This window comes from Bacillus cereus group sp. BcHK124 (assembly GCF_027712065.1).
GTDB classification, from domain to species: Bacteria; Bacillota; Bacilli; order Bacillales; family Bacillaceae_G; genus Bacillus_A; species Bacillus_A pacificus.
Genome location: NZ_JAQFPJ010000001.1, coordinates 747,867 through 805,537, shown reverse-complemented (window position 1 = coordinate 805,537; position 57,671 = coordinate 747,867). Strand labels below are relative to the sequence as shown.

Sequence of the window (57,671 nt, the reverse complement as noted above, 5' to 3'; positions counted from 1 at the left end):
GCTAAAATTTCTGTTGGAACCATTAAAGCACCTTGATAATGCGCTAATTTCGCTGCATAAAGACCAATTGCAGCGACCACCGTTTTACCAGAACCTACATCACCTTGCAGCAGACGATTCATTCGATAAGGAGATGTCATATCTTTCATAATTTCATCTACAACTCGGCGTTGCGCACCAGTTAATGGAAACGGAAGTGCATCGATAAACTCTTGCAATTCTTCTGAAGGAATTTCTTTTTTCGTCCCTTTCGAATTTTCCCTCTCCATTTTTCGTAACGTTTGCATTTTCAACTGAAATAAGAAAAACTCTTCATATACAAACCGGCGACGCGCTTGCTTCAAGTCTTCCTGCCCCGATGGAAAATGCAAAGCCCGAAGTGCTTCATAACGTGGCAGTAATTTATACCGACTTAGCAATCCATCTGGTAACACTTCAACTATAGAGTCTCCATACTCCTTTAACGCTTGTGCAATAAAACGGCGCATCTGTTTTACTGTAAGTTTCCCTTTCACTGAGTACACAGGCTCCACTTCTTGTTGACGTACAACCGGTCCAAAATGAAGTTCTGATACCGCAATCGTTTGACGATGCTGGTCCCATTTTCCAGTAATCGTTACCGTTTCATCTAAATTTAACTTCTGCTTATAGTACGGCCTATTAAAACATACAGCTGTAATTAAATAACGACCTACGAGGACACGAACCGTAAGACGCGACTTCTTCTTCCCGTAATATTGCAGTAAAGGAGCACTATGAACTTTTCCCTCAACTGTTACACGTTCATCATGCTTTACTTCTGCAAGATCTTTCATCGCATAGTCTTCATAACGGTACGGAAAATGTTCTAATAGATGAGAAACTGTATAAATTCCCATCTCGTGTAGTAATTCAGATGTTTCTCCTCCGATTCCCTTTACATCCGTAACAGGAACTTGTACAACTTCATTCAAGATTCTCACGCTCCGTCACATTATTTTTTGATTCATTATCCATTAACATGATTGACATCTGTAATCGCTCTCTTTCACCTTATATATTCTATCATAGGCATTCTAAGAGAAACTACTCAAATCCCTCATAAACAACACGAAAGAAAAGAGCCTCACTATTAGCAGCAAGGCTCTTTTTTATCTTCAATATGCTAGCCTTTTGAATAAAAACTAGTAATAAACTTCATATTACTACTTATTATCCATTAGCAAGTAAGTAATCCATTTATTTTCAAAACGAATTTTTTCTTATTCTACAGAGAAGATGAAAGAATACACCGGTTGGTTTCCAGCATGTACTTCTACTTCTGCATCTTCAAAATTCTCTTCTACAAACTCAACTAATTCAGCTACTTCTTCATCAGTTGCATCTTCACCTTGTAGAATCGTTACGATTTCAGAATCTTCATCAATTAGTGCTTCTAGTAATTGCTTCGCAGCTCCTACTTTTTCAGCATTTGTTGATACGATTTTTCCATCTGCGATACACATGAAATCATCTTTTTGAATTGCCACACCATCAATTTCCGTATCACGTACAGCATACGTAATTTGACCTGTTTTCACATGAGATAAAGCTTCTTTCATGTTTTCTTCATTTTCCTTTAGCGTTCCAACTGGATTAAATGCTAACATTGCAGCCATACCTTGAGGAACTGTTTTTGAACGAACTACAATCACTTCTTGATCCACAACTGACGCTGCTTGTTCTGCTGCCATTACGATATTCCCGTTGTTCGGTAAAATAATGATTTTTTCAGCGTTTGCTTCTTCAATCGCCTTCACGATATCCTCAGTACTTGGATTCATCGTTTGGCCACCTTCGATAACTTTCGTCGCGCCAATGCTTTCAAATAAAGTTTTAATACCAGATCCCATAGCTACAGTTACGATACCATATGGTTGTTTCTCTTTAGGCTGGCTAGTTGGCTCAGGCATCATAGCAGGCTCATCTAATAAAGCAGTATGCTGTTCACGCATATTCTCTACTTTAATCTTGATTAAACTACCGTAACGTTGTCCGTAGTTCATAGCGTCTCCAGGATGTTCTGCATGAATATGAACTTTTACAATTTCATCATCAGATACAACTAGTAGTGAATCACCATACACACTAATATCTTCACGGAATTTTTGTTCAGAGAAATTATGTTCTTTCACTTTATCAGCTTCTAATTTCACCATGAACTCCGTACAATATCCATACTTAATATCTTCTGTACTCAATTGGCTTTGTACACTACGGTGATGTTCTGCGCGCACCATTTCATTCATAGATGGTTGGGCAGGTGCATCAGAAGAAATCGTTTCTCCTTTTAAGTCAGCTAAAAACCCTTCGTAAACTACTACAAGACCTTTACCACCGCTATCTACAACGCCAACTTGTTTTAATACAGGTAATAAATCTGGCGTACGATTTAACGATGCATTTGCTTCTTTCACAACGTCTTCCATAAACAAAACAAAGTCGCGCTGTTTTTTCGCAACTGTTACTGCATATTTACCCGTTTCTCTTGCAACCGTTAAAATCGTTCCTTCAATCGGTTTCATAACCGCTTTGTAAGCCGCCTCTACTCCAGCTTCTAAAGCTGCAGCAAAATCAACTGTTGTTAATTCTTCTTTTTGTTCAATGGATTTCGAGAAACCACGGAACAACTGAGATAAAATAACTCCAGAGTTACCACGAGCTCCCATTAATAATCCTTTGGCTAAACTTACGCCGACTTTACCAGCATGTTGTGAAGGATTTGCTTTCACTTCACGTGCGCCTGAAGTCATAGATAAGTTCATGTTTGTACCGGTATCGCCATCTGGAACTGGAAATACGTTTAATGCATCAACAAGCTGAACATTATTTGTTAAATTATTCGCTCCTTGAATGATCATTTGTGATAAACGTTTTCCATCAATTTTTTGAATTGACACAGATTTTCCTCCTTAATGCACATTACAAGTTTATTACTTTAACTCCTTGTACGTAGATGTTTACAGAATCTACTGCTAGTCCTACAGTTTGATCTAATGTATATTTCACTTTCGTCTGCACGTTATGTGCTACTTCTGAAATTTTCGTACCATAGCTCACAATAATATACATATCAATATGTACTTCATCTTCATCTTTACGAACAATAACACCTCTAGTGAAATTTTCTTTTCGTAAAATGTCTGTTAATCCATCTTTTAACTGATTTTTTGATGCCATACCTACGATACCGTAGCAATCTACCGCGGCACCTCCAGCAATTGTTGCAATTACATCTGTACTAATATCAATTTGACCGTACTTCGTTTTAATTTCAATTGACATCTCGTTTTCCCCCTTCATAAATGGTGAAAGTGAGTTAGACTACTTTAGTTACTATCATATAATCTTTTTAAAGAAAATTCCATCGTTCTTTCTTTTTCACTCTCATATTTTATGTTAAAAACTACACTTTTTTATGATGAGCAAAATAGTCCATTGTTATTATACAACATGTATCACTATAATATGTCAAGCAATTTTTCTTGATTTCAACTTTTCTTTATTGACATATAGTGTCAAGTAATTTTTCTTGATTTCTTTTTTCTACAGTGTTGCATTCTCTTTTTAGTTGTGTTAAATTATAGTAGTGTTTTTAGCATCGCATAAAAGACTAACATTGAAAAATTACGTATGGTAAGGTATCAAGGGAGGGAAATATAAATGGCTCGTGTTTGTGCTATTACTGGAAGAAAAGCTCGTTCTGGTAACTCTCGTTCTCACGCAATGAACGCTACAAAACGTAAGTGGGGCGCTAACCTTCAAAAAGTTCGCGTACGCATCGACGGAAAAGTTCAACGTGTTTACGTTTCTGCTAGAGCATTAAAATCTGGCAAAATCGAACGTGTTTAATAATAAAAAAAAGAGCCGCTAGGCTCTTTTTTTACTATACCAATGGAAAAAGCACCGGTAATAGGTGCTTTTTTTAATCTTTTTTGAAGGTATTTAACATGGCACGAACAATTCCACCAAGAAATTTAGGTAACTTAATTGTATAAAATCTCATGGTTTCCCTCCTAATCCCCATTACTCCACTTGGTCACTATATGATGTAAGGAGCAAAATTGTTTCTTTAATCAGTGCTTCTTATCACCATTAATATGCCAGAAGTAAATGAAAAAGTACCTTTTTCCTCAACGAGTTCATTACTAATACAAAGTGTTGATCCCCACTCTATTTTTTTATTCGTTAGAGGATATTTAAAACCAAGTAATGTAATCCCTTCCACTATTTCAGTAACAGGCACAAAAGATACATAAGGGAATTTTTTATTTTCTTCAATTATATGTGTACCCACTCTTTTTACACTTATTTCATTTTGATTGTCTACAATACACATCTCTATTCCTACTTCTAATCCTTTTAAAAGCATTTGTATATTCGCTAAACCGTGATCAAGTCTTCCGCCAGTAGCACCAAAAATACGAATGAGTGCCGGCTTTTGTTCTAACGCCCAGTTAATCGCAATTTCTAAATCCGTTTGATCTTTTTCACGAGGAACAATATGTAAATCATTTGTTTGTTGCCCCATCCATGCTAATTCTTCTTCAGTAACCGAGTCATAATCTCCAAACGCAACAACAGGAATAATACCTCTTTTTAATAAACGATATACTCCTCTATCAACTGCCGCCCACACTACTTTCTCATTTTCATATGGAGAAAAATCTGCACAATATTCCGCAGGTCCTCCCGCTAAAATATGAATAATCATGTTTCCTTCCCCTTCTATTGTAAAAAGGCAATCTGCCATTCGGTAGATTGCCTTTTTACATATTTTTTCTCTATCCTTTATAAATAGTGAAAACTTACTACACTAGAAGATTCACTGGGATAAAGACTCGTTCATTCATTATCCACGAATGACACGAATTGCTTCACCGCGGTCTTTTTGATTGTATACTGCTGACCCAGCTACAAGTACATTTGCTCCTGCTTCTACACAAAGTCTTGCTGTTTCAGCGTTTACACCACCATCAACTTCAATTTCTACTTCTAGATTGCGCTCTTTAACCATTTCTGCAACTTGTTTAATTTTCGGTAATACAGAATGGATAAATTTCTGCCCACCAAATCCAGGGTTTACTGTCATAAGTAATACCATATCAATATCTTCTAATACATGCTCAATCACTGAAACTGGCGTATGCGGATTTAATACAACTCCTGCTTTAATGCCATGAGATTTAATTAACTGAATTGTACGATGTAAATGAGGGCAAGCCTCTACATGAACAGTAATAATATCCGCTCCCGCTTTTGCGAAAGTCGGGATATAGTTATCAGGATTTTCAATCATTAAATGTACATCTAACGGTAACGATGTGATCGGACGAATTGCTTCTACAATTAATGGTCCAATCGTAATATTTGGTACGAAATGTCCATCCATTACATCGACGTGAATGTAATCCGCTCCGCCTTTTTCTACATCTTTAATCTCTTCCCCTAATTTTGAAAAATCTGCTGATAAGATCGATGGTGCAATTTTAATCATAACTAATACCTCGGCTTTCTCTCTCTAATTTCTTCTACAAATTGTTTGTAATTCTTATAACGATATTCTGTAATCTTCCCCTCTTCAACCGCAGCCTTCACAGCGCATTTCGGTTCAGAAAGATGTGTACACCCTCTAAATTTACAGTATTGGCTCGCTTCTTTCAACTCTGGAAAACAATATGTAAGATCTTCTACCTCTATATCTATGAAATCGAGTGAACTAAAACCAGGTGTATCTGCAACTAGTCCGCTTCCAATCGCAATTAATTCTACGTGTCTTGTCGTATGTTTCCCGCGTCCTAAATGTGAGGAAATATCATTCGTTTTCAGTTCTAATTCTGGACGTAAGACGTTAAGCATAGAAGATTTTCCAACACCAGATTGTCCCGCAACAACGGAAACACAACCTTCTAAGAACGGTTTTAAAATATCAATACTTTCCGATGTATTTATAGAAGTAAATAATACATCATATCCCATCTCACGATAGTCATTTGCATAAGATTCAACAGTTTCTCTCATTTTTTCATCAACTAAATCCATCTTACTAATGCAAATAATCGGCTTAATGTTATGATATTCAATCAGCACTAAAAATCGATCTAACAGCCCCGGATTAAAATCTGGTTCTACTGCTGAAAAAACAAGAATTGCTTGATCAACATTAGCAATAGGAGGCCTGACAAGTTCATTTTTTCGATCAAATACTTCAAGCACGTATCCTTCACTTGGATTATCAGCCTGAAAAACAACTTGGTCTCCTACCAGTGGTGTAATTTTATTTTTTCTAAACACACCACGCCCGCGACATTGTGTAATCCCTTCTTCATGCTGCACATAATAAAATCCACTTAGAGCTTTTACAATTTTTCCTTCTGGCATATAATTCTCCTTTATTCTGTATAAAGTGAAGCTGGAATTCATATTGAATGGATTATCATTCTTTAAATAAAGATTTCAAAACCCGTCATATATACACATTAATATATTTAATCTACCATCAAATTTAAAATATTATTTATAACAGTATCACTTTTATATCTTTTTGAATCATATATTTTTGCCTGTTATACAGTCCACTATATGTAGACAGCATAACAGGCAGAAGTAATACATTCCATTCTCTTTGGAGATAAAATGGAATTCATTATTATTGAGTTGGGTATGGTACTTCTTTGTCGATAATCGTTACACCATCTCGTACAATTTTATAATGTCCTTTTGTACCTTCTTGAATTACAAATTCTAATGAAATAGTTGCCGACTCTGAAATTGTTCTAGTTTCAATTGGTCTATCCATTTTTTGTTGCATATCTTCTTTATAAATTTCTATCGTTTGCGGTTTTTTCTCACCTATTATAGAAGACTCATACGGAATAGAAATATTATCCACTTTCACTGTTTTCGTTACTTTCGGCTTAGGACCATCTGAAATAACAATCGTCACTTTATCTCCTTCTTTTAACGGCGTTCCTGGTTTTGGAGATTGCGAAATTACAAGTCCTTTATCAACAGTATCGGAATACTCTCGTTTTATATCTGGAGTTAGTTTCCTCTCATTCAAATAACCATTGACACTATTTTCAGTCCATCCTGAAAAATCACCTGGTCTAATTTGATAAGGACCTTTACTTACCCAAATTTTCAAGTCTTGTTCCGCCTCTACTACCATTTGATCCGGCGTCGGAATTTGCTCAACGATTTCACCTTTTGGTCTATCATTTTCAATATAATTTATTGTAACTTGTTTATATTTTTCTTCTAATTCAGACCTTATGCTCTCAAAATCTTTTCCTGTGAAATCAATCATCTTACTTTTCTTTTTCCCACCTGATTGATAGATAGTAATTTTAGAGTTTTCTTTCACGACTCTTCCTGCCACAGGGTCTGTTTTTATAACATCACCGGTTTCAACATCATCTGTATATACAATATTAGGTTCCGTAACCTCAAAACCCTTTTCAACTAATGTATTTACTGCGGTCGTATATTTCATACCAGCCACATCAGGTACTTTTACATCTTTTGGAATAAAGAATCCTGGAATAACAGTAAGGGCTAACGTTATTCCGATCGCTAAAAGTAAAAATGTTATAATTAAAACTTTGAGCCATTTATTACTTCGTTTTTTCTTCTTATTTAAACCCTCATCTTCTTTTCTTGCCTGTTCATCCACTTTACTTCCTTGTAAAACAATTGTTTCATCAGTTACATTTTCGAATAATTGTTCTTGTTGAATAATCGGAATCGCTTTTGTCGCTTCCATATCTTCCGGTATGTAAAATGGCTGCTCATTTATCCTCTCTGGATATAGCGCAGTTTCAATATCTCGTTTCATCGCATTGGCAGATTGATATCGATGAAACGGATCTTTCGCAGTTGCCTTTAATATAATATTTTCGACACTTTGCGGAATATGTTCATTCCATCTTCTCGGAGACGGAATTTCACTTTGTAAATGTTTTAAAGCTATAGCAACAGCAGATTCACCAGAAAACGGTTGTCTTCCTGTTAACAACTCAAACATAACAATCCCTAGGGAATAAATATCTGATTGTTTATTTGCTATCCCGCCGCGCGCTTGTTCTGGTGATAAATAATGCACCGAACCGAGTACTGAATTTGTATGTGTAATTGTTGTTGCACTTGTAGCTGTCGCAATTCCAAAATCTGTTACTTTTATTACTCCATCAGCTCGAATTAAAATATTGTGCGGTTTAATATCGCGGTGCACAATTTCAAAATGATGGGCATGTGCCATGGCGGATGTTAACTGCTCCATAATATCAAGAGCTTCTCCTATCGGTAACATCCCTCTCTCAATTATGTATTGCTTCAATGTTTGTCCTGGTACATACTCCATTACAAGATAATATATACCATCTTCTTCTCCGACATCATACATATTCACAATATTTGGATGCGACAACGTTGTAACAGACTGCGCTTCTCGATGGAAACGTTTAATAAACTCTTCGTTATTTGAATAGTCGAGTCTTAATATTTTCACCGCTACATCTCGGCCTAGTATATCATCATGAGCTAAATACACATTGGCCATTCCACCGCCACCAATCATTTTCAGTAGCTTATAACGGTCATTTAAGCGTTTTCCAATCAGCACGTTGCACTTCACCTACTTTCGTTTGTCGAACCCGCATAATCAATGAGAACAAGGGTGATATTATCTTCCCCGCCACGATCATTCGCCAATTGAATGAGACGTTGTCCCTTAGTTTCTAGCTGTTCATTTAACTGTAAAACTTGTTGCATATCAGCAATAGAAACTTTGTTAGATAGTCCATCAGAGCAAAGAAGTAACTGATCATCTTCCTCTAGCACTAATGTTTTCACATCTAATCCGACTTTCTCTTCTGTTCCTAATGCCCTTAACAAAACATTCTTTTTCGGGTGATATTCTGCGTCTTCTTTTGAAATTTCACCATGTCTCACAAGTTCATTGACAAGTGAGTGATCTTCCGTTACAAGCGAGATTTCCCCCTCTGATACCATATAACAACGACTATCTCCTATATGACCTATCGTCACAAAATTTGGTGTACAAATCGCTATTATAAGTGTTGTTCCCATCCCGTTACATTCTACATGTTGCTTAGAGTATTCATATATACGCTCATTAATAATCCCAACGCTAGTATGTAACCACTCTTCTACTTTTTTTGGCTCGTTCATATTATGCGTTTGCTTCCAATAATCATGGAATAATTGAATGGTCATCGAGCTAGCTACATCACCAGCTCGATGACCTCCCATTCCATCTGCTACTACCGCTAAAATATTTCCATCTAAATTGTGAAAAACTCCTGCACTATCTTCATTATGTTGACGAACTTTTCCTTTATCTGATAGAAACACGGCTTTCATCTCGTCACCTCGTCTCTTCTTTGCGCTCCTTCGCACGCAACTGACCGCAGGCTGCATCAATATCATGACCTTGTTCACGGCGAATCGTTACATTTACTCCACGATCTTTTAACGTTTTTTCAAATAAGAAAATTTGTTCACGTGGCGTACGTACATAATCACGTTCAGGTACGTAGTTTACCGGAATTAAGTTCACATGACATTTTACACCTTTCAAGAGCGCAGCAAGCTCTTCAGCGTGCTCAACTTGGTCATTTTCGCCTCCAAATAGTCCATATTCAAAAGTAATACGACGCCCTGTTCTATTTACATAGTATTTAATAGCTTCCATCAAATCTGGTAGCTTATAAGCACGGTTAATCGGCATTAATTTTGAACGTAATTCTGAGTTTGGAGCATGCAGTGAAATCGCAAAATTAATTTGTAAATCTTCTTCAGCGAACTTATAAATTTTCGGGATGATTCCACTTGTCGAAACTGTCATATGTCTCGCACCAATATGAAGTCCTTTTTCATGGTTAATGATGCGTAAGAATCCCATTAAATTATCGTAGTTATCAAATGGTTCTCCAATTCCCATAACGACAAGAGAACTTACACGTTCTTCTGATTCATCAAGTGCACGTTGCACTTCTACTACTTGTGCTACAATTTCTCCAGCTTCTAAGTTTCGCTTTAAACCGCCAAGCGTTGAAGCACAGAACGTACACCCAATACGACAACCTACTTGTGTTGTTACACAAATGGAATTTCCATATTCATGTCGCATTAATACCGTTTCAATAGAATATCCATCATATAATTGGAATAAGAATTTAATTGTTCCATCCGAAGACGTTTGTTTTACTAACGTATTTAAAGTAGTAATATCAAAGGAATTCGACAATTTTTCACGCAATCCTTTAGAAAGGTTTGACATATCCTCATAATTTTTTACACGTTTTTTATATAACCAATCAAAAATTTGTCCAGCACGGAACTTTGGTTCTCCTTGCTCCTTTAACCAATCTTGCATTTCATGAAGTTGTAAAGAGTAAATTGATGGTTTTTTCGTTTCTAAATTTTTCTTTTGTTTTCTCACAGTCGTTTCCACGATGCTACACCTTCTTCCTTAAACAAGCAATATAAAAGCCATCTGTTGCAAAATAATGCGGTAAAATTTGTACTTGACCTTCATCAATATACGGACTTAGCTTTTCTGGCATACGCTCTTTTATCGTAGTATCCCACTCGAACTCAGGATGCTCTTGTAAAAATCGTTCTATTACTTGTTCATTTTCTATTTTCTCAATTGTACACGTACTATAAACAAGGCGACCACCTTGTTTTAATAACGGTGCGATTTTTTCTAGTATTGCAAGTTGAATCGTCGATAATCTTTCACTATCGCCTTTATCTTTACCTAACGTAATATCAGGCTTACGTCTAATTACACCAAATCCAGAACATGGGGCATCTACTAATATTTTATCAAACGTTTCATTTGCAAAGTGTTCTTGTACTTTTCTAGCATCTAATGCCTTTGTTTCGACATTTCCTAGACCAAGTCGCTCTGCTTGTTGTTTAATTAAACGTACTTTGTGCGCATGTAAATCAAGGGACATGACTTGACCAGTTCCTTTTAATCGCTCTGCAATATGCGTTGTTTTTCCACCTGGAGCAGCACAACTATCAAGAACTACATCTCCCTCATCTGGTTCTAAGGCACGTGCTACCAGCATAGAACTTTCATCTTGAATAGAAAGAAAACCTTTTTTAAACGCATCTGTGTGCGCTACATTTCCTTTTTCAATTTGAATTGCATCATCTGATAAATCGCCACGCTTCGCTTCTATACCTTCACTAGCTAATAATGTAATTGCTTCTTCTACTGTTATTTTATCAACATTTACACGCGCTGTTGGTACAGGCGGTAACATGTTCACTTCACACATTTTCTCAGCAGTTTCTAAACCATATTCTGAAGCCCATTCTTGGACAAGCCAAACTGGATGACTTGTTGCAATTGCCAAGCGTTCTACTGGATCTTTGATTTCATCTACAGAAGGTACACCTTCTCTTTGAATCGAACGTAATACACCGTTCACCATACCAGCAATTCCTTTATGCCCGCGACGCTTTGCAATCTCAACTGCTTCATGAATAGCCGCTCTTTCGGGCACTCGGTCTAAATAAATCATTTGATATAAAGATAAGCGAAGCAATACTCTTACCCACGCTTCAACCTTCTTTTTTAAAAAAGGCTGTAAATAATAATCTAATGTGTCACGACGTTGAATTGTTCCATATACAATTTCAGTTAATAAACCAATATCTTTTCTATCAATTGTACTTTTTTCAATTAGATTATTTAAAAGTAAGTTACTGTATGCACCACTTTTTTCTACTTGAATTAAACCATCAAGAGCTAATTCACGAACATTTTGTCTCATGCATTTTCTCCTAACTTCGTTCCAATTTCAGGTTTTGTGCCACGTAAAAATTGCGAACAACTCATACGCTTTTTACCAGAAGGTTGCAATTCTGTAACTTTAACACCCGTTTCATTACCAGTTGCTACAACGAAACCATCTTCTTCAATTGCAACAATCGTACCTGCTTCAGCTGATTTCGTTACAGGTACTTTTTCTCCCCACCATACTTTAACAACTTGTCCTGCTAAAGTTGTATAAGCAACTGGCCATGGATTCAATCCGCGAATGTGATTGTATACTTCTTCACCTGTTTTTGTCCAATCAATTTTCTCTTGCTCACGTTTTATATTATATGCAAACGTTACTTCTTCCTCGCTTTGTTTAATTGGTTCTAACTTACCTTGAATTAGTAAAGGTACTGTTTTAGATAAAAGATGTGCCCCTGCTTCACTTAACTTATCAAATAACGAGCCTGTCGTTTCACGCTCTTCAATTTCCACTTCTACTTGCGTTAAAATATCACCAGCATCCAATTTTTCTACCATATACATAATTGTAATACCTGTTTTTTCTTTCCCTTCCATAATTGCATAATGGATTGGTGCACCACCACGAAGTTCAGGAAGTAAAGAAGCGTGGACGTTAATACATCCATACTTCGGTGCTTCTAAAATTTCATTTGGTACAATTTGACCGAACGCAGCTGTTACAATTAAATCCGGCTCTAATGCCAATACTTTTTCATATTCGTCTTTTTCACGAATTCTTAACGGTTGTAACACTGGAATACCATGTTTTTCTGCTTCCACTTTAACAGGTGTAGGTGTTAATACTTTCTTTCTGCCTACCGGACGATCTGGTTGCGTCACAACACCTATTACATCATAGCCATCTTCAATAAGACGACGAAGCACCGGCACTGAAAAGTCCGGTGTTCCCATAAATACTACTTTTATCATTTAAAAACCGCTCCTTTTAATACCTATTCTAATTCGTTTTCCTCATAATATCTTGTCACTTTCGATGTAAATAACACACCGTGTAAATGATCGATTTCATGTTGAATTGCACGCGCTAAAAACCCTTCTGCTTCTAATAAAAATACTTTACCTCTGCGATTTTGCGCACGCACTTTAATATAATCCGCACGTTCCACTTCACCATAAAGTCCCGGGAAGCTTAAACAGCCTTCGGGACCTACTTGTTCACCACGTTTTTCTAATATCGATGGATTGATTAACTCAATTTTCCCAGTATCATCACCGATATCAACTACCGCTACTTGCAAGCTTACCCCTACTTGAGGCGCAGCTAAACCGACTCCGTCCGCAATTAACATTGTTTCATGCATATCTTTCAACAATTTCACTAACTTTTTATCAAAGTTAATTACTCTTTCACACGGTGTTTCTAACACTTCATTTGGATGCTTTACTATTTCTAAAACTGCCATATTTCCCTCCGCTACATTAACATTGTTGGATTAAAATCAATTGAGATTTGTAGCTCTTTTTGCATTTCTGCTTGATAATGTTCATTTACCATTTTGAGCACGTTCTTTAAGTTTGGTTCCCGTTTGTATTTTATCATGCATTGATAACGATATCTATCTTTTATCCTTGGAATTGCTGAAGCAACCGGTCCTAACACCATCGTTTGCTGCGAACAGTGCGTCCGTAAATGACCGACAATTTTTTCCGTCACTTGTACTGCCTTTAATAATTCCGGATGAGATACCGTCACAAGTACAACATAGTAATAAGGTGGGTATTGTCTCGTTCGCCTCATTTGCATTTCTTGATCAAAAAACACATCATATTGTTGGTTCTTTGCTAACTCTATACTATAATGTTCTGGCGTATACGTTTGAATGATAACTTCCCCTGGCAATTCATGTCGGCCTGCTCGTCCACTTACTTGCGTCAATAACTGATAAGTCTTTTCACTCGCCCGGAAATCAGGTAAATGAAGCATCGTATCAGCAGTTAAAACACCAACAAGCGTTACTTTCGGAAAATCTAATCCTTTTGCAATCATTTGTGTTCCAAGTAATATATCTGCTTTTTCTTCCCCGAACGCCTTTAATAATTTCTCATGCATCCCTTTACGACTCGTCGTATCTACATCCATTCGAATGACTCGTGCCTCTGGAAATAGTTTTGTAATTTCTTCTTCTACCTTTTGCGTACCTGTACCAAAGAAACGAATGTATGTACTTTGACAAGCAGGACACGCAGTCGGCATATTTTCTTCGTAACTGCAATAATGGCATTTTAAACGATGGTTCATTTTATGATATGTCAGCGAAATATCACAATGCGGACATTGTACAACATACCCGCAATCACGGCACATAACAAATGTAGAATGACCTCTTCTATTTAAAAAGAGCACCATTTGTTCTTTCTTTTCTAACCGATCTGCTATTTTTTCATGCAGTGCCTTTGAAAACATGGAGCGATTCCCGTCACGAAGTTCTTCACGCATATCAACAATCTCTACTGTCGGTAAAGCTTGTTCGTTCATACGTTTTTCCATCGTCAGTAATTCATACACACCTTTTTTCGCTCTTGCAAACGATTCAAGCGTCGGTGTTGCACTACCAAGAACGATAGGGCATTTATGATATTGTCCTCTCCACACAGCTACATCCCTTGCATGATACCTCGGATTATCTTCTTGCTTGTAGCTCGATTCATGTTCCTCATCAATAATAATAATCCCTAAATTTTCAAAAGGAGCAAATACAGCTGAACGTGCACCAACTACGACTTTCACTTCTTTTCTTAAAATCTTACGCCATTCATCATATTTTTCTCCAACAGACAGCGCACTATGAAGAACTGCAACTTGTGAGCCAAATCTACCTTTAAAACGATCTACCATCTGAGGCGTTAGTGCAATTTCAGGAACAAGTACAATAGCTTCTTTTCCTTTCTCGAGCACCGCTGCTATAGATTGTAAATATACTTCTGTTTTTCCGCTTCCTGTAACACCATATAGTAAAAATGGATTGTAAGTTTCATTTGTAATTGATGATAAAATCGGTGTAATAACTTGCTTTTGTTCCTCAGTAAGTGGGAATGGTTTCGTTTGTTCAAAATCGTCATCGTCATACGGATTTCGGTACACTTCCACATACTTTTCTGAGAGTAGTCCCTTTTTAACAAGTGCTTTAATTGGAGCATCTGTTATTTGTAACTCTTCTGTTATTACTTTCAACGGTACACTTTTATAATTTTCCACAAAATAATAGAGGACATCTTGTTGTTTTTTACTTTTCAGTTCAAATGCTGCTAATTCTAATTTATCTTCTGACAACTCCGGTTGAACGACTCTTTGTTTCTTCTTTTGTACTTTATCTTTTACTTGATAAACAACTTCAATCGTGCCATGTTTAATTTCTTGTTGAATCGTGCGGTATAGATGTGGCTGCGTCTCAATCGCTTCCCAATCTATCGCTTCTCTGTCCTGGAATAAAAACAGTAGTTCAGGTGCTACTTCTTCTTGTTTGCGAAGCTGTAGACGTTTTTTATATGTTGCTTTTATCGCCGTTGGAAGCATAACTTGAAAAGCTGAAATCATATAACATAACGTTTCACTTGTAAGCCAATACCCTAGCTTTAACAACTCTTCATTTAAAACGGGTGTTACATCTAAAATTTCATGGATTGTCTTTAACTTCTTACTTTCTACTTCAACAGAATCTTTAATCCCAATAATAAAACCTTGCAATTTCCTTGGGCCAAACGGAACTACTACACGCATGCCTGTCTGGACAATATCTCCCCATTTTTTAGGGATAATATAATCAAATGGTCGATCTGTCTGACGTGCAGGTACATCAACAATTACACTTGCAAATTTCATAGACGATCATCTTCTAACATCATTTCAATTTGCTTTAATATTTCACGAGCAACCTCTTTCTTCGTTAAAAGTGGCAACTCTATAACTTCTCCATCTTTTCTATACATTGTTACAATGTTCGTATCTGTACCAAATCCAGCTCCTTGCGCCTTTACGTCGTTTGCAACAATCATATTCGCATTTTTCTCACGTAATTTTTTCGTTGCATATTCCTCTACGTTTGTCGTTTCAGCCGCAAAACCGATAAGTAACTGTTTGTCCTTCATCTCACCTAACGTTTTTAAAATATCTACTGTTCTCTCAAGTTCAATTACAGCATCGCCATTTTTCTTTTTCATTTTATTATCATGAACGTATTTCGGGCGATAATCTGCAACTGCTGCTGTTTTAATAACAACATCTACGTCTTCATAATGTTGAATAACCGCCTCTAACATATCTTGCGCAGATTCCACTTGCACCGTAGTTACATGTAATGGTGGATGTAATGCTGTCGGTCCCGAAACGAGTATGACGTCAGCACCTAAGTTCGCTGCCACTTCCGCAATCGCATATCCCATTTTTCCAGAAGAAAAATTGGTCATAAAACGAACTGGATCAATCTTTTCACGCGTTGGACCAGCAGTTATTAATATTCTTTTTCCATGTAATGGTTTTTGTTCTGAAAAAGCCTCTTCTAACCGTGCGATAATCGCTTCAGGTTCTTCTAATCTTCCTTTCGCTACATAACCACACGCTAAAAAACCTTCTCCGGGCTCAATAAATGTATACCCTAACGTTTTTAACGTCATCATATTTTTTTGAACAATTTTATTTTCATACATATGCACATTCATAGCAGGTGCAATCCACACTGGGGCTGTAGTAGCTAACAAAGTAGTTGTAATCATATCATCTGCAATACCGTTAGCTAACTTTCCAATACAATTGGCTGTAGCAGGTGCAACAAGTACAACATCTGCCCAATCTGCTAAATCGATATGAGCAATAACAGCTGAGTCTTTCTCATCGAATGTATCCGTATATACATCATGGCGAGAAAGCGCTTGGAATGTAAGAGGTGTAACAAATTTCATTGCCGACTCACTCATCATTACTTTTACAATAGCACCAGATTGTGTCAATTTACTCGTTAACGCAGCCGCTTTAAAGACCGCAATGCCTCCTGTTACACATAAAAGTATCTTTTTCCCTTTTAGCATATGGCTCGTCCTCTTTCTTTTTCAAACTTATCATACTGAAACAAGATTATCAGCTCATCAGTATCAATATTTCTTCCCTACCGTAAAAAAATAACAACCTACTTGTAAATAGGTTGTTACCGTTACATAGAAAATTATAAAGTCTATGTTTTAAATTGTCGAAGACAAAGTCTTATTCAGTTACTTTATCTTCACTTGGTACGTAGCTTAACGCTTCAATATCGATTTCTTCTAATGCTTTACCTACACATTTATGAGAAACTGGTTTTTCTACAACACAGTTATTAGCAAGTTGCATTTCGCGCGCACGTTTTGCAGCCACTGTTACAAGTGTATATTTAGAATCGATTTTTGTTAATAATGAATCAATTGATGGATTTAACATAATTATAGACCCTCCGTCATTTCTTTATAATATTTTGCTACTCTTTCGCGGCGGCAATGTTCGCCAACCACAATTGCTTTAATTCTTTCACAAGCTAGTTCAACTTGGTCGTTTTCTACAACGTAGTCGTAAGCGTCCATCATATCAATTTCTTCTTTCGCTACCGTTAAACGATTTTCAATAACATCTTCAGTTTCTGTACCACGACCGACAATTCGGTTCTTTAGTTCAGATAAACTTGGAGGTGCTAAGAAAATAAATACACCTTCTGGGAAAGCTTTCTTAACTTGAATTGCTCCTTGCACTTCAATTTCTAAGAATACATCTTTTCCTTCTTGTAATGTTTTTTCAACATAGTCAATTGGTGTTCCGTAATAATTACCTACGAACTCAGCCCACTCAAGTAATTTTTCATTACGAATCATTTCCTCAAATTCTTCTCTCTCTTTAAAGAAATAATCCACACCATCCACTTCACCTTCACGCGGCTTACGTGTCGTTACTGAAATGGAATACTGAAAACGTGTATCCTCATGACTAAACAGCTCTTTTCGAACCGTTCCTTTACCAACCCCAGAAGGTCCTGAAAGAACGATGAGCAATCCTCTTCTACTTCTCATAAATATGTAAAACCTACCCTTCCTCACTTAAATCTTCTTTATTATTCAAACGATGTGCAATCGTCTCTGGCTGAATTGGACTTAATACAACATGCCCATCATCCATAACAATAACCGCCCTTGTTTTTCTCCCATACGTAGCATCAAGCAAAGCATTATGTTCGCGTGCTTCCTGTACTGTTCGTTTAATAGGAGCTGACTCCGGACTTACAATAGCAATAATTCGATGAGCAGATACAATATTTCCGTATCCAATATTTAAAAACCGCATGGCCATAGTTTGCGCCTCCTAGTAAGTCTATCCGATTTCTCCACCACGTATAACTTTATATATTTTTTGAAAGCTACTCAATATTTTGTACTTGTTCACGAATTTTTTCAAGGTTATTTTTCATTTCTACAACATATTTTGAAATTGTTAAGTCATTTGCCTTAGAACCAATCGTATTAATTTCTCTATGCATCTCTTGCACGATGAAATCCATTTTCCTTCCAACAGGCTCTTCAATTTGCAGTGTTTCACGGAATTGTTCTAAATGACTTTGCAAACGAACTAACTCTTCGTGAATATCACAACGCTCAGCAAAGATTGCAACTTCTGTTAGCAATCTTTGTTCATCTAGATCTTGATTATGTAATTCCTTTAAGCGATTTTCTAATCGTTCACGATATTTTTGTGTAACAATTGGTGCATGCGGAATAATAGCATTTACACAATTGTGAATCTCTTGTAAGCGATACGCTATATCTTTATGTAATCGTTCTCCTTCGCCATCTCTCATCGTTTTTAACATATGAGCAGCTTGGCGAACAGCCTCATATAAACTGTTCTCAAATTGTTCATTTACGTTTTCTACCTCTTCAATCGCTGTTACTTCTGGCATTGCCATTAATTGCTCGAGTGTAATAGAATCTTGTAATTGAAATTTTCCTTTTATATCTTCCATAATTGATTGGTACTGCTCAAGAAGCGACCAATTCACACTTAATTTTCTTTCAACAAGCCCTTCACCCGCTATACTAATAGACACTTCAATACGTCCACGGCGAACTTGCTGTGCAATTATTTTACGAATTTTGTCTTCAAATACCATCATTTGCTTCGGTAGTCGAATACTCATCTCTAGAAAACGATGGTTCACCGATTTCATTTCTACTGTAATTTGAAAAGTATCACTCTCTACTTTCGACCTTCCAAATCCTGTCATACTACAAATCATTTTTTATCACATCCAAGCCATGAAATAACTCAATGAAAAAGGTAATAGAGACAAGGCTCTACTACCTTCTGTAAATTATATCACATTTTCATATCATTGACTATTTCAAGTTTAATCCCTTCTTATATAATATTGGCTTTTCCTTCTTCCCTTTTCTCCCTGTTAATAAAGAGCCTACTAATAAGAAGGTCGGAATTGACGATAAACCTCCAATTAACAACCAATCTCTCGCTTGTATTGGCATCGTGCTAAAAATCGGTTGTAACGGTGGATAATATATAACGACTAGCATGAGTAGTAATGAAATGATAACCGCTCCTACTAAATACACATTTCCAAACGGATTGCGGTGGAAAACAGAATGCTCACTTCGGCAATCAAATACATGAATCAGCTGAGCAAGTACCAATGTTGCAAACGCTACAGTTTGTGCATATTTCAGTTCATTTGGATGTTGATTATACGCAATAATAAATGCTACTAGCGTCACTGCCCCAATTAGAAAGCCACGACTTATAATTTTCCAGGCAAGCCCTCTAGCAAATACCCCTTCTTTCGGATGACGCGGCGTTCTCTTCATCACGTCTCCCTCGGCCTTATCCAAACCTAACGCCATCGCCGGTAAACCGTCAGTAACTAAATTCACCCATAAAATTTGAATTGGAACCATCGGCAGCGGTAGTGCAAGTAACATTGCAAATAACATGACCAAAATTTCTCCAACGTTCGATGCTAATAAATAACGAATAAACTTACGTATGTTCTCGTATATATTTCTACCTTCTTTAATTGCTGATTTTATCGTAGCGAAATTATCGTCCAGCAATACGAGAGAAGAAGCTTCTTTTGCAACATCTGTCCCTGTAATTCCCATCGCTATCCCAATATCCGCAGTTTTTATAGCCGGAGCATCGTTTACTCCATCACCTGTCATCGCCACTATATGTCCTTTATTTTGCAACGCCTTAACAATTTTTAATTTATGTTCTGGTGATACACGAGCAAATACATACGTATCTTCTACAACATTTTCTAATTCTTCTACATCCATAGTTGCGAGTTCTACCCCTTCAACAACGCGTCCACCTGGTGGTAAGATGCTTAATTGTTCTGCAATCGCCATTGCAGTCACTTTATGATCACCTGTAATCATCACCGTTCGAATACCAGCTTCTCTGCACTCTTTTACTGCCTGCTCTACTTCTGGTCTTGGCGGATCAATCATTCCTTGTATTCCAACTAACATAAAATCTTTTTCAACGTCTCTTTCATGTTCAATTGAGTCTGTTACTTTTAAAGGCTTAAAAGCAACTGCAATTGTTCGAAGTGCTTGACTACCTAAGCTATGAATAGCCGCCTGTACTTCTTTTCTATACAACTCACTTAATGGTTGCTGCTTATCCCCCCATAAAATCGTTTGACTCATTTGCAGAAGGACATCTGGTGCTCCCTTCGTAACGACAAACTTTTTACCCTCTCGATCTCGTACAATAACACTCATCATTTTTCGAGTTGAATCAAACGGAAATTCACGGATAATTTCAAATTTCCCTTTCAGCGCCTCACGCGTTATCCCCGCTTTCATTGCTACAGCTACAAGCGCTCCCTCAGTTGGATCTCCATCTAATACATACGCCTTTTTCTTTTGAATAATATTTGCGTTATTGCATAACGAACCAAATGTAAGTAGTTGATAAAGTGATTTCGTCTTAGCTGGATTAATTTCTTTTTCACCTTTCATAAACGAGCCATTAGGTTCATATCCTTGGCCTGTCACTTTCCACAACTCTCCACCTGACCACATATGTGTTACCATCATTTTGTTTTGCGTCATCGTTCCTGTTTTATCAGAGCATATAACAGAAGCGCAACCTAACGTTTCTACTGCTGGTAACTTTCTTACAATTGCTCTCTTTTTTATCATACGCTGTACACCAAGTGATAAGGCTACTGTAACAATTGCTGGCAATCCTTCTGGAATAGCAGCAACAGCTAGCGACACACCCGCTAAAAACATATGATACACTTCATTCCCTTGATACACACCAGCTAACACGACAAGCGCTGTCAAAACAAGAGCCACAATAATTAATATTTTTCCGAGTTGCTCTAATCTTCTTTGCAGTGGTGTTTCCATCTGCTCTGCATTTTGTAACATATTTGCAATTTGTCCCATCGCTGTATTCATACCCGTTGCTACAACGACTCCTGTTCCAGACCCTCGTGTAATCATCGTACCCATAAAAGCCATATTTTTTTGATCACCAATTGAAACATCTTGCCCTTGCAATGCTTCTACTTTCTTCTGCACGGGTACTGACTCTCCTGTCAAAGCCGATTCTTCAATATATAAACTCGACGCCTCAACAAGACGTACATCAGCTCCAACACGATCGCCACTAGAAAATTTAATAATATCACCTAAAACGAGTGCTTTAGACGGTGCCTTTACCCACTTTCCATTTCGCAGTACAGTTACTTGCGGGGCGGCTAGCTCTTTTAAAGCTTCCAATGACTTTTCAGCCTTTCTTTCTTGAAAAAATCCGAGAATACCATTGATAATAACAATTGCCACAATCGCAATAGAATCAATGTATTCCCCTAAAAAAGCCGAAACGATTGTTGCACCAAACAAAACAAGCACCATAAAATCTTTAAATTGCGCCAAAAATACCATTAGTGCAGAAGGCCTTTTCGCTTCATCTAGTTCATTTGTACCAAATTTTTTTATTCGCCCTTCTGCTTCTTTCTCTGTAAGTCCAACCTTCACATTTGTATTCGTTCTTTCTTCCACTTCATGTGCACGCATTCCATACCAGTTCATCCTGCTATCGACCTCCTGATTCCAGACATACTCTATTGAAAGCTTATTCAGCCTCGTCCAAAAAAATGCTATAATTAACTTTTAGTTAGAAAGGAGTGTTTTTATGGCATTCGATGGATTATTTACAAGAGCAATTACACATGAAATTGCAAATTCTCTTTACACAGGAAGAATTTCTAAGATATACCAACCTTCAAAATACGAGATTTTATTACATATTCGAGCAAACGGAAAAAATCAAAAACTGATTCTTTCCGCTCATCCGACATATGCACGTTTACACTTAACAAATCAAAATTATGATTCACCTGCACTTCCACCAATGTTCTGTATGCTTCTTCGTAAGCATTTAGAAGGTGGATTTATTGAAAAAATTGAACAAATTGATTTAGAGCGTATTATTCAAATTACCGTTCGTAGCAGAAATGAAATTGGTGATGAATCGCTAAAAACATTAGTAATTGAAATTATGGGACGACATAGTAACATCATTTTAGTAGATACAAAAACAAACAATATTTTAGATAGCTTAAAACACGTTTCCTTAGCAGTAAACCGACATCGAACTGTATACGCTGGAGCTGAATATATTGCACCACCAGCACAACATAAAATTAACCCACTTCAGATCGAAACAAATGATGAATTTATTAGACCGCTAGACTTTCTATCTGGAAACATGGATAAACAGCTGGTCGGAACCTTTACCGGAATATCACCATTATTCGCAAAAGAAGTAGTGAAAAAAGCAGGTATGGTAAATGAAAAAGTATTAGCTAACGCATTTTTCTCCATACAAAAACCATTATTAACTCATACATATTCACCAACAATGACTACTTCAAATGGGAAAGAATTCTTTTATCTTTTCCCTCTTGCGCACTTAGCTGGAGAAGACAAGACATTCTCATCTGTTAGTGAATTGCTAGACCGTTTCTTTTTTGGAAAAGCAGAGCGTGACCGTGTAAAACAACAAGCTCATGATTTAGAGCGCTTTATGCAAAACGAAAAAAATAAAAATGAGAAAAAACTCATTAAACTAGAAAAAACATTACAAGATGCTGGAAAAGCAGATAAATATCAACTATTTGGCGAACTACTTACAGCCAATATGTACGCTTTGAAAAAAGGCGATAAAGATATTGAAGTCGTTAACTATTATGATGAAAATGGCGGAACTGTAAAGATCGCATTAGATCCTTTAAAAACGCCATCTGAAAATGCACAACGCTATTTCCAAAAGTACCAAAAAGCGAAAAATTCAGTTGTTGTTGTAGAAGAACAAATCGAAAAAACAAAGGAAGAAATTCTTTATTTTGATAGCTTACTTCAACAAATGGAAGCTGCTTCTTCAAAAGATATTGAAGAAATTCGTGAGGAATTAGCTGAAGAAGGTTATATGCGCAATCGTAAAACGAAAAACGGAAAGAAAAAGCCTACTAAACCAGTATTGGATAAATATGTAGCAAGTGATGGCACAGAGATTTTCGTCGGTAAAAACAATAAGCAAAATGATTATTTAACAACGAAATTTGCCCGTCGTGATGAAATTTGGTTACATACGAAAGACATACCTGGTTCTCACGTTGTCATTCGTTCTTTAGAACCTGCTGAAGAAACTTTACTAGAAGCTGCCAAAATTGCTGCTTATTACAGTAAAGCAAAAGAGTCTAGTTCTGTACCTGTTGATTTCACCAAAATACGCCATGTGAAAAAACCGAGTGGTGCAAAACTTGGTTTTGTTACGTACGACAATCAGCAAACCGTATATGTTACACCGGATGCTGATACTGTAATGAAATTAAAAGCTTAAATATAAAAATGCGTTGCTCATAAGCAACGCATTTTTATATTCGTTCCAACTAGTTCATATACCCATTCACTAATTCATAACATCTTTCTTTTGTCATCTTGTATTTCTCCTCTGAAGCATCTATACGTCTCATCGTCCCGTTATTTGTATCAGTACCAATTGCTTTAACCTTACTTTCCTTTTCTTTAACCCACGCAATTTGTTTCGTTTTTAATGACTGAAATGCATCAGGGGACATCGTATTTTTTAATGTACTGTAAATTTCATTTAGTTTATTATCCCACAGTTCATAATTTCCTTCTATTTCATTTACTATGTCATTTGTTGACATGACATTTGTATGTTTTTCTTGGTTTTCTAGAGCCGCTAACTCATTTAAAACCTTACTTTTACCTACTGCTGACGAAGTTTCTTTTTTAGTCTGCTTCTCTTCTTTAGAAGTAGCATGCGTACTCATGTTATTTTCCTTAATGTTTTCGTGTTCTTGACTACTATTTTCTTTCGCTTCTTTTTCCTGCTTTTGCTCATCTAAATTATATGTAATAACCGATGTTTTTGCATCCACAGCTATTGATCTAGTATTTTCTTTAAAAATATATTTTTTGTCACCACTGTTTTCTTCTTTAACAAAATCGACATTCTTAAAGCCTCGAATTTTCAGAAACTCACTAGCTTCTTCCTTCGTAAGTTTTAAATCTCTCGGTGTATGCGATGACCATTTATCCATTAACCATTTTCCATCTTTATGAACGAAAATAAACTCCCATATCTCTGCTTCATTTCCCATATCATTTGAAGGTATAATCGTTTCAATCATTAAATTTTTATCTTTCTGTGTATACGTTAATCTCATTTCTGGTTCAATATTAATAGGGAATGGCAACATATCTGTCTCTCTAGATCTATTAAATGTTTCAAGCGAATTAGGAAGCTGGTTCTCTACAAATTTTTCTGTAACTAATCCCTTAACTCCTTTTTTCGCTGTCGCCAAATCTCCAGGGTTATTTCGACTCCATCCATTTTCTTTTTCCATCTCACTAAATGCATTTGCTATTGCATCTACACTCTTTCTTACAATCTTTTTCGCTTCTTTTTCTGTCACTTCCGGCGCTTCATCAAGCTGTTCAATCGTTTCATTTGCTTGAGCTTTGATTTCACTTTTTTCACACCCTGTTACAACTAGCATACTAGCAGCGAAGCAAAATGACATGACTTTACTTAATTTCTTCATATACTCACATTCCTTATTCCTATTTATTCGTTACGCACCTTTATCTACAAGAACACATAACGACCTCTTATTATACCAATTATCACCATTTATTTATACAAAAAACATAATATTAGAATTGAAAGATTATAATATGCAAGTTTACATTACTGTATAAATTTTTTACATCCTCATTTTATATTTGTCTAGTTTTTTTGACACAAAACTCCCTCTTCTCTTTTATTGTCAATAAGTATATTGGCACAATTTTTGCTTTATTAAATATAAAAAGGAGGCATTAAAATGAATATAAGAATAACTAATATCCAAAAACAACTACATAAGTATGGAATTGACGGGTTACTTATTACAAAAAAAGAAAATCGTCAATATGCAACAGGCTTTACAGGTAGTGCTGGCGTCGTCTTAATCTCTGCGGATCAAGCTGTTTTCATAACAGATTTCCGCTATGTAGATCAAGCAAAATCACAAATACAAGATGCTGAAATTGTTATGCATAAAGGAAATTTAGAAAAAGAGATTGCACATCAAGTATCGAAATTAAACATTCAAAAACTTGGAATTGAAGAAAACAACATGACATTGCAACAATATAAAAACTTGCAAAAATACGTACATACGGAAATGATTCAAGTGTGCGAAATTATCGAAAGTATTCGTATCATTAAAGACACGCCTGAAATAGAAACAATGAAAATTGCAGCTCATATTGCGGACGAAGCATTTCACCACATTCTTACGTTTCTAAAACCGGGAATAAGTGAAAATGATGTACGAGATGAGTTAGAATTTTTCATGCGAAAAAAAGGAGCTACATCTTCATCATTTCAAATTATTGTAGCTTCTGGTGTTCGTTCTTCTCTTCCTCATGGCGTTGCATCAAATAAAATAATCGAGCGGAGCGACATCGTTACATTAGATTTCGGTGCACTTTACGACGGATACTGTTCCGATATAACACGTACTGTAGCAATCGGGGAACCATCAGAAGAATTTAAAAAGATATACAATATTGTACGAGAAGCATTAAAACGCGGGACTGAAGCGATTAAACCTGGAGAAACTGCAAAACGTATCGATGATATAACGAGAAACTACATTACTGAGCATGGATACGGTCAATATTTTGGACATTCTACTGGTCATGGTCTTGGATTAGAAATTCATGAACCTCTCCGCCTATCCCAAGAAAGTAAGGCTACTTTAGAAGAGGGTATGGTCGTTACAGTTGAACCAGGTATTTACATACCTAACTGGGGCGGTTGTAGAATTGAAGATGATATTGTCATTACAAAAGACGGATATGAAGTTATTACAAAATCAAATAGAGAACTAATTGTAATCCCTTGTTAATATTTTGAAATTTTCAACAGGATTTTTTCTCTGCACATAGAATGCCTTCTCTGGAGTATTCGTTTAAAGAGGGGGAATTGTAATTGAACTTTGTAATAGATAAAATCGATGGTTTACATCCTGAATTTTCCAAACTAGTTTCCATGATGAATTACGCTCGCTATACAACAATGCAAGCGGTGGAAGATTTAACAATGGAAGAACTTGATTATTTATATAATGAGGAAGCAAATTCAATCGGCATGCTATTATATCACATGGCTGCTGTTGAATTTTATTACCAGATTCATACTTTTGAAGACCGCGAACCAACGGAGGCCGAACTAGAAAGATGGTTACCTGGCCTCGAGTTAGAAGCTCTTGGACGTGAGAAAATAAAAGGAAACTCTATAGAATTTTATATTGATACATTACAAGAAGTACGTTCCAAAACAATTGAAACATTCCAATCGTTACCTGATGAATGGCTGTTTAAAACGACAGACTTTTGGTATGACAAACAAGCAAATAACTATTTTAAGTGGTTTCACGTATTTGAAGATGAAATCAATCATCGCGGACAAATTCGTTTAATTAAAAAGATGCAAAAAGCTCATTCAATAAAATGAGAAAGTGCCACCGAATAAGGTGGCACTTTTTTTATTCATTAGCAAATAACTTTTCATTTACTTTTTTAGCGACTAGCGCTACCACTATTAAAACACACATTAAATATAGTAATTTTGCAATAAATAACCAGCCTTGAAACATTACAATCCCATCTATTATTTCATTTCCCTTCAGTAACAAAAATGGAATCGTGCTAATTATAATAACAAACTCGATGCTGAAAATAATTTTCTTTTTTCGGCTGTATGCTTTCCACTCGTCCCAGCGATACATAGGAGCAAAAACCAACACCCCTATACATAATATAACTGGCACCCATGCACTGTTAAGAAATTGTCCTGAAATAACTGATAATAGCAAACAAACGAGCACACCATAATACCCAATTTTCTCTCTCATTCATACTCCACCATTCTACTTTTCCTTTAATATGTAACTTGTTATCCTTATAACAATTCTTAGAAAAACAACAACTACAATGACAATATAAAGCCCCTTCGCAGAAGACATCCACTCTTGAAAAATAGACATTTTTTCCATTTGCTTCTGCCCTTCAATTAAAATAAATCCTACGAAAAATGAGCAAACAACAATGGTACCTATCATAATTCCGATATTTTTCTTACTATATTGTTTCATATCATCCCAGTTATATAACAGTACAAAAACAAATCCGAAAACAGGTATAATACTGATCCATTCATTGTTTGTAAACAAGTTTAAAATGATTAATAGACTACAAGATATAACGAATCCCCAAAATCCAATTTTTTTGTGCATAAGCCCTCCTTTAATTCCATTTTTAGGATTAATTGTATTGTAACATCCATTTATCATTCTTACCATTACAGTACATGAAATTTTACTTTTTCTTTTTCCTATACTCACATACTTTCACCGCTTTCATACAATAAACTACACGAATGCCTAAAGGATGTGAATGTTATGGCAGTTGAATTAACGCTATTACACGCTCTCTATGTTATTTGTTTACTCACCATTATTACCTTTTTTATTTTCCGAAAGGATACGACTATTATTTGTATCGTTTTTATCTTTTTATTAGCATTAACAGCTACAAGTTCTATCCCTCTTGCTATTAGCGGTATTTTTCAAAGTTTCATTTACGCTATTACTGAACTTTTACCAACTATATTAATCATTTCCATTATCGTATCCATGAGCAATTTACTCGTTCATACCGGCATAAATGATACGATGATTTCACCATTTACAAAGATGATTCGTACACCTACCCTCGCCTACTGGATTATCGGCCTTTTAATGATGACAATTTCTTTCTTCTTTTGGCCTTCTCCAGCTGTCGCCTTAATGGGGGCTATTTTATTACCCGTCGCTGTACGCGTTGGCCTTCCGCCAATTGGAGTTGCCATCGCTATGAACTTATTCGGACACGGCATCGCCTTATCTGGTGACTTCGTTATTCAAGGTGCACCAAAATTAACAGCGGACGCTGCTGGTCTTCCTGTTTCTAGCGTTGTTTCTGCCAGTGTTCCTCTCGTAATTGTTATGGGCATTGTGACAACTTCCGTCGCATTTTTCTTCTTACGAAAAGAATTTCATACAGGATTATCTTCTATACAAGAATCTATTCCATCAACTGCGTCTTCTAAAACGCTCACTTCATTATCTCCTCAGACAAAAAAATGGCTCGCTATTTGTATTCCGATCATATATGCCATCGATATCCTTTGCATGATTCAATTTAAACTACAAGGAAGCGACGCAACTGCACTTATCGGTGGGACCACTGTTATTATGATTATCATCATTTCTCTCATCGCTTACAAAGGAAATGGACTAAATAAAACGACCGATTATTTTATAGAAGGGCTCCAATTTGGCTTTAAAATCTTTGGTCCAGTTATTCCAATTGCCGCACTCTTTTATTTAGGAGATAGCGGTTTTGTAAAAATTATCGGAGACTATTTACCGAAAGGTTCACACGGAATCATTAACGACTTAGGAATCGCTTTGTCTCAAACTGTTCCTTTAAATCAATATGTATCGGCAGGGACATTAACTATCGTTGGTGTCATTACCGGCTTAGATGGATCTGGCTTTTCTGGTATATCACTTGCTGGTTCCATTGCCAATCTTTTCGGAACAGCACTTGGCCATGGAACAGCTACATTAACAGCCCTCGGGCAAATTGCAGCTATATGGACCGGGGGCGGGACGTTAATTCCTTGGGCACTTATTCCTGCCGCTGCGATTTGTAAAGTCGATCCATTTGAACTTGCACGTCGAAACTTTTTACCAGTTGGGATTGGCTTAATTGTCACCACGATCGTTGCGATGTTTATTCTATAGCGTAAGCAAGTTTTCTTTTGCTTACGCTTTTTGCTTGTAAAATTCATCATGAATTATCAGTTTTCAAGAGGGATTCGTTATTACTTAGCGAAATTATATTAGGAGAGTAATTATTTCAAAACGTTTACGAGAAACAGATTATTTCCATTAGAAAAGGGGACATAGCTATGAATGAATTGATTTTCGTCTTATTAATTTGTCCATTACTTATCTTTATCATTTCTATTGTTGGAACCTGCAAGACAAAAACGTATTACGTCATGCCGATTGTAACGTTTGCTAGTTTTTTAATAATAGGTGTTATCGCCTTTACTCCGAAGTTTTTCTTTTGGGTTGGCATGTATAGCATCTTCTCATTTATTGTTTCTTATATGACTTTATTGTTTGTGAGAGGACATGAAGTTGCGGACAGCGCTAAATAGTTATTAACGAGGAGATTGTCATATGATTTTCTTTGATGTCGATGGAACTTTACTTGATTATGAGGCCGCTGAAAGAAAAGGTATTATAGATTTCTTTCAAGTATATAGTACTATTTTTTCAGGTAATGAATTAGAGGCCACAAAAGTCTGGCATGAATTATCCGAAGAATATTTCAACAAATTTTTATCCAAGGAATTATCTTTTCAAGAACAACAAAGGATTCGAATGTATCATTTATTTAAAACATATGGATTAAACTTATCACCCGAGGAATCTCAGCACAGATTCAATCAATATATAGAACTATATAAGAACAACTGGACTGCGTTTGAAGATGTAAACTATACATTACAGACCTTACAGGAAAAAGGACACTCATTAGGTATCATTAGCAACGGTGAATATGAGCAACAAGTCGAAAAGTTAACTGCTCTAAACATTCTACACTATTTCAAATACATATTTACTTCTAGTGAACTTGGCATATCGAAACCAAACCCTGAAATTTTTCAAAGAACTGTATTACAATTGAATCTTGAAATGAAAGATTGCTTTTATATTGGTGATCGATTAGAGACAGATGCAATTAGTAGTACAGCAGCTGGAATGCAAGGGATATGGTTAAATCGGGATAACTCGCAACTCAAGTACAATATTCCTACTATATGCTCTTTACATGAAGTTTTAACAGTGATATAAAAAGACGACCGCGTTCCCCCGCAGTCGTCTTTTTTCGTGTTACGCTGTGATCCAAGCTTCGTTAGCTGGATCTTTACGCCACTCTTGTAATTTTTTCGTTTCAGCTTGTCCGATCATACCTTTTTCTGCTGCAACTTCAGTTAATGCACTGTAGTCGCTTAAAGAATATGATGCTACGTTAGCTGCTTCTAGTTTTTCTTTTCCTGCTTCAAGCTCGTATGTGAAGATTGATACGATTCCTAATACTTCACAGCCAGCTTCGCGAAGTGCTTCTACACATGTAATTGCACTACCGCCAGTTGAAATTAAGTCTTCTACTACTACTACTTTTTGACCTTTTTCAGCTTTTCCTTCAATTTGGTTCCCTTTACCGTGACCTTTTGCTTTACTACGTACGTAGCACATTGGTAAATCCATACGATCGCTTACCCATGCAGCGTGCGCAATACCAGCAGTTGCTGTTCCTGCAATAACTTCTACAGTTGGGAAGTGCTCTCTAATTAACTCTTCTAATCCAGCTGCAATTGCTTGACGTACTTTCGGATAAGATAAAGTTAAACGGTTATCACAATAAATTGGTGATTTCATACCTGAAGACCATGTGAATGGATCATTCGGTTGTAAAAATACTGCTCCAATTTCTAATAAATGCGATGCGATTTCTTTTTTCATACTGTTACACCTTCCCACTGTTGTTTTACTGTTTTATACGCTTCAAGCGGATTTTCTGCTTTTGTAATACTACGTCCAACTACGATATAACTTGAGCCAAGTTCCCTCGCACGTTTCGGTGTTGCTACGCGCACCTGGTCATTTACATCATCGCTCGCAAGACGAATCCCCGGTGTTACTGTTACAAATTCATTTCCGCATACTTCACGTAGTTTTGGAACTTCAAGCGTTGAGCAAACAACGCCATCAAGTCCACTTTCTTTCGTTAGTTTTGCATAATGAGCAACCGCTTCTTCTAACGTTTTCTCAATGCCGATCTCTTTTTTCATCATAGCTTCCGAAGTGCTTGTTAGTTGTGTAACTGCAATACAAATCGGTCTCTCTTTTCCTTCTTGCTTACCTTCCTCTAATCCCTCAATCGCAGCTTTCATCATACTGCTTCCCCCAGCAGCATGAACATTTACCATATCAACATCTAGACTAGCTAGGCTACGCATAGCGCTTTTTACTGTATTTGGAATATCATGAAGTTTTAAATCTAGAAAAATCTTATGTCCTTTTTCTTTTAAGTACGTAATAATTGCAGGGCCTTCTTTGTAAAATAACTCCATACCAACTTTGACAAATAACTCTTCCCCTTCAAAGTGGCGCAAGAATTGTTCTACATCTTGTTTCCCTGGAAAATCTAGTGCAACGATTAACGACTGTGACATGTTTGCTTCCAGCTCCTTCCTTGACATTCCGAAATGTGATCAAATCCTAATTCATCTAGTAATGCTGGTAACTCTTCAATAATTGTCGGACATACGAACGGATCGATAAAGTTCGCTGTACCTACTGCAACTGCGCTTGCGCCAGCGTAGAAGAATTCGATTACATCTTCCGCTGTTTCAATGCCACCCATTCCGATAATTGGAATGTTAACCGCTTGGCTTACTTCATGTACCATACGAATTGCTACTGGCTTAATCGCAGGACCTGATAATCCGCCTGTACGGTTTGCTAAAATTGGTTTAGCTGTTTTTAAATCTAGACGCATACCAAGCAATGTATTAATCATCGTTAAACCATCTGCACCTGCATTTTCAATCGCTTTTGCAATTTCCACAATGTTTGCCACGTTCGGTGACAACTTCACGTATACAGGTACTTCAGAAACCTCTTTTACTCGCTTCGTTAAATCAGCAGCAATTTCAGGATTTGTACCAAAGGCGATACCACCTGTTTTTACGTTTGGACAAGAAATATTTAATTCCAGTGCATGGACATTAGGCGCTTTAGAAATTTCCTTTGCAACCGCTACGTAATCCTCAGCTTGTGAACCTGCAACGTTTGCAATGATTGGAAGGTCAAATTGTTCTAACCATGGTAATTCAGAATTCATTACTTTTTCTAATCCTGGGTTTTGAAGTCCGATTGCATTTAACATGCCGCCCGGTGTTTCAGCAACACGAGGCGTAGGATTTCCATAGCGTGGTTGTTCTGTCGTCGCTTTAATCATGATTGATCCTAGTACACTTAAATCGTAAAACTGTGCATATTCACGACCAAACCCAAAGCATCCAGATGCTGGTATAATTGGATTTTTTAATGATAATCCCGGTAATTCAACTTGCAATCTGTTCATAGTACAACCTCCCCGATTGGAAATACTGGTCCGTCGCTACACACCTTCTTGTAAGAATGTCCACTTGGATCTTCTTGTAAGTGGCATACACATGCGAAACAAGCTCCAATACCACAGCCCATACGTTCTTCTAATGAAATATAGGCTTTTTTCTCTTTGTAACGTCCTTCTAATGCACGAAGCATCGCTAACGGACCACATGAATAAAGAATATCAAAGTCAATTCCGTAATGATCAATTACATCTGTGACAAATCCTTTTGTACCGTGTGTACCGTCTACTGTCGCAACGTACGTATCACCAAGTTCTGCAAATTTTTCTTCATAGAAAACTACATCTTTCGTTTGAAAACCTAAGATGTGAATCACACGTACACCTTTTGCAACGAGGCGCTGTGATAATTCATAAAGTGGTGGTACACCAATCCCCCCGCCTACTAGTAAAGCTGTTTGACCAGCTTCTGCTTCTTCTACAGGAAAACCGTGTCCTAATGGTCCTAATACATCTACCATTTCACCTTGTTTTCTAGTTGCTAATGTTTTTGTCCCTTGTCCTTCCGCACGATATAGCATTGTAAATTCGTTCTTCTCTTGATCTACATTACAAATACTAATTGGGCGGCGCAGAAGGGGCGCAATGCCCTCTGCTACCTTAATGTGTACAAACTGCCCTGGTTCGTTCATTTGCTGTACTAAAGTTCCTTGAAGCACTAATTCGTAAATGTTCTTTGCGATTTCTTTTTGATTAACGACGATCATATTTTGCTTTTGCATCATGCATGTACCACCTCGTGACGCTTTGTTTGCGTAATTTCTTTCATTGAATGAGCTGAGAATGTCATAGATTCTAATACTCGTAAGATTGCTCTCGTTGTATCAAGTGATGTTAAGCAAGCTACACCATTTTCTACTGATTCACGGCGAATGCGGAAACCATCACGCGCTGGTTGTTTGCCTTTTGTTAATGTATTGATTACAAACTGTGCTTTTCCTTGGCGGATAATATCTAGTAAGTTGTAGTCCTCAGAATCAATTTTGTTTACAACTTGTACTGGGATATTTTGCTCTGTTAATGATTGTGCTGTTCCAGCTGTTGCTAATAAGTTATAGCCGATTTCATGGAAACGTTTTGCAATTTCCATCGCCTCTTCTTTATCTTTATCCGCTACAGTAATGATTACTGATCCGTGCGTTGGGATGTTAATTCCAGAAGCAACTAATCCTTTATATAATGCTTTTTCAAGCGTTAAATCTTTACCCATTACTTCCCCTGTTGATTTCATTTCAGGTCCTAATGTTGTATCCACTGAGCGTAATTTCGCGAATGAGAATACCGGAGCTTTTACATATACTTCTTTCTCTTCTGGGTGATAGCCCGTTCCGTATCCTTGCTCTACTAGGTCTTGCCCTAGAATAACTTTCGTTGCAACGTTTGCCATTGGTACACCTGTAATTTTACTTAAGAATGGTACTGTACGGCTCGCACGTGGATTTACTTCAATTACGTACACTTGATTTTCGAATACGACAAACTGGATATTTAGTAATCCAACAATGTTTAATCCTTTTCCAAGTGCAATTGTATGTTCAATAATTTGTTCTTTTAATTTTTCAGATAAGCTTTGTGGTGGATATACTCCAATTGAGTCACCAGAGTGAACTCCAGCGCGTTCAATATGTTCCATAATACCTGGAATGAATACATTCTCACCGTCTGAAATTGCATCTACTTCAATTTCTTTACCGACCATGTAACGGTCGATTAATACTGGGTGATCTGCGTGAACTTTAACTGCATTTTTCATGTAGTGCAGTAGTTCTTCTTGACGATATACGATTTCCATCGCACGTCCACCTAGTACGTAAGATGGTCTTACTAATACTGGGTAACCAATTTCTTCTGCGATTGCTACCGCTTGTTCTACAGTCGTTGCTGTTTTACCAACTGGTTGTGGGATACCAAGTTTTGTTAAAGCAGCTTCGAATTTATCACGATCTTCTGCACGGTCTAAGTCTTCAAGTGATGTTCCTAAAATCTTCACACCATGTTCTTCTAATTTCGCCGCTAAGTTAATCGCCGTTTGTCCACCAAACTGAACGATAACACCTTCTGGCTTTTCTAAATCGATGATGTGCATTACATCTTCAATCGTTAATGGTTCAAAGTATAATTTGTCAGAAATACTGAAGTCTGTTGAAACAGTTTCTGGGTTATTGTTAATGATAATCGCTTCATATCCAGCTTCTTTAATTGCCCATACTGAGTGAACTGTTGCATAGTCAAACTCAACACCTTGACCAATGCGGATCGGACCAGATCCTAGAACTACTACACTCTTACGATCTGTTACAATTGATTCGTTCTCCTCAGCGTATGTGCTGTAGTAATACGGTGTTGCAGATTCAAACTCTGCCGCACAAGTATCTACCATTTTGAATACTGGCGTCATATTATTTTCTTTACGCATATCGTAAATTTCGCGCTCCGTTTTGTTCCAAGCTGCTGCGATGTAGTGATCGCTGAAGCCCATTTCTTTTGCGGTTTGTAGTACTTCCATATTTCCTACATTCGCTTTTACTTCGCGTTCCATATTTACGATATTTTCAACTTTTTGTAAGAAGAAGAAGTCCATTTCACACCATTCGTTAATCTCTTCTTTCGTTACACCTTGACGAATTGCTTCTGCTACGATAAACAGTCGCTCATCATCTGCTTTAATAATGCGTTTTTTCATTGTTTCTTTATCAAGTTCTTTTAAGTGGTCTAATTCTAAGTGATAAATGCCAAGCTCTAAAGAACGAACCGCTTTTAATAATGATTCTTCTAAGTTACGTCCGATTGACATAACCTCACCAGTTGCTTTCATCTGCGTTCCAAGTGTTCTGTTCGCTGATTCAAACTTATCAAATGGCCAGCGTGGAATTTTTGAAACAACATAGTCTAATGCTGGCTCGAAGCAAGCGTAAGTTTTTTGCGTTACTGGGTTTACGATTTCATCTAATGTTAAGCCGACTGCAATTTTCGCTGCTAATTTCGCAATTGGATATCCAGTTGCTTTAGATGCTAATGCAGATGAACGACTTACACGTGGGTTTACTTCGATTACATAGTATTGGAAGCTATATGGATCTAGTGCAAGCTGAACGTTACATCCACCTTCAATTCCTAGTGCACGAATAATTCGTAATGAAGTATTACGTAACATTTGGTATTCACGGTCGCTTAGCGTTTGGCTCGGTGCTACAACGATAGAATCACCTGTATGAACACCAACTGGATCGATGTTTTCCATGTTACATACTACAATCGCGTTATCATTTGAATCACGCATTACTTCATATTCAATTTCTTTACAACCAGCAATACTTTTCTCTAATAAACATTGTGTTACTGGGCTATGTTTTAAACCACTTGTTACGATTTCAATTAACTCTTCTTCGTTATGGCAAATTCCGCCGCCCGTTCCGCCTAATGTGAATGCTGGACGAACGATTACTGGATAACCAATTTCGTTTACAAAGCTATATGCTTCATCAAGGTTATGAATGATTTCACTTGGTGGTGTTGGTTCATTTAAATCTTGCATTAATGTACGGAATAAATCACGATCTTCCGCTTGCTCGATTGCTGACAATTTTGTTCCTAAAATTTCAACTCCGCACTCTTCAAGTACGCCTGATTTTGCAAGTTCAACAGCCATGTTTAAACCTGTTTGACCACCTAATGTTGGTAAGATTGCATCTGGACGTTCTTTACGAATGATTCGGCTTACGAATTCTAATGTTAAAGGCTCAATGTATACTTTATCTGCTGTTGCAGTATCGGTCATAATTGTTGCTGGGTTAGAGTTAACAAGGATTACTTTGTAACCTTCCTCTTTAAGAGATTGACAAGCTTGTGTACCAGAGTAGTCAAACTCCGCTGCTTGCCCAATTACAATTGGTCCCGATCCGATTACTAAAATTGTGTTAATGTCTAGGCGTTTTGGCATAACTCTTCCCCTTCTTTCTTGAAGTTTTCAATCATTGTTAAGAAATCTTCGAATAAATCATTTGCATCTTCTGGTCCCGCTGAAGCTTCTGGATGGTATTGTACTGTAAATGCTGGGAACTTCTTATGACGAAGACCTTCTACTGTTCCATCATTTAAAGCAACATGTGTAATTTCAAGTTCTGTATTTTCAACTGATTCTTCTTCTACTGCGTAACCATGGTTTTGAGATGTAATTGCTACTTTTCCAGTTGCAAGATTTTTTACTGGATGGTTTAACCCACGGTGGCCGAATTTTAACTTACTTGTATTCGCACCAGATGCTAGAGCGAACAATTGATGTCCTAGACAAATTCCGAATAAAGGAACTTTACCGATAATGTCTTTTAACATTTCAATTGCTTCGGGTACATCTTTTGGATCCCCAGGTCCGTTACTTAGCATAATCCCATCTGGGCTAAGGCGTAAAATTTCTTCAGCTGTTGTATTGTAAGGAACTACAATCACATCGCAATCACGTTTATTTAATTCTCTTAAAATACCATGTTTCATACCGAAGTCTACTAGTACAACGCGATGTCCGCGGCCTGGGCTTGGGTATGGATCTTTCGTTGATACGCGTTTCACATGATCTGTAAATACTGTCGCTTTTAATTGGCTCACGATGTATTCTACATCTGCATCCATATTACAAAGGCGTCCGCGTAATGTACCGTATTGACGAATTTTTCTCGTTAATTTTCTCGTATCAATCCCTGCTAATCCTGGGATGTTTCTTTCTTTTAAGTAGTCATTTAACGAAATTTCATTACGGAAGTTTGATGGGTGATCACAAATTTCGTTTACGATTAAACCATTTACAGATGGGTGAATCGATTCAAAATCGTCACGGTTGATGCCGTAGTTTCCGATTAATGGGTACGTGAATGTTACAATTTGACCGCAATATGATGGATCAGATAATGTTTCTTGATATCCAGTCATTCCTGTTGTAAATACAACCTCACCTGACTTTTCGATTTCTCCTCCGAAACCTGTTCCAATTAATACTGTTCCATCTTCTAAGATAAGTTGTCTTTTCATACTAATGCACTCTCCTTTTGCCATGCGATCTTACCACCAACGATTGTCATTACCGGCCATCCTTGGCATTTCCAACCTGCGAATGGTGTATTTTTTCCTTTTGATAAGAATGTTGTTGGGTCAATCTCTTCTTCTTGTTCTAAATCAATAATTGTAATATCAGCTGTTCTACCTTCTTTCAGGCGACCTGCTTCTAAGCCGAATGTATCAGCTGGCTTTTCTGTTAAGAATTGAATTAATTGTTCTAATGTAATAATTCCTTTTTTCACAAGGTTTGTGTATAAAAGCGGGAATGCTGTTTCAAAACCAGTAATTCCGAATGGTGCTCTTTCAATTCCTTGTGCTTTCTCTTCTGCTGTATGCGGTGCATGATCAGTTGCGATCATATCGATTGTTCCATCTAATAAACCTTCAATTAATGCTGCGTGATCTTCTTTTCCACGAAGCGGTGGGTTCATTTTAAAGTTAGGGTCAGCTGATGGGATATCATCTTCACATAACACTAGGTGATGAGGTGTTACTTCTGCTGTTACTTTAATTCCAGCGCGCTTTGCATCACGGATTACACGTACAGAGCCTTTCGTACTTACGTGACATACGTGATAGTGACAATCTGCCGCTTCAGCAAGCAGTATATCCCTTGCAATATGTACAGATTCACATACTGATGGGATACCGTTTAATCCGTGTTTCTCAGAAAACTTCCCTTCATGTACACAACCTTTATTAATAAGAGTATTCTCTTCACAGTGCGCAACTACTGCCATATTTAATTTCGCTGCACGTTTCATAGCAGCTAACATCATGCTAGCATCTTGTACGCCTACACCGTCATCAGTGAAAGCAAATGCTCCAAGTTCTTTTAACGTTTCGAAATCTGTCATTTCAGAACCCGCTTGACGTACTGTAATTGCTCCATATGGTAATACGTTAACATGCGCTTTTTCTTTAATACGATTTTGTAAGTCTTCCATATGTTCTCTACAATCTGGTACTGGGCGTGTATTTGGCATTGCACAAATTGTAGTGAATCCACCTTTTGCCGCTGCTAGTGTACCTGTTTCAATTGTTTCTTTATGTTCACCACCTGGTTCACGAAGGTGTACGTGTACATCTACTAATCCAGGTGCAATTAACTTTCCGTTCACATCGATTACTTCAGCATTATCTGCCGTAATATTTTCTGCTACCTTAGCGATTTTACCGTCTTGTACGAGAAGATCCGTTGCTACGATTTTTCCTTCTTCATTCATATAACGACCATTTTTAAACAAGTAATTCATGTTTCATTCCTCCTAATACATTTGGTAAGGCGCGTTTTAGTACAGCCATTCTTACGTAAACTCCATTTTCCATTTGTTTAAATATGCGTGAACGCTCACACTCAACAAGTTCACTTGCAATTTCAACATCTCGGTTTACAGGAGCTGGATGCATAATAATGCTTCCTTCTTTCATACGCTGTTCTCTTTCCACTGTTAATCCGTGTTTCTCATGATACTCTTTCATAATGTCTGTTTCATAATGATCATGACGCTCATGTTGTACACGAAGTAACATCATTACATCCACTTCTGGAACAAGCTCATCTAATGGTTTGTATGTTCCAAATGTGTTGTCTTCATCTTTCCACTCTTCTGGACTTGCGAAGTAAATTGTTGCACCCAGTTTCGTTAATGCTTCTGCATTCGAACGTGCTACTCGGCTATGACGAACATCTCCTACTATCGCAATCTTCAATCCTTCAAATCTTCCAAACTCTTGTTTAATGGTAAGAAGGTCGAGTAAGCACTGCGTTGGGTGGTTCCCACATCCATCTCCAGCGTTTAAGATTGGAATATTCACCTGATCTTTTAGTTCATCGAAGTAGCGATCTTGCTCGTGGCGGATGACCACTGCTTTTGTTCCGATTGATTCTAGTGTTCTTATCGTATCGTATAATGTTTCTCCTTTTTGTACGCTAGATGCATCAGCTGAAAAGTTTAAAACATCAAGTCCTAATCTCTTCTCAGCAACTTCAAAGCTAAATCTTGTTCTCGTACTATTCTCAAAGAACAAGTTCGCAACAAAAGTTTGCTCTGTCGTTTTGCTTTCTTTCCCATTCGCAAAATCTTCTGCGTCTTTTAGGATTTCTGAAATTTCTACTTCCGATAATTCACTCATCGTTAACAAATGGCTCATCGTCATCCCTCATCTTTCTGATTTTTATGTTACCACTTTTGCATTTTTATAACAACCTCTGCATAAAAATACCCTAGTCTTGTGAGACTAGGGTGCAAGAAAGAAGCCACCCTTTTCGGTCTCACAGGACTGAATTAAAAGGTTATTATTATGAAGCAATCTGCTTAGATTGTTTTATTTGTTTCGTTTCCGGTAGTAGTAAATTTAGCAGTACACCTACAATTGCTGCTAGTGCCATTCCTTCTACTTGGAATGATTCTCCTACGTGAAGTACCGCTCCACCAATACCGATTACTAGTATTACTGATGCAATCATTAAGTTTCGTTTGTCACTTAAATCTGTTTTATCGTCTACCATCATACGTAATCCGCTTGATGCGATTACACCGAATAGTAAGATTGATACACCACCCATAACTGGTGTTGGTATCGAATGAATCAGTGCAGAAATCTTACCGATAAATCCGAACATGATTGCGAATACGGCTGAACCGATGAATAAGTATACACTGTACGCTCTTGTAATTGCTAGCACACCGATGTTTTCACCATACGTTGTATTCGGTGGTCCACCGATTAGTGATGCGATTAATGTTGCTACTCCATCACCGAAGATTGAACGGTGTAAACCAGGTTTTTCAATTAAATCTCTTTTAATAACATTTCCTAGTACAATTTGGTGTCCGATATGTTCTGAAATTGTTACTAGTGCAACTGGTACCATCAAGAGTACGATCTTCCATGAAAACTCTGGTGTGTATGTTACAAATGGTACTGTGAAATCTGGTACAACAAACCATTTTGCCTCAGCTACCGGCTTTAAGTCTACTAGCCCTTGGAAGTAAGCGAAAATATATCCGCCGATAATGCCAAGTAACACTGGTATGATACTGAAAAATCCTCTTCCGAATATTGAGCATATAATTGTAATTGCTAATGTTACTAATGCTACTGAAAAGTGTGTAAAGCTATATTTGCCATCCGCACCATTCATCGCCATGTTAACTGCTGTATGTGCTAAAGCTAGACCGATTACCATTACTACTGGACCAACTACGATTGGTGGTAGTAATTTCATAATCCACTTTGATCCTGATTTCTTAATTCCGATTGAGATTAAGATATACACAAGCCCTGCTAGCAACCCACCAAGCATTGCTGCTCCCGGTCCACCTGCCGTTTTTGCTGTTATAATCGGTGCGATAAAGGCGAATGATGATCCTAGATAGGCAGGTACTTGACCTTTCGTTATAAGAAGAAACGCTAACGTTCCTAATCCACTTGATATTAATGCTACTGACGGATTCAATCCTGTTAAAAACGGAACAAGCACTGTTGATCCAAACATCGCGAACAAATGTTGTATACTTAAAAATAACCATTTTCCCGGTTTCGGTACTTCATTAACGTCTAACACTGGCTTTTGTTCCATTGTTACATCCTCCTTCAGTTTAAATCTTTGCAATAAAAAAACTCTTTGTGCCTGTGCACAAAGAGTCCTACACTTTCGTATGCCAAATTTGACATATGAAAGCCAAGACCCTTTGGCAGCCTCACAGGACTACATTTAAAAGGGCTTTACTTATCGTATATGCTTACTCGATCTTGTTGATCTGTCTCTTGCAAATCAACTTCGATACGCTCTTCACTTGATGTTGGAATGTTCTTTCCTACATAATCAGCGCGAATTGGTAGTTCACGATGACCTCTATCAACAAGAACCGCCAATTGGATTTGTGATGGTCTACCTAAATCCATCAGAGCATCCATTGCTGCTCGAACTGTTCTGCCTGTATATAATACATCATCTACAAGGATAACTTTTTTCTTCGTAATATCTACAGGGATATCAGAACCTTTTACAAGTGGTTCTTTATTTTTCGATTGTAGCGTTAAATCATCACGATATAACGTAATGTCTAGCTCTCCAACTTCTATTTCTTTTCCTTCAATTTGACCAATTCGTTCTGCCAAACGTTGTGCAATAAAAATTCCACGAGTTTTAATTCCGACAAGAACACAATTATCGACACCTTTATTTCGTTCCACGATTTCATGACTAATTCGTGTTAAAGCGCGGCGAATCATTTGGTCATCTAAAACGACAGCTTTCTCTTGCATGCTCTACACCTCCAAGCTTTTTTCTTGCGTGAGAGTAATGGTATAAAAAAAAGTCCTCTCAGCGTGTGCGAGAGGACTTTTGAAAAAGGGTATAGCATACCCTATGCATTTCAAACCGTTACCTTCTCAACCTCACGGGGCTGTGTTAAAGGATCATTATTTAACTGTTGTCAGTATCTCAGTTTTCTTATGATTTGTCAATACTATTTTCGTAAAATATTTAATGCGTCTTCAAACACTTCTGGAATCGGTGCCTCAAACTGAATATATTCACCAGTGCGAGGATGATCAAATCCTAAAATACCTGCATGAAGTGCTTGTCCGTTCATATCTAACGTTTTCTTTGGTCCATACTTTGGATCTCCTGCAAGTGGATAGCCAATATATTTCATATGAACACGAATTTGATGTGTACGCCCTGTTTCTAAGCGACATTCTACAAGTGTGAAATCTTTGAATCGCTCTAACACTTGGAAATGCGTAACAGCATGCTTACCATTTTCATCAACCGTCATACTTTGACGTTCTTTCTTATCACGAGCAATCGGAGCATCAATCGTTCCCTTATCGTGCGGAATAACACCGTGTACAATCGCTTTGTAACGTCTCGTTACTGTTTTTGCTACAAGTTGATTTACAAGTGATTCGTGTGCCATATCATTTTTAGCAACCATTAATAGGCCTGACGTATCCTTATCAATACGATGCACGATACCTGGACGCATCACACCATTAATGCCTGATAAGTCTGTACAATGGTGCATAAGACCGTTCACAAGTGTACCACTTGTATGACCTGGTGCTGGATGTACAACCATACCACGCGGCTTATTAACAACAAGTACATCTGCATCTTCATAATAAATTTCTAAGTTCATATCTTCTGGCTGAATATCTAACTCTTCTGGCTCAGGAATCGTCACTGTAATTTCATCATTTTCTCTAACTTTATAATTCCCTTTTACAGCTTTTCCATTAACTGTAACAACGTCATCTTTAATCCATTGTTGTACTTGTGTACGTGACCATTCATTATTTATTCCTGCAACGAATTTATCAATTCGCTCATTTTTTTGTTCTTCTGCAACTGTTACTTGTACTACTTCACTCATTCAATTACTCCTTCGTTTTCTTGCCTTCTAATAATGTTTGAATAATAATTAATACAACACCAATACATAATGCTGAATCAGCGATATTGAATACTGGATAGTTGTACGAGAAAATATACACGTGAATGAAATCCACTACTTCTTGTCTAAATACACGATCAATAAAATTACCAATTGCTCCGCCTAAAATTAGACCTAATGAAATTCCTAGAAGCTTGTCTGTTTTTGCATATTTTTTCATATAAAATACGATAAATGCTACAAAAACGACTGTAATAATGTAGAAAAACCACATTTTATTTTCTAAAATGCCCCAGGCAGCTCCTCTATTTCGATGTGATGTTATGTATAATACATTATCGATAATCGGAATGCTCGTACCCAATTCCATGTTCTTTACAATTAGCCATTTCGATATTTGATCGATGGCAATGACAAATAACGCTATTACATAATATATCATTTTCATTTCCCCCACAAAGACAGTGTACCTCAAAATTTTAGCATAGCTGCAACCTTTTCACAATGAACCTTTATAGAAGAATAAAATAAATAAAAAAAAGGTAATATAATATCGTTGTGCCCATTCATACATTTACTTTTTCATAGAAAAATTCATGAATGGTTCGGGCAGTCGGCATCGTTTTCATTTGTTTTACCGACATTACTCTCCCTGTGTCTTCACAAATACCATACATATCTATTTCCATTTTAAATAATGCACGTTCTACATCTTTTAAATCCTCTTTTATATCATGTAATAATAGTTTTTTCTTTATCTCTTCCTTCATTTCATACCCAAGCTCTTCGCTAAACTCTGTATTATATTTGTACATAACCTCTTTAGCTAGCCTCTCTTGTAACTCTTTTCGCATCAATTGCAATTCTTCTTTGATTTCCATATACATTTCATTCACGTGTACATTCCTCCCAGTTGCAATGTACGATTAGTGTGTCCGAAATTTATATGCTTACCTCTCACACATTTTTCCTTCATAGGAAAGAGAGTTAAAGTTATTTCAATATACTGTTAACCAAAAAAATGACTGCACTTTACGTGCAGTCACCCCTTATTATTTTACATAATTTTCTTTAACAACCGTTGCACAACGCTCACATAATGTTTCATGTTCAGCATCTTTACCAATTGTTTCTGAAACTACCCAACAGCGTTCACATGTTTCACCAGTTGCTTGAGCAACAACAACCGCTGTATGTTCATACTTCGGTGCATCTGCTGGCGCTTCTTCCATCATGCCACCAAGTTTGTACTCAGAAACGATGAATAATTGCTTTAAGTCCTCGTTAATAGACTCTAACATAGCTTTCATTTCTGCAGTTGGATATAGCGTAATGCTTGCATTTAATGACTTACCGATTACCTTTTCATTACGAGCCACTTCTAACGCTTTTAATACGTCATCACGCAATGTCATAAATGCATCCCATTTTGTTTTTAATGCTTCTGCACCATCTAATTGTACAGCTTCTGGCATATCAGTTAATTGTACACTTTCTTCTGTTACACCCGGAATGTATGGCCATACTTCATCAGCTGTATGCGGTAAGATTGGTGTTACAAGTTTCGTCAATGCAACAAGAACATCATATAATACAGTTTGAATTGCACGACGATCTTCATGGTTCGCACCTTCAATGTATAAAATGTCTTTTGCAAAGTCTAAGTAGAATGAACTTAAATCAATTGTACAGAAGTTATGAATTGCATGATATACAGCAGCGAAGTCGTATGTCTCATATGCTTCTTTTACTTTTGTAATTAAGTCATTTAATTTCACTAACATGTAACGATCTACTTCACGAAGTTCAGCTACAGCTACTGTATTTTCACTTGGCTTAAAGTCGTCTAAGTTTCCTAATAAGAAACGGAATGTGTTACGGATTTTACGATACACTTCTGCTACTTGTTTTAAAATATCATCCGAAATACGTACATCAGATTGATAGTCAACAGAAGATACCCATAATCGTAAAATATCTCCGCCTAATTGATCCATAATTTTCCTCGGTACGACGATGTTTCCAATCGACTTACTCATTTTACGTCCTTCACCATCTAATACGAAACCATGGCTTAGTACGCCTTTATATGGCGCTTTTCCTGTTACAGCAACTGCTGTCGATAATGAAGAGTTAAACCAACCACGATATTGGTCAGATCCTTCTAAATATAAATCTGCTGGACGTTGTAAGTCATCGCGCTCTTCTAATACCGCTTGGTGAGAAGAACCTGAGTCGAACCATACATCCATGATGTCTGTTTCTTTACGGAATTCACCATTTGGGCTACCTGGATGTGTAAATCCTTCTGGTAATAGATCTTTCGCTTCACGCTCAAACCATACGTTAGAACCGTGTTCACGGAATAAATCAGCTACATGGTTAATTGTTTCATCCGTAATGATTGGATCACCATTCTCAGCATAGAATACAGGAATTGGTACACCCCATGCACGTTGACGAGAAATACACCAGTCACCACGGTCACGAACCATGTTATGAAGACGAGTTTCGCCCCATGCTGGTACCCATTTTGTTTCCGCAACAGCTTCTAATAATTCTTTACGGAATGCTTCAATAGATGCAAACCACTGTGCTGTCGCACGGAAAATAATAGGTTTTTTCGTTCTCCAATCATGTGGATATGAATGCGTAATGAATGTTAGTTTCAGTAATGCGCCTACTTCTTCTAATTTTTCTGTAATTGGCTTGTTAGCTTTATCGTAGAATAAGCCTTCAAATCCAGGTGCTTCCTCTGTTAATACACCTTTATCATCAACTGGGCAAAGTACTTCTAAGCCATACTTTTTACCAACAATAAAGTCATCTTCCCCGTGTCCTGGTGCTGTATGAACACAACCTGTACCTGCATCTGTTGTTACGTGATCTCCTAGCATAACTAATGAATCACGATCGTAGAATGGATGCTTTGCAACTGTATACTCAAGCTCGCTACCTTTTACTGTTTTCACAACTTCAGCGTTTTCCCACTCTAACGTTTTTGCAACTGTCTCAAATAGTTCAGAAGCAATAATATATTTTTCATCATTTACTTTTACAATAGCGTATTCAAGTTCTGGGTGAACAGAAATACCTAAGTTTGCAGGCAACGTCCAAGGCGTTGTTGTCCAGATGATGTATTTCTCATCACCTTCTAATACGTTCTTTCCATCTTTTACAGGGAATGCTACGTAAATAGATGCAGATTTTTTATCTTGGTATTCAATTTCAGCTTCCGCTAAAGCTGATTCACTCGTTGGTGACCAATAAACTGGTTTTTGTCCTTTATAGATATAACCTTTTTTCGCCATATCACCAAACACTTTAATTTGTTGTGCTTCATAAGCTGGCTCTAAAGTAATGTATGGGTTATCCCAATCAGCACGTACACCTAAACGCTTAAATTGCTCACGCTGACGTTCTACTTGTTCATATGCATACTCTGCACATAACTTACGGAACTCAGCAACTGTCATTTCTTTACGCTTTACACCTTTATTTGTTAAAGCTTGTTCAATTGGTAAACCGTGTGTATCCCAACCTGGGACATATGGTGCACAGAAACCAGTCATTGATTTATAACGAACGATAAAGTCTTTTAATACTTTATTTAATGCATGTCCCATATGAATGTCACCATTCGCATATGGAGGTCCATCATGCAGTACAAATAAAGGACGACCTTTCGTATGTTCTTGTACCTTTTCATAAATATTCATTTCCGCCCACTTTTCTTGCATTGCAGGCTCACGTTTTGGTAAATTCCCACGCATCGGGAACTCTGTTTTTGGCATTAGTAATGTATTTTTGTACTCCATGCTCAATTCCTCCTTACATGTATAAAAGAAAGACCTAAAAAACGGAATAAAAAAGAGACTTTCTCATCCCAAAAAGGGACGAGAAAGTCTCCCGCGGTACCACCCTAGTAGATCCTATACGTATGTATACAATCCTCTTTATATTCTTAACGCGAATATACGCCTACGCTTACTCTATTTGTTCAGCGCGGAACTCCAGGGTGATATTCCCATTATCTCCTTATCCTGAGCTTACACCATCCTCAGTTCGCTATATAAGGTATGAAAAAGGTACTTATCCCTATCTTCGTTTTTCTTAATAAATATGTTGTTTAAAATTATATGTAATAATGAGAAAAACGTCAAGCTTACACTGTTTCTTCTTTTTTCAACAGCTCGTCTACTTCGTCTTCTAACTCAATTAGTTTATCCCAATCATCGTTGTTTAACATTTCAAGCTGTGTTTCTAATAACATACGGAAACGAGTGCGGAATACTTTCGCTTGTTTCTTTAGCTCTTCAATATCAAAAGCAACTTTTCTTGATTTTACTAAAGCTTCGTTAATAATACGGTCTGCATTCTTTTCAGCTTCACGTACAATTAATTTTGCTTCTTTTTGCGCATTACGTTTTACTTCTTCCGCTGCTTCTTGTGCAACAACGATAGATTTGTTTAACGTATCTTCAATATTAGAGAAATGATCTAACTTCCCTTCTAATTGCGCAACTTGTTCTTCTAAAGCTTTTTTCTCACGAATGACTAATTCATAATCTTTGATAATTTGATCAAGAAACTCATTTACTTGATCCTCATCATAGCCACGGAATCCGCGACCAAATTCTTTGTTATGAATATCTAATGGTGTTAACGGCACAACGCCACCTCCAAGTAGTTATCTAAATTTCCTCTTTCAATTATATCTTTTCTTCGACAAAATAGGAGGATTTCCTTCTAAAAAACCAATCATTTTAGTATACCATACAAAATTCTCCATTTGTCGCGCTTTGTTCTACCTTCTACAGAAAACAATTTACTGCGTCCATGTCCTCTCACTGAAAAAACATCTCCTGGATAACATTCATAAGAGGTTTGCTCCACTGTTTTCCAATTCACTTTTACTAAACCATTTTTTATGAAAGGTTGTACTTTTTGCCTAGATATATGTAACATTTCAGCTAACATAACATCTAAACGAAGTGAAGAAACTGTTCCGGATTTCTCCCCCCACGTTTCTTGTATCTGTAGAATTTTTTCCCCTTGCACTGGTGATAAGGAGACTTTCACTTTTCCTATAGATTGTAAGTTCATCTCAATATAAGATACAACTTCTTTCGCGACTACAATTTGGGCACGATCTTCTTGAAGCAAAATATCACCACATTTTTCTCTCGTTAAACCGAGAGACATAAATGTACCTAATATTTGCCTATGCTCTAGCGTATAAAACTTGGAAGGATAGTCAATTTCCAATACTTCTACTTGAAATTCCTCTTCATTTACTACTAGATAGTCTGGATAAATGAGTGCTCTTTTGCGCTCTGCTTGAGACGTTGCACCATCAAACTGTACAGCAATATCTCCTTGTCCTATTACCATAGTGACAATTTGTTGTTGTCTTGGATCAAGAAAGTCTGTTAACTTCACTTGATGGTACTCCGCTGCTCGCTTCCACTCTAACACTTTATCCACAAAGACCACTTCATCAGGTCTAAAATGCTCGTAGATGCTCATACATATAACCTCTTACTATAAGAAATAGCCGAATAAACTTACCAAGCCATTTGTCGCAAGTCTTAAAGCAAAGATCGCAACAAGTGGCGAAATATCAATCATACCAAGCGGCGGAATAAATCTGCGAAATGGTTCTAAATATGGTTCACAAATACGCGCAAGAAACTCTCCGAAAGTTGATTCCTTTGCACCTGGGAACCATGATAGGAGAATGTAAATAATAAGTGCCCACGAGTAAATCTCGATAGCATAAACTAAAAGTCTTAAAACGGTTTCCATGGCGTATTACCACCTCTTTATATTTGTGTCTTCTTCTTCACCGAATAACTCTGAAATTGCACCAACAATATCTACATTTTCAGGCGTACACATAAATGTTTTCGGTCCTATTTTTTGAATGTCCCCGCCTATAGCGTATACAGTACCACTTAAAAAGTCAACGATACGTACAGCCTGATCCGTAGACATTCGTTGTAAATTAATCACAACAGCTCGTCTACCTTTTAAATGGTCCGCAATTCCTTGCGCTTCCGAATATGTGCGTGGTTCTAATAAAACAACTTTTGAAGATTGCTTCGCTGTTTCAATGCTCACAACATTTTGTTTCGTTTGCGCTTTTGGAAACGTAACATCTTGTTGTTCTGGCGGATCTTGCTGCTTCTTCATGTCTGTTTGCTCCTTTTCATAACTATATTGAGCTGCTTCTTTTTCTTCAGGTGTATCAAAAAAGAAGTATTTTACTTTTGACCAACTCATAATAAGATTCTCCTTCCTTTTACGCTTTTCCTACTAAAATCGTCCCCAAACGAATGTATGTAGCACCTTCTTCAATTGCAATGGTGTAATCATTAGACATTCCCATTGATAATTCTTTACATGGCGCATGTAACAATTCTAACTCCTGCACCTCTGTTTGTAGCATACGTAATGTCTTAAAACAGCGTCTGATTTCTTTCTCTTCTTCTGTAAATGGAGCCATTGTCATTAGTCCAACCACTTCAATCTTATCCAATTCTTGCAAACTTTGAATAAAAGAAACGGTTTCTTCTATTGCCAATCCTTGCTTTGATTCTTCAGATGATGTTTTCACTTGAATAAAACATTTCACTTTCTTATCCGCACGTTTTTGAATTTCTTTTGCAAGTGAAAGACGATCTAATGAATGTAAATAATCGATTTCATTAATGATTTCTTTTACTTTTCTCGTTTGTAATGATCCAATAAAATGCCAATTCACTTTTGAACCGAAATGTTCGTACTTCTGTAAGAAACCTTCATTTCTATTTTCACCTAAATCGATAATTCCTGCTTCAATTACTTCGTTTGTTTTTTCAATTCCTACCGTTTTTGTAACCGCAACGAGTTTAATATCTTGCAACGAACGTCCTGCTCGTGCGCAAGATTGTTTAATTGATTCATTTACAGTTGTTAAATTTGTTTGTACTGTCACTTGCTTTCGTCCTCCTTAAAACCTATGAAACTCAACATTCTCCCCGTCTTACCTTGATCACGACGATGAGAGAAAAAGAGTTGCTCTTCACAGCTTGTACAAAGAGATGACATTACAATATTCTCTTCTTTTATGCCTACTTGTAAACATAGTATACGATTAATTTCTTTTAAATTAATTGCATACTGTCCGTCAGAAATTTTTTTATAAGGGACAGAACCGTTTACTACTTGCTCTGCTGCTGTTAGCACTCGATCATCAACAACGTAACAACAAGATCCAATTGCTGGTCCAATCGCAACATGAATTTCATCACTTGAAATCCCTTCTGCATTCCATTTTTGAATCATTTCTTTTGCAATCTCTTTTACAGTCCCTTTCCATCCAGCATGCGCAAGTCCTATCATACCATGTGATGGTGCATAAAAATAGAGTGGAACACAATCCGCGTAACAAGATGTTAGAAGAACATCATTATTAGTCGTATAAATGCCATCTGTTTTTGAAATGCCGTCTTCATATGAATAAACGCCACTTCCTTTTTCCTGTTCTCCTACTTTTTCAACATGATGATCATGAACTTGTTCAGAGCAAATCCAGTTTTCTAATGGTTTTTGTAACTTATTTGCTAAAATGCGTCTATTTTCATGAACGTTCTCCGCAATATCATTCACATGTAATCCTAAATTCATCGCATGAAAGGAGCCCGTACTTACCCCACCATCTTTTGTCGTAAATCCAGCAGTAATGTTCCCAAGTTCTTTCCACGCTTGTAAATACAGTATACCGTCCACATATTTAAATGGCTCTCTCATAATAGCGGCTCCTTTTAATTAAAATAACATAAAAAAGCATGGTACTTCCTGTCTATTTTACCATACTTTTATTTTTTCATAATCCTAACAGAAAAAAAAGAGGAATTTGTAATATTCTTTATGAAATTGTCGGTGTTTGTATTGATTCTGTTACAGAATTAACAGAATTTACTCTAACAAGTATGACATCTTCCCCAATTTTCACAATTTCTTTCCAAGGAATTACAATTTCTATATCTTTCCCAAAGATCCCTAACATACGTGCCTGTTTGGAAATAATAATAGACTCGATTTTTCCTGTGTTCATATCGATTTCGATATCTCCAATATTACCCAGCCTTTTTCCGTCTGAAACATTTATTATATCTTTCATCTGTAATTCCGAAATTCGTATCACTTTCATCCTCTCCCTTATATATGACGAATCGAAAAAACATTGTTTCTCAAATGAACAGGAAGCATCCTCTTGCCAACCTCATATTATTTTCATTATATGAACACAGCTCCCCTACTATGAACGCAAACAAACTATATGACATATAAAAAGGTCTCACCATAAATGGTGAAACCTTATCCTTGAATCGTCTTATTCATTTGTTTAATAGCTGATTTCTCTAAACGTGACACTTGCGCTTGAGAAATCCCAATTTCTTCTGCAACTTCCATTTGTGTTTTTCCTTGGAAGAAACGTTTTCGAATAATCATTTTCTCACGATCATTTAAACGCTTCATTCCTTCTTTTAGAGCTAACTCTTCAACCCACTGCTCGTCCTTTTGTTTTTCATCACTTAACTGATCCATAACAAAGATAGGATCTCCCCCATCGTTATAAATCGGCTCAAATAATGAAACTGGATCTTGAATTGCATCTAAAGCAAAAACAATTTCTTCATGAGTCACTTCAAGCACTTTTGCAATATCCATTGCTGTCGGTTCTTTTGAATTTTCTGCAATCAACTTTTCTCTTACTTGTAACGCTTTATACGCAATATCTCGTAAGGAGCGAGATACGCGAATCGGATTGTTATCACGCAAATATCTGCGTATTTCCCCAATAATCATCGGCACAGCATACGTTGAAAATTTTACATTTTGGCCTAAATCAAAGTTATCAATGGATTTCATAAGTCCGATACAACCAACTTGAAATAAATCGTCAACATATTCTCCTCTGTTATTAAATCTTTGGATGACGCTCAGTACAAGACGTAAGTTTCCATTCACTAATTTCTCTCTTGCGCTTATCTCTCCACTTTGCATTTCACGAAATAATTTACGCATTTCATCATTTTTTAGTACGGGAAGTTTAGCTGTATCAACACCGCAAATTTCTACTTTGTTTCTCGTCAAAGTGTTCCCTCCTATCGGGAGTTGCTGTACAGTGTAAAGTATTTCCTTTGAAGGGGATTTTATGCATGCGGTTTTCTCTTCATTTTTCATTTTAGTTGTCCTTCCTCATACAACTAAATAGAATAAGACCAGCCTAGATAACGGCTGGCCTTACTCTTTACACCATTTTATTAAATTCTTTTCGTAATCTTTTTATGATTCTTTTTTCTAAACGCGAAATGTATGACTGTGAAATCCCAAGCATATCCGCTACATCTTTTTGCGTCTTTTCCTCTCCTCCAGCAAGCCCAAACCGAAGTTCCATAATTTGTTTTTCACGATCATTTAATTGATGTAATGCTTTCATTAGAAGATGACGATCCACAGTCGCTTCTAAATCTTTTGTAATAATATCATCGTCTGTACCTAATACATCTGATAATAAAAGTTCGTTTCCATCCCAATCGATGTTAAGCGGTTCATCAAAAGAAACTTCTGAACGATTTTTATTATTCCTGCGCAAATGCATTAAAATTTCATTTTCGATACAACGTGAGGCATATGTTGCTAATTTTATTTTCTTTTCTGGATTAAATGTATTTACCGCTTTAATAAGACCAATTGTTCCAATGCTAATCAAATCTTCAATATTTATCCCTGTATTTTCAAATTTTCTTGCTATATATACGACTAGCCGTAAGTTGCGTTCAATCAGTAACGATCTTGCCGCCTGATCTCCTTTTGGCAATTTATTTAAAAGAACTTCCTCTTCTTCTTTCGTTAACGGCGGTGGTAACGCTTCACTTCCACCAATGTAATAAATTTCATCGGTCTTAATTCCTAATTTCAGCAATACTTTATACCAAAGGTATACTAAATAAAATTTTAATTTCATCATATTATCCCGCCTCCCATTATTAAGCAATTACCATTTTTTGCGAAATTAACATTTTCGGATGCACAATACATTGATACTCTCCATTGGTTGATAACTGTTGTGTATTTAATCCAATCAATACTTTGTTCACAACGATAGAACTTCCTTCATGATAAATTTGTACACTATCTGGCTTAATTGCCCATAAAAATTGACTTTCTACTCCCACTGCTCGGAAAGGAATTAAGCGTAATTTTGTCGCCCACCCAGAATCATTTTCTGGTATTTGAGGAATTTCTGTTTTGGAATAAATTTGTTCTGTTAACCAAGCCGGCAAACAATGTTCTAACGATGAAATATGCATAATCATAACAGGTGTTTTCGTTAACGGGTCGTAAAGTTGATTTCCACTATCAATTAAGCCTGCAAGTTCTAGCTCCTCTTCAGCTAATTGAACTTTCAATTTCACAATTTGATCATAGTGTATTTTTGTAACCTCTACGCTTTCAATCCGCTTTTTAGAAAAATAATAAATGACTGGAAAACCAAAAATAACAAACAACCAGCTAATTGGGTCACCGTAAGAAATTGATTGAGATTGAACCAACCCATTTACCATTTCATTCGTTTGCAAAAAGAAATGAGTGCCCATTAACCCTCCGCCAACCATAAAGGTTACAAAGTAAAAAGTAAAAACAGTTTGTGCATAATTTCTAAATGTTGTAAACCCAAATGCTGTATACACAATAAGTAACGAGTACAGTAGTTTCATAATTGGATGTGTCATCACAGAAGCAAAAGGAGTAAAGGCAAAAATAACAATGGTTGAACCTATCAATGCCCCTAACACAAGCCTCCATCTTTTGATCTTCTTTTTTAACACGGTAGCTGTTAATAAAAGTAAAAGAAAATCAATGCAGGCGTTTAACAACCAAACAACGTCGGCGTAAACAACCAAACAATTCACCTCTTTTTTTAAGTTGAGACTAGTATAATGCATATCCAATAGGAAAGTGTGTCAATTTGCGGAGGTGTTTTTTTGTTATTTTGTGCTTTCTAGACATAATCTGTCGGTAAAAAATAAAAGTATATGTTTCATAGAATGCTATCTTTTTTTCAAACTTTAATCAGTGGGGGTTTTCTTCATCCCCCCACTGATTATTAGCCCTCACCAATTGGGCTACCCAGCAAAAAGCGGAATAAATTACAATAAAAAAAGACCTGCTTAGCAGATCTTTTCCCTGTATAAAACAAAAAAGGAGCATAAATGCTCCTTTTCTTTTATCGTCTACGACGATTACGTAAGAATGCTGGAATATCGATATCATCTGAATCTGAATGACGCTCATGTACAACCGGCTCTTCACGCTTCATTTCACGTTTTACTTCACGTTGTTTTGGTGGTTGAGCTACTGGCTGTTGCTGTTGTTGCGTGTGATTCACATTCGGACGGATAATTGGTTTTGGTGGTTGAGTTGCAATTGTATCATCAAAACCAGTTGCAATTACAGTTACAACGATATCATCTTTTAATCCTTCATTAATAACCGAACCGAAGATCATATTTACTTCTGGATCTGAAGCTGAAGCTACAATGTCTGCCGCTTCTTGTACTTCATATAAGCTTAAGTTAGCTCCACCCGTAATGTTCATGATAACACCTTGAGCTCCATCAATAGATGTTTCTAATAATGGACTAGAAATCGCTTTTTTCGCAGCTTCAGCAGCACGATTTTCTCCATTACCAGAACCAATACCCATTAAAGCAGAACCTCTATTAGACATAATTGTCTTTACGTCTGCGAAGTCTAAGTTAATTAAACCTGGTGTTGCAATTAAATCAGAAATACCTTGAACACCTTGACGTAATACGTTATCTGCTTCACGGAATGCCTCTAACATTGGCGTGTTTTTATCAACAATCTCTAATAAGCGATCGTTTGGAATTACAATAAGTGTATCTACATTTTCTTTAAATGCCGCAATACCAGATGCCGCTTGTGTTGCACGCTTACGTCCTTCAAATGTAAATGGTCGTGTTACAACACCAACTGTTAATGCACCTAATTCTTTTGCCACTTGAGCAACAACTGGAGCTGCACCAGTTCCAGTTCCGCCGCCCATACCAGCAGTTACGAATACCATATCAGCACCACGAAGTGCTTCTTGGATCTGTTCTTTACTTTCTTCTGCTGCTTTTTTCCCTACTTCAGGGTTTGCACCTGCACCAAGTCCACGTGTTAATTTTCCACCAATTTGCATTTTCGTTTCAGCTTTTGATAGATTTAATGCTTGTGCATCAGTATTTACAGCGATAAAGTCTACACCTTGTACACCGTGTTCAATCATACGGTTTACAGCATTGTTTCCGCCACCGCCGACACCGATAACTTTTATATTCGCTAATTGATCTTGAGTAGTATCAAACTCTAACATGTCGAAATCCCCCTAGAACCTCATTTTTCGTGTCCAATTTTAATCCCATAAATAACGGAATACACGTTTTACTTTTGACATCATACGGTCATCATTTTGATTATTATTGTTTTGATTACGCGTTTTTTGTTTCGCAGGTTGCTGTTGTACCGGCGTTGGAGCTGGTGCTGGTACTGGTTCAAAATGCTCTTGTTTTTCCTGCACATTTTTCCCACGCAACTTAGCTTTTTGATAAGAATGTTTAATTAATCCTACTCCACTTGTATATTGGGGCTCACGCACGCCAATATAATCAGGAGTTGCTATACGAACATTTTCATGTAAAATATCATATGCAAGATCAAGAACACCTGGCATAGAAGCAATTCCACCAGTTAGTACATAACCAGAAGCTACTTGCTTTACTCCTAACTTACGCACTTCATCTTGAACAAACATTAAAATTTCCTCTACACGAGCCTCTATTATATCCGATAATTCCAACTGAGAATATTGTTCTGTTTGATCGCTTCCCATAATAGGAACCGTAAACATCTCTTCTTCCGACGCTGTATCATAAAAAGCATGTCCATATTTCAACTTAATTTGATCTGCATTTTCTGTTGAAGTTTTCAACCCAATCGCAATATCTTTCGTTATATGGTCTCCACCTAATGGTAATACGCTCGTTGCTTGTAACTCTCCATCTTTAAAAATAGATAAAGTTGTAGATCCTCCCCCCATATCAACAAGGGCTACTCCTCTATTTTTTTCATCTGAAGATATAGCAACTGTTGCAGCCGCTAAAGGTTGAAGACAAATATCAACAATTTCAAGACCTGCTTTTTCTACACAACGAAGTAGGTTATGTAGTAAAGTTCTCGAGCCTGTAATAAGTGTACCTTCCATTTCTAATCTTACACCGATCATCCCGCGCGGATCGTTAATCTCGTCAAGACCGTCTACAATGAACTGTCGAGGTACCACATCAATAAACTCACGTTCTGGAGCAATTGACACAACTTGTGCTGCATCTAGAACGCGTAAGACATCTTCATTCCCGATTTCACGATCTTCATTTGAAACAGCGACTACTCCGTGACACGGAAGTAGCTGTACCTGGTTTGCATTGACACCTACTACAACTTGCTCAATGTGGATTCCCACCATGCGCTCAGCTTGTTCAATTGCTTTTTTAATTGATCGAACAGTCTCGTCTATATCAACTATCGATCCCTTCTTTAAACCATTTGATTTTACATTTCCAACACCAATAATGTTTAAGCTGTCATTAACCATTTCACCAATGATGACTTTAACATTGGATGTACCGATGTCAAGACTAACATATATTTCATTGCTGTTCATTCTTTGGCACCTCCTTCTTTATTTATACCATACAACTCAATATATGGAACAACAATCGCAACTTTACTATTTATAAGAAAAATATTCAACGTCTTTATACGTTTCCCTTTTTTAACCCTATATTTTTCTTATTTTTATTTAACATTCATTTAAGAATATTGCAGTAAACTGTGAATAACTGCTTATCTTGAAATAATTCTATTTCAAGTGTAAAGATTACCGCCAAGTATAAGTCTACACTAAGATGTACTCATAGAAAAGTGAAACTTGTACCAATCCTAGTATGAATCTAAGAATTTTTACATATTTTTCATCAAATGAACCATTCTTGTAAATTCCTATGCACCAAGCAGAACATTCGTTTCGTTTTTTCTACAATAACGTAGTGAAAACTATCATTCTATTCTTTTTTTTCTTCTGCTCCTAATTCTTTCGTATACGCCCCTACTTCTAAGTCAATTAATACCTTTTTACCTGGCTCAATTGTTTTTAAGATAAGTGGATAAGCTTCCATACGTTTTGCGAAATTTTGAATCGTAGTGCTCACTTCATACCCTTCATTCATATATAAAGTAAGGTGGTCTTCATTCGCATTTGTCGGTGAATAACGAATTTCAGAAATAGACCTTAAAATAGTTGGTGTTAATTTTTCAAGCTCAGCAATTAACTCCTTCATTTTCTC

Annotated in this window: 57 protein-coding genes and 1 other annotated feature (2 of these 58 cut by a window edge); of the genes, 7 read left to right on the top strand and 50 right to left on the bottom strand. The window is 36.9% G+C overall.

From position 1 onward, the window contains the following. The 3 genes from recG to PDK19_RS04400 all read right to left on the bottom strand — a co-directional run. On the bottom strand, positions 1-953 hold the 5' end (the start) of the coding sequence (recG, locus tag PDK19_RS04410) for an ATP-dependent DNA helicase RecG (RefSeq protein WP_001006880.1). Its footprint begins 1,096 nt before the window's first position; only the first 953 of its 2,049 coding nucleotides appear in the window; it begins with the start codon at positions 951-953; its stop codon lies off the left edge, out of view. Between the two features lie 288 nt (positions 954-1,241). Further along, positions 1,242-2,918 (bottom strand): DAK2 domain-containing protein, encoded by a 1,677-nt coding sequence (locus PDK19_RS04405; RefSeq protein ID WP_000027112.1) that lies wholly within the window; start codon positions 2,916-2,918, stop codon positions 1,242-1,244. Positions 2,919-2,940: 22 nt separating this feature from the next. Next, a complete protein-coding gene (locus PDK19_RS04400; protein ID WP_000021109.1) occupies positions 2,941-3,303 on the bottom strand; it encodes an Asp23/Gls24 family envelope stress response protein in 363 nt (120 codons plus the stop codon). A 378-nt stretch (positions 3,304-3,681) separates the two neighbouring features. Here PDK19_RS04400 and rpmB point away from each other — a divergent pair, with 378 nt between their 5' ends. Further along, entirely contained in the window at positions 3,682-3,870 is a 189-nt protein-coding gene (rpmB, locus tag PDK19_RS04395) for a 50S ribosomal protein L28 (RefSeq protein ID WP_000124776.1), read from the top strand. Positions 3,871-3,943: 73 nt separating this feature from the next. Here the strand turns inward: rpmB and spoVM are convergent, their stop codons facing one another. The 17 genes from spoVM to PDK19_RS04310 all read right to left on the bottom strand — a co-directional run bounded on the left by spoVM (position 3,944) and on the right by PDK19_RS04310 (position 21,937). Further along, entirely contained in the window at positions 3,944-4,024 is an 81-nt protein-coding gene (spoVM, locus tag PDK19_RS04390) for a stage V sporulation protein SpoVM (RefSeq protein ID WP_001213599.1), read from the bottom strand. Positions 4,025-4,090: 66 nt separating this feature from the next. Further along, positions 4,091-4,771, bottom strand: coding sequence for a thiamine diphosphokinase (locus PDK19_RS04385; RefSeq protein ID WP_049110789.1), 681 nt, complete (start codon positions 4,769-4,771; stop codon positions 4,091-4,093). Positions 4,772-4,870: 99 nt separating this feature from the next. Next, positions 4,871-5,515 (bottom strand): ribulose-phosphate 3-epimerase, encoded by a 645-nt coding sequence (gene rpe / locus PDK19_RS04380; protein ID WP_000589966.1) that lies wholly within the window; start codon positions 5,513-5,515, stop codon positions 4,871-4,873. Positions 5,516-5,517: 2 nt separating this feature from the next. After that, positions 5,518-6,399: a ribosome small subunit-dependent GTPase A gene (gene rsgA, locus PDK19_RS04375; RefSeq protein WP_001113936.1), complete on the bottom strand. Its 882-nt coding sequence runs from the start codon at positions 6,397-6,399 to the stop codon at positions 5,518-5,520. Positions 6,400-6,667: 268 nt separating this feature from the next. Continuing rightward, entirely contained in the window at positions 6,668-8,641 is a 1,974-nt protein-coding gene (gene prkC / locus PDK19_RS04370; RefSeq protein WP_270706644.1) for a serine/threonine protein kinase PrkC, read from the bottom strand. 8 nt (positions 8,642-8,649) lie between these two features. Beyond that, positions 8,650-9,402 carry a Stp1/IreP family PP2C-type Ser/Thr phosphatase gene (locus PDK19_RS04365; protein WP_000648696.1) on the bottom strand — a complete coding sequence of 251 codons (753 nt, stop codon included), beginning with the start codon at positions 9,400-9,402 and terminating at the stop codon, positions 8,650-8,652. 4 nt (positions 9,403-9,406) lie between these two features. Further along, the gene (gene rlmN, locus PDK19_RS04360) at positions 9,407-10,495 is read right to left on the bottom strand and encodes a 23S rRNA (adenine(2503)-C(2))-methyltransferase RlmN (RefSeq protein WP_000450543.1); all 1,089 of its coding nucleotides are present in this window, start codon (positions 10,493-10,495) and stop codon (positions 9,407-9,409) included. 4 nt (positions 10,496-10,499) lie between these two features. Beyond that, positions 10,500-11,834 (bottom strand): 16S rRNA (cytosine(967)-C(5))-methyltransferase RsmB, encoded by a 1,335-nt coding sequence (gene rsmB / locus PDK19_RS04355; RefSeq protein WP_270706642.1) that lies wholly within the window; start codon positions 11,832-11,834, stop codon positions 10,500-10,502. Then, a complete protein-coding gene (gene fmt, locus PDK19_RS04350; protein WP_016718311.1) occupies positions 11,831-12,775 on the bottom strand; it encodes a methionyl-tRNA formyltransferase in 945 nt (314 codons plus the stop codon). Before fmt ends, rsmB begins: the two co-directional genes overlap by 4 nt. Positions 12,776-12,798: 23 nt before the next feature. After that, entirely contained in the window at positions 12,799-13,269 is a 471-nt protein-coding gene (gene def, locus PDK19_RS04345; RefSeq protein ID WP_000279468.1) for a peptide deformylase, read from the bottom strand. 11 nt (positions 13,270-13,280) lie between these two features. After that, positions 13,281-15,686, bottom strand: a complete 2,406-nt coding sequence (gene priA / locus PDK19_RS04340) for a primosomal protein N' (RefSeq protein WP_270706640.1) — start codon at positions 15,684-15,686, stop codon at positions 13,281-13,283. Beyond that, positions 15,683-16,888: a bifunctional phosphopantothenoylcysteine decarboxylase/phosphopantothenate--cysteine ligase CoaBC gene (gene coaBC / locus PDK19_RS04335; protein WP_000911756.1), complete on the bottom strand. Its 1,206-nt coding sequence runs from the start codon at positions 16,886-16,888 to the stop codon at positions 15,683-15,685. The genes priA and coaBC overlap by 4 nt, the downstream gene beginning before the upstream one ends. 172 nt (positions 16,889-17,060) lie before the next feature. Further along, positions 17,061-17,273, bottom strand: coding sequence for a DNA-directed RNA polymerase subunit omega (gene rpoZ / locus PDK19_RS04330; protein WP_000933969.1), 213 nt, complete (start codon positions 17,271-17,273; stop codon positions 17,061-17,063). Between the two features lie 2 nt (positions 17,274-17,275). Next, positions 17,276-17,893, bottom strand: a complete 618-nt coding sequence (gene gmk, locus PDK19_RS04325) for a guanylate kinase (protein WP_001257738.1) — start codon at positions 17,891-17,893, stop codon at positions 17,276-17,278. 13 nt (positions 17,894-17,906) lie between these two features. After that, positions 17,907-18,170, bottom strand: a complete 264-nt coding sequence (gene remA / locus PDK19_RS04320; RefSeq protein WP_001251456.1) for an extracellular matrix/biofilm regulator RemA — start codon at positions 18,168-18,170, stop codon at positions 17,907-17,909. Positions 18,171-18,237: 67 nt separating this feature from the next. Next, positions 18,238-19,113, bottom strand: a complete 876-nt coding sequence (locus tag PDK19_RS04315; RefSeq protein WP_000564120.1) for a YicC/YloC family endoribonuclease — start codon at positions 19,111-19,113, stop codon at positions 18,238-18,240. Between the two features lie 100 nt (positions 19,114-19,213). Continuing rightward, complete coding sequence (locus tag PDK19_RS04310) at positions 19,214-21,937, bottom strand: calcium-translocating P-type ATPase, SERCA-type (RefSeq protein WP_270706638.1); 2,724 nt, start codon at positions 21,935-21,937, stop codon at positions 19,214-19,216. A 103-nt stretch (positions 21,938-22,040) separates the two neighbouring features. On the opposite strand from PDK19_RS04310, the gene PDK19_RS04305 reads away from it, so the two are divergent. Then, positions 22,041-23,750, top strand: a complete 1,710-nt coding sequence (locus tag PDK19_RS04305) for an Rqc2 family fibronectin-binding protein (RefSeq protein ID WP_270706637.1) — start codon at positions 22,041-22,043, stop codon at positions 23,748-23,750. Between the two features lie 49 nt (positions 23,751-23,799). On the opposite strand, the gene PDK19_RS04300 is transcribed toward PDK19_RS04305, so the two are convergent. Then, the gene (locus PDK19_RS04300; protein ID WP_000736512.1) at positions 23,800-24,981 is read right to left on the bottom strand and encodes a lysozyme inhibitor LprI family protein; all 1,182 of its coding nucleotides are present in this window, start codon (positions 24,979-24,981) and stop codon (positions 23,800-23,802) included. 282 nt (positions 24,982-25,263) lie between these two features. On the opposite strand from PDK19_RS04300, the gene PDK19_RS04295 reads away from it, so the two are divergent. Then, on the top strand, positions 25,264-26,334 hold the full coding sequence (locus tag PDK19_RS04295; RefSeq protein WP_001026203.1) for a M24 family metallopeptidase: 1,071 nt from the start codon (positions 25,264-25,266) through the stop codon (positions 26,332-26,334). An 83-nt stretch (positions 26,335-26,417) separates the two neighbouring features. Then, a complete protein-coding gene (locus PDK19_RS04290) occupies positions 26,418-26,942 on the top strand; it encodes a DinB family protein (protein WP_001012019.1) in 525 nt (174 codons plus the stop codon). A gap of 31 nt (positions 26,943-26,973) precedes the next feature. Here the strand turns inward: PDK19_RS04290 and PDK19_RS04285 are convergent, their stop codons facing one another. Next, positions 26,974-27,342, bottom strand: a complete 369-nt coding sequence (locus PDK19_RS04285) for a YoqO family protein (RefSeq protein ID WP_001208269.1) — start codon at positions 27,340-27,342, stop codon at positions 26,974-26,976. Between the two features lie 15 nt (positions 27,343-27,357). Beyond that, positions 27,358-27,789: a YoqO family protein gene (locus PDK19_RS04280; RefSeq protein ID WP_170932381.1), complete on the bottom strand. Its 432-nt coding sequence runs from the start codon at positions 27,787-27,789 to the stop codon at positions 27,358-27,360. 99 nt (positions 27,790-27,888) lie between these two features. Between PDK19_RS04280 and PDK19_RS04275 the strand changes: the two genes are divergently transcribed. The 3 genes from PDK19_RS04275 (at position 27,889) to PDK19_RS04265 (ending at position 30,399) form a co-directional block, all read left to right on the top strand. Continuing rightward, positions 27,889-29,277 carry a hypothetical protein gene (locus PDK19_RS04275; RefSeq protein ID WP_088106433.1) on the top strand — a complete coding sequence of 463 codons (1,389 nt, stop codon included), beginning with the start codon at positions 27,889-27,891 and terminating at the stop codon, positions 29,275-29,277. A gap of 167 nt (positions 29,278-29,444) precedes the next feature. Beyond that, the gene (locus PDK19_RS04270) at positions 29,445-29,699 is read left to right on the top strand and encodes a YbeF family protein (protein WP_270706635.1); all 255 of its coding nucleotides are present in this window, start codon (positions 29,445-29,447) and stop codon (positions 29,697-29,699) included. A gap of 22 nt (positions 29,700-29,721) precedes the next feature. Continuing rightward, positions 29,722-30,399, top strand: coding sequence for an HAD family hydrolase (locus PDK19_RS04265; RefSeq protein WP_270706633.1), 678 nt, complete (start codon positions 29,722-29,724; stop codon positions 30,397-30,399). A 39-nt stretch (positions 30,400-30,438) separates the two neighbouring features. Here PDK19_RS04265 and pyrE read toward each other — a convergent pair whose 3' ends face one another. From pyrE to divIB, 27 genes are all read right to left on the bottom strand, one after another. Next, positions 30,439-31,071, bottom strand: a complete 633-nt coding sequence (gene pyrE, locus PDK19_RS04260) for an orotate phosphoribosyltransferase (RefSeq protein WP_270706631.1) — start codon at positions 31,069-31,071, stop codon at positions 30,439-30,441. Next, entirely contained in the window at positions 31,068-31,784 is a 717-nt protein-coding gene (gene pyrF / locus PDK19_RS04255) for an orotidine-5'-phosphate decarboxylase (RefSeq protein ID WP_000083496.1), read from the bottom strand. Before pyrF ends, pyrE begins: the two co-directional genes overlap by 4 nt. Then, on the bottom strand, positions 31,769-32,698 hold the full coding sequence (gene pyrD, locus PDK19_RS04250) for a dihydroorotate oxidase B catalytic subunit (RefSeq protein WP_001081057.1): 930 nt from the start codon (positions 32,696-32,698) through the stop codon (positions 31,769-31,771). The genes pyrF and pyrD overlap by 16 nt, the downstream gene beginning before the upstream one ends. Beyond that, the gene (pyrK, locus tag PDK19_RS04245; RefSeq protein WP_000983358.1) at positions 32,695-33,474 is read right to left on the bottom strand and encodes a dihydroorotate oxidase B electron transfer subunit; all 780 of its coding nucleotides are present in this window, start codon (positions 33,472-33,474) and stop codon (positions 32,695-32,697) included. The genes pyrD and pyrK overlap by 4 nt, the downstream gene beginning before the upstream one ends. After that, positions 33,471-36,689, bottom strand: a complete 3,219-nt coding sequence (gene carB, locus PDK19_RS04240) for a carbamoyl-phosphate synthase large subunit (protein ID WP_001126114.1) — start codon at positions 36,687-36,689, stop codon at positions 33,471-33,473. The genes pyrK and carB overlap by 4 nt, the downstream gene beginning before the upstream one ends. Beyond that, a complete protein-coding gene (locus tag PDK19_RS04235; RefSeq protein WP_000828682.1) occupies positions 36,674-37,771 on the bottom strand; it encodes a carbamoyl phosphate synthase small subunit in 1,098 nt (365 codons plus the stop codon). Before PDK19_RS04235 ends, carB begins: the two co-directional genes overlap by 16 nt. Then, positions 37,768-39,054, bottom strand: a complete 1,287-nt coding sequence (pyrC, locus tag PDK19_RS04230) for a dihydroorotase (protein WP_001108374.1) — start codon at positions 39,052-39,054, stop codon at positions 37,768-37,770. Before pyrC ends, PDK19_RS04235 begins: the two co-directional genes overlap by 4 nt. Beyond that, positions 39,038-39,952 carry an aspartate carbamoyltransferase gene (gene pyrB / locus PDK19_RS04225; RefSeq protein ID WP_000018853.1) on the bottom strand — a complete coding sequence of 305 codons (915 nt, stop codon included), beginning with the start codon at positions 39,950-39,952 and terminating at the stop codon, positions 39,038-39,040. The genes pyrC and pyrB overlap by 17 nt, the downstream gene beginning before the upstream one ends. Before the next feature lie 148 nt (positions 39,953-40,100). Further along, on the bottom strand, positions 40,101-41,384 hold the full coding sequence (gene uraA, locus PDK19_RS04220; RefSeq protein ID WP_000435920.1) for a uracil permease: 1,284 nt from the start codon (positions 41,382-41,384) through the stop codon (positions 40,101-40,103). 146 nt (positions 41,385-41,530) lie between these two features. After that, the gene (gene pyrR, locus PDK19_RS04215) at positions 41,531-42,073 is read right to left on the bottom strand and encodes a bifunctional pyrimidine operon transcriptional regulator/uracil phosphoribosyltransferase (RefSeq protein ID WP_001156487.1); all 543 of its coding nucleotides are present in this window, start codon (positions 42,071-42,073) and stop codon (positions 41,531-41,533) included. A gap of 203 nt (positions 42,074-42,276) precedes the next feature. Next, positions 42,277-43,185: an RluA family pseudouridine synthase gene (locus tag PDK19_RS04210; RefSeq protein ID WP_000005838.1), complete on the bottom strand. Its 909-nt coding sequence runs from the start codon at positions 43,183-43,185 to the stop codon at positions 42,277-42,279. Positions 43,186-43,189: 4 nt separating this feature from the next. Further along, on the bottom strand, positions 43,190-43,648 hold the full coding sequence (gene lspA / locus PDK19_RS04205) for a lipoprotein signal peptidase LspA (protein WP_000642177.1): 459 nt from the start codon (positions 43,646-43,648) through the stop codon (positions 43,190-43,192). Between the two features lie 124 nt (positions 43,649-43,772). Continuing rightward, on the bottom strand, positions 43,773-44,102 hold the full coding sequence (locus tag PDK19_RS04200; protein WP_001004666.1) for a molecular chaperone DnaK: 330 nt from the start codon (positions 44,100-44,102) through the stop codon (positions 43,773-43,775). 156 nt (positions 44,103-44,258) lie between these two features. Next, positions 44,259-47,024 (bottom strand): isoleucine--tRNA ligase, encoded by a 2,766-nt coding sequence (gene ileS2 / locus PDK19_RS04195; RefSeq protein ID WP_270706629.1) that lies wholly within the window; start codon positions 47,022-47,024, stop codon positions 44,259-44,261. 71 nt (positions 47,025-47,095) lie between these two features. After that, positions 47,096-47,320, bottom strand: a binding site (T-box leader). A 51-nt stretch (positions 47,321-47,371) separates the two neighbouring features. Continuing rightward, positions 47,372-47,878: a septum site-determining protein DivIVA gene (gene divIVA / locus PDK19_RS04190; protein WP_001131612.1), complete on the bottom strand. Its 507-nt coding sequence runs from the start codon at positions 47,876-47,878 to the stop codon at positions 47,372-47,374. Between the two features lie 89 nt (positions 47,879-47,967). Then, positions 47,968-48,735, bottom strand: a complete 768-nt coding sequence (locus tag PDK19_RS04185) for a YlmH family RNA-binding protein (protein WP_270706628.1) — start codon at positions 48,733-48,735, stop codon at positions 47,968-47,970. Positions 48,736-48,750: 15 nt separating this feature from the next. Next, entirely contained in the window at positions 48,751-49,014 is a 264-nt protein-coding gene (locus tag PDK19_RS04180; RefSeq protein ID WP_000450921.1) for a YggT family protein, read from the bottom strand. Positions 49,015-49,020: 6 nt separating this feature from the next. After that, positions 49,021-49,491, bottom strand: a complete 471-nt coding sequence (locus PDK19_RS04175; RefSeq protein ID WP_000119138.1) for a cell division protein SepF — start codon at positions 49,489-49,491, stop codon at positions 49,021-49,023. A 19-nt stretch (positions 49,492-49,510) separates the two neighbouring features. Next, entirely contained in the window at positions 49,511-50,185 is a 675-nt protein-coding gene (locus PDK19_RS04170; RefSeq protein ID WP_000218173.1) for a YggS family pyridoxal phosphate-dependent enzyme, read from the bottom strand. Continuing rightward, positions 50,182-51,000, bottom strand: a complete 819-nt coding sequence (gene pgeF, locus PDK19_RS04165; RefSeq protein WP_270706627.1) for a peptidoglycan editing factor PgeF — start codon at positions 50,998-51,000, stop codon at positions 50,182-50,184. The genes PDK19_RS04170 and pgeF overlap by 4 nt, the downstream gene beginning before the upstream one ends. 118 nt (positions 51,001-51,118) lie before the next feature. Further along, a complete protein-coding gene (locus PDK19_RS04160; protein WP_014893538.1) occupies positions 51,119-51,403 on the bottom strand; it encodes a YlmC/YmxH family sporulation protein in 285 nt (94 codons plus the stop codon). A 167-nt stretch (positions 51,404-51,570) separates the two neighbouring features. Then, a complete protein-coding gene (gene sigG, locus PDK19_RS04155; RefSeq protein WP_000197753.1) occupies positions 51,571-52,350 on the bottom strand; it encodes an RNA polymerase sporulation sigma factor SigG in 780 nt (259 codons plus the stop codon). Positions 52,351-52,507: 157 nt separating this feature from the next. After that, positions 52,508-53,227 carry an RNA polymerase sporulation sigma factor SigE gene (gene sigE / locus PDK19_RS04150; RefSeq protein WP_000976948.1) on the bottom strand — a complete coding sequence of 240 codons (720 nt, stop codon included), beginning with the start codon at positions 53,225-53,227 and terminating at the stop codon, positions 52,508-52,510. Between the two features lie 19 nt (positions 53,228-53,246). After that, complete coding sequence (spoIIGA, locus tag PDK19_RS04145; protein WP_000261996.1) at positions 53,247-54,164, bottom strand: sigma-E processing peptidase SpoIIGA; 918 nt, start codon at positions 54,162-54,164, stop codon at positions 53,247-53,249. Between the two features lie 323 nt (positions 54,165-54,487). Continuing rightward, on the bottom strand, positions 54,488-55,642 hold the full coding sequence (gene ftsZ, locus PDK19_RS04140) for a cell division protein FtsZ (RefSeq protein ID WP_000888991.1): 1,155 nt from the start codon (positions 55,640-55,642) through the stop codon (positions 54,488-54,490). Positions 55,643-55,681: 39 nt separating this feature from the next. Next, positions 55,682-56,989 (bottom strand): cell division protein FtsA, encoded by a 1,308-nt coding sequence (gene ftsA, locus PDK19_RS04135; protein ID WP_001087553.1) that lies wholly within the window; start codon positions 56,987-56,989, stop codon positions 55,682-55,684. 400 nt (positions 56,990-57,389) lie between these two features. Further along, positions 57,390-57,671 carry the final stretch of a cell division protein DivIB gene (gene divIB / locus PDK19_RS04130; RefSeq protein WP_000798232.1) on the bottom strand. It continues 489 nt past the right edge of the window, so 282 of the gene's 771 nt are visible here — the last part of the coding sequence; its start codon lies beyond the right edge, outside the window; its stop codon occupies positions 57,390-57,392.

Excerpts from the sequence above, each read along its gene's own strand:
- PDK19_RS04400 (WP_000021109.1), bottom strand. The coding sequence starts at position 3,303 with ATGTCAATTGAAATTAAAACGAAGTACGGTCAAATTGATATTAGTACA.
- rpmB (WP_000124776.1), top strand. The coding sequence starts at position 3,682 with ATGGCTCGTGTTTGTGCTATTACTGGAAGAAAAGCTCGTTCTGGTAAC.
- spoVM (WP_001213599.1), bottom strand. The coding sequence starts at position 4,024 with ATGAGATTTTATACAATTAAGTTACCTAAATTTCTTGGTGGAATTGTT.
- PDK19_RS04385 (WP_049110789.1), bottom strand. The coding sequence starts at position 4,771 with ATGGCAGATTGCCTTTTTACAATAGAAGGGGAAGGAAACATGATTATT.
- rpe (WP_000589966.1), bottom strand. The coding sequence starts at position 5,515 with ATGATTAAAATTGCACCATCGATCTTATCAGCAGATTTTTCAAAATTA.
- rsgA (WP_001113936.1), bottom strand. The coding sequence starts at position 6,399 with ATGCCAGAAGGAAAAATTGTAAAAGCTCTAAGTGGATTTTATTATGTG.
- PDK19_RS04365 (WP_000648696.1), bottom strand. The coding sequence starts at position 9,402 with ATGAAAGCCGTGTTTCTATCAGATAAAGGAAAAGTTCGTCAACATAAT.
- rsmB (WP_270706642.1), bottom strand. The coding sequence starts at position 11,834 with ATGAGACAAAATGTTCGTGAATTAGCTCTTGATGGTTTAATTCAAGTA.
- fmt (WP_016718311.1), bottom strand. The coding sequence starts at position 12,775 with ATGATAAAAGTAGTATTTATGGGAACACCGGACTTTTCAGTGCCGGTG.
- def (WP_000279468.1), bottom strand. The coding sequence starts at position 13,269 with ATGGCAGTTTTAGAAATAGTAAAGCATCCAAATGAAGTGTTAGAAACA.
- priA (WP_270706640.1), bottom strand. The coding sequence starts at position 15,686 with ATGAAATTTGCAAGTGTAATTGTTGATGTACCTGCACGTCAGACAGAT.
- coaBC (WP_000911756.1), bottom strand. The coding sequence starts at position 16,888 with ATGCTAAAAGGGAAAAAGATACTTTTATGTGTAACAGGAGGCATTGCG.
- rpoZ (WP_000933969.1), bottom strand. The coding sequence starts at position 17,273 with ATGTTAAATCCATCAATTGATTCATTATTAACAAAAATCGATTCTAAA.
- gmk (WP_001257738.1), bottom strand. The coding sequence starts at position 17,893 with ATGAGAAGTAGAAGAGGATTGCTCATCGTTCTTTCAGGACCTTCTGGG.
- remA (WP_001251456.1), bottom strand. The coding sequence starts at position 18,170 with ATGGCCATGCGGTTTTTAAATATTGGATACGGAAATATTGTATCTGCT.
- PDK19_RS04315 (WP_000564120.1), bottom strand. The coding sequence starts at position 19,113 with ATGATTTGTAGTATGACAGGATTTGGAAGGTCGAAAGTAGAGAGTGAT.
- PDK19_RS04310 (WP_270706638.1), bottom strand. The coding sequence starts at position 21,937 with ATGAACTGGTATGGAATGCGTGCACATGAAGTGGAAGAAAGAACGAAT.
- PDK19_RS04305 (WP_270706637.1), top strand. The coding sequence starts at position 22,041 with ATGGCATTCGATGGATTATTTACAAGAGCAATTACACATGAAATTGCA.
- PDK19_RS04300 (WP_000736512.1), bottom strand. The coding sequence starts at position 24,981 with ATGAAGAAATTAAGTAAAGTCATGTCATTTTGCTTCGCTGCTAGTATG.
- PDK19_RS04295 (WP_001026203.1), top strand. The coding sequence starts at position 25,264 with ATGAATATAAGAATAACTAATATCCAAAAACAACTACATAAGTATGGA.
- PDK19_RS04285 (WP_001208269.1), bottom strand. The coding sequence starts at position 27,342 with ATGAGAGAGAAAATTGGGTATTATGGTGTGCTCGTTTGTTTGCTATTA.
- PDK19_RS04280 (WP_170932381.1), bottom strand. The coding sequence starts at position 27,789 with ATGGTAAGAATGATAAATGGATGTTACAATACAATTAATCCTAAAAAT.
- PDK19_RS04275 (WP_088106433.1), top strand. The coding sequence starts at position 27,889 with ATGGCAGTTGAATTAACGCTATTACACGCTCTCTATGTTATTTGTTTA.
- PDK19_RS04270 (WP_270706635.1), top strand. The coding sequence starts at position 29,445 with ATGAATGAATTGATTTTCGTCTTATTAATTTGTCCATTACTTATCTTT.
- PDK19_RS04265 (WP_270706633.1), top strand. The coding sequence starts at position 29,722 with ATGATTTTCTTTGATGTCGATGGAACTTTACTTGATTATGAGGCCGCT.
- pyrE (WP_270706631.1), bottom strand. The coding sequence starts at position 31,071 with ATGAAAAAAGAAATCGCATCGCATTTATTAGAAATTGGAGCAGTATTT.
- pyrF (WP_000083496.1), bottom strand. The coding sequence starts at position 31,784 with ATGTCACAGTCGTTAATCGTTGCACTAGATTTTCCAGGGAAACAAGAT.
- pyrD (WP_001081057.1), bottom strand. The coding sequence starts at position 32,698 with ATGAACAGATTGCAAGTTGAATTACCGGGATTATCATTAAAAAATCCA.
- pyrK (WP_000983358.1), bottom strand. The coding sequence starts at position 33,474 with ATGATGCAAAAGCAAAATATGATCGTCGTTAATCAAAAAGAAATCGCA.
- carB (WP_001126114.1), bottom strand. The coding sequence starts at position 36,689 with ATGCCAAAACGCCTAGACATTAACACAATTTTAGTAATCGGATCGGGA.
- PDK19_RS04235 (WP_000828682.1), bottom strand. The coding sequence starts at position 37,771 with ATGAAAAGACAACTTATCTTAGAAGATGGAACAGTATTAATTGGAACA.
- pyrC (WP_001108374.1), bottom strand. The coding sequence starts at position 39,054 with ATGAATTACTTGTTTAAAAATGGTCGTTATATGAATGAAGAAGGAAAA.
- pyrB (WP_000018853.1), bottom strand. The coding sequence starts at position 39,952 with ATGAGCCATTTGTTAACGATGAGTGAATTATCGGAAGTAGAAATTTCA.
- uraA (WP_000435920.1), bottom strand. The coding sequence starts at position 41,384 with ATGGAACAAAAGCCAGTGTTAGACGTTAATGAAGTACCGAAACCGGGA.
- pyrR (WP_001156487.1), bottom strand. The coding sequence starts at position 42,073 with ATGCAAGAGAAAGCTGTCGTTTTAGATGACCAAATGATTCGCCGCGCT.
- PDK19_RS04210 (WP_000005838.1), bottom strand. The coding sequence starts at position 43,185 with ATGAGTGAAGTAGTACAAGTAACAGTTGCAGAAGAACAAAAAAATGAG.
- lspA (WP_000642177.1), bottom strand. The coding sequence starts at position 43,648 with ATGATATATTATGTAATAGCGTTATTTGTCATTGCCATCGATCAAATA.
- ileS2 (WP_270706629.1), bottom strand. The coding sequence starts at position 47,024 with ATGGAGTACAAAAATACATTACTAATGCCAAAAACAGAGTTCCCGATG.
- PDK19_RS04185 (WP_270706628.1), bottom strand. The coding sequence starts at position 48,735 with ATGAGCATCTACGAGCATTTTAGACCTGATGAAGTGGTCTTTGTGGAT.
- PDK19_RS04180 (WP_000450921.1), bottom strand. The coding sequence starts at position 49,014 with ATGGAAACCGTTTTAAGACTTTTAGTTTATGCTATCGAGATTTACTCG.
- PDK19_RS04175 (WP_000119138.1), bottom strand. The coding sequence starts at position 49,491 with ATGAGTTGGTCAAAAGTAAAATACTTCTTTTTTGATACACCTGAAGAA.
- pgeF (WP_270706627.1), bottom strand. The coding sequence starts at position 51,000 with ATGAGAGAGCCATTTAAATATGTGGACGGTATACTGTATTTACAAGCG.
- PDK19_RS04160 (WP_014893538.1), bottom strand. The coding sequence starts at position 51,403 with ATGAAAGTGATACGAATTTCGGAATTACAGATGAAAGATATAATAAAT.
- sigE (WP_000976948.1), bottom strand. The coding sequence starts at position 53,227 with ATGATGAAATTAAAATTTTATTTAGTATACCTTTGGTATAAAGTATTG.
- ftsZ (WP_000888991.1), bottom strand. The coding sequence starts at position 55,642 with ATGTTAGAGTTTGATACTACTCAAGATCAATTAGCGAATATAAAAGTT.
- ftsA (WP_001087553.1), bottom strand. The coding sequence starts at position 56,989 with ATGAACAGCAATGAAATATATGTTAGTCTTGACATCGGTACATCCAAT.